Source organism: Morganella psychrotolerans, from assembly GCF_001676055.1.
Classification (GTDB): Bacteria; Pseudomonadota; Gammaproteobacteria; order Enterobacterales; family Enterobacteriaceae; genus Morganella; species Morganella psychrotolerans_B.
On sequence record NZ_LZEX01000014.1, the window covers coordinates 1 to 45,532 of the forward strand.

45 protein-coding genes and 3 pseudogenes are annotated in these 45,532 nt (G+C 44.1%); 38 read left to right on the plus strand and 10 right to left on the minus strand.

Translation table 11 applies throughout. The annotated features are described in order from the left end of the window. Positions 1–133: 133 nt before the first annotated feature. Positions 134–784: a hypothetical protein gene (locus tag AYY17_RS10765; RefSeq protein ID WP_067423671.1), complete on the minus strand. Its 651-nt coding sequence runs from the start codon at positions 782–784 to the stop codon at positions 134–136. Between the two features lie 666 nt (positions 785–1,450). Between AYY17_RS10765 and AYY17_RS10770 the strand changes: the two genes are divergently transcribed. The 11 genes from AYY17_RS10770 to AYY17_RS22320 all read left to right on the plus strand — a co-directional run bounded on the left by AYY17_RS10770 (position 1,451) and on the right by AYY17_RS22320 (position 18,872). Further along, positions 1,451–2,281 carry a heteromeric transposase endonuclease subunit TnsA gene (locus AYY17_RS10770; protein WP_067423674.1) on the plus strand — a complete coding sequence of 277 codons (831 nt, stop codon included), beginning with the start codon at positions 1,451–1,453 and terminating at the stop codon, positions 2,279–2,281. Then, entirely contained in the window at positions 2,268–2,918 is a 651-nt protein-coding gene (locus AYY17_RS21885) for a hypothetical protein (protein WP_202906408.1), read from the plus strand. The genes AYY17_RS10770 and AYY17_RS21885 overlap by 14 nt, the downstream gene beginning before the upstream one ends. A gap of 187 nt (positions 2,919–3,105) precedes the next feature. Continuing rightward, entirely contained in the window at positions 3,106–4,350 is a 1,245-nt protein-coding gene (locus AYY17_RS10775; RefSeq protein WP_235845362.1) for a hypothetical protein, read from the plus strand. Continuing rightward, a complete protein-coding gene (locus AYY17_RS10780) occupies positions 4,350–5,906 on the plus strand; it encodes an ATP-binding protein (protein WP_082981371.1) in 1,557 nt (518 codons plus the stop codon). The genes AYY17_RS10775 and AYY17_RS10780 overlap by 1 nt, the downstream gene beginning before the upstream one ends. Then, positions 5,824–6,399, plus strand: coding sequence for a TniQ family protein (locus tag AYY17_RS22740; RefSeq protein ID WP_202906409.1), 576 nt, complete (start codon positions 5,824–5,826; stop codon positions 6,397–6,399). Before AYY17_RS10780 ends, AYY17_RS22740 begins: the two co-directional genes overlap by 83 nt. A gap of 36 nt (positions 6,400–6,435) precedes the next feature. Next, positions 6,436–7,332: a TnsD family Tn7-like transposition protein gene (locus tag AYY17_RS21895; protein ID WP_202906410.1), complete on the plus strand. Its 897-nt coding sequence runs from the start codon at positions 6,436–6,438 to the stop codon at positions 7,330–7,332. 10 nt (positions 7,333–7,342) lie between these two features. Further along, positions 7,343–8,974 (plus strand): Tn7-like element transposition protein TnsE, encoded by a 1,632-nt coding sequence (locus tag AYY17_RS10790; protein ID WP_067423677.1) that lies wholly within the window; start codon positions 7,343–7,345, stop codon positions 8,972–8,974. A gap of 261 nt (positions 8,975–9,235) precedes the next feature. Further along, entirely contained in the window at positions 9,236–13,012 is a 3,777-nt protein-coding gene (locus AYY17_RS10795; protein ID WP_067423681.1) for a hypothetical protein, read from the plus strand. A gap of 10 nt (positions 13,013–13,022) precedes the next feature. Then, on the plus strand, positions 13,023–17,429 hold the full coding sequence (locus tag AYY17_RS10800) for an NACHT domain-containing protein (protein ID WP_067423683.1): 4,407 nt from the start codon (positions 13,023–13,025) through the stop codon (positions 17,427–17,429). After that, a complete protein-coding gene (locus AYY17_RS22315; protein WP_235845363.1) occupies positions 17,429–18,079 on the plus strand; it encodes a hypothetical protein in 651 nt (216 codons plus the stop codon). The genes AYY17_RS10800 and AYY17_RS22315 overlap by 1 nt, the downstream gene beginning before the upstream one ends. A gap of 13 nt (positions 18,080–18,092) precedes the next feature. After that, positions 18,093–18,872 (plus strand): hypothetical protein, encoded by a 780-nt coding sequence (locus tag AYY17_RS22320; protein WP_235845364.1) that lies wholly within the window; start codon positions 18,093–18,095, stop codon positions 18,870–18,872. A gap of 399 nt (positions 18,873–19,271) precedes the next feature. On the opposite strand, the gene AYY17_RS22540 is transcribed toward AYY17_RS22320, so the two are convergent. After that, positions 19,272–19,406 carry a hypothetical protein gene (locus AYY17_RS22540; RefSeq protein WP_268873023.1) on the minus strand — a complete coding sequence of 45 codons (135 nt, stop codon included), beginning with the start codon at positions 19,404–19,406 and terminating at the stop codon, positions 19,272–19,274. Between the two features lie 190 nt (positions 19,407–19,596). Here AYY17_RS22540 and AYY17_RS10815 point away from each other — a divergent pair, with 190 nt between their 5' ends. Then, the gene (locus tag AYY17_RS10815) at positions 19,597–19,902 is read left to right on the plus strand and encodes a hypothetical protein (RefSeq protein ID WP_067423688.1); all 306 of its coding nucleotides are present in this window, start codon (positions 19,597–19,599) and stop codon (positions 19,900–19,902) included. A gap of 58 nt (positions 19,903–19,960) precedes the next feature. Here the strand turns inward: AYY17_RS10815 and AYY17_RS10820 are convergent, their stop codons facing one another. Both AYY17_RS10820 and AYY17_RS10825 read right to left on the minus strand, forming a co-directional pair. After that, positions 19,961–20,377: a helix-turn-helix domain-containing protein gene (locus AYY17_RS10820; RefSeq protein ID WP_067423690.1), complete on the minus strand. Its 417-nt coding sequence runs from the start codon at positions 20,375–20,377 to the stop codon at positions 19,961–19,963. Then, positions 20,374–20,685, minus strand: a complete 312-nt coding sequence (locus tag AYY17_RS10825; RefSeq protein ID WP_067423691.1) for a type II toxin-antitoxin system HigB family toxin — start codon at positions 20,683–20,685, stop codon at positions 20,374–20,376. The genes AYY17_RS10820 and AYY17_RS10825 overlap by 4 nt, the downstream gene beginning before the upstream one ends. 170 nt (positions 20,686–20,855) lie before the next feature. Here AYY17_RS10825 and AYY17_RS10830 point away from each other — a divergent pair, with 170 nt between their 5' ends. From AYY17_RS10830 to AYY17_RS10865, 8 genes are all read left to right on the plus strand, one after another. Then, positions 20,856–21,422, plus strand: coding sequence for a hypothetical protein (locus tag AYY17_RS10830; protein WP_067423693.1), 567 nt, complete (start codon positions 20,856–20,858; stop codon positions 21,420–21,422). Between the two features lie 122 nt (positions 21,423–21,544). Next, positions 21,545–21,862 carry a hypothetical protein gene (locus AYY17_RS10835; RefSeq protein WP_067423694.1) on the plus strand — a complete coding sequence of 106 codons (318 nt, stop codon included), beginning with the start codon at positions 21,545–21,547 and terminating at the stop codon, positions 21,860–21,862. Beyond that, on the plus strand, positions 21,859–22,164 hold the full coding sequence (locus tag AYY17_RS10840) for a hypothetical protein (RefSeq protein WP_067423696.1): 306 nt from the start codon (positions 21,859–21,861) through the stop codon (positions 22,162–22,164). The genes AYY17_RS10835 and AYY17_RS10840 overlap by 4 nt, the downstream gene beginning before the upstream one ends. 305 nt (positions 22,165–22,469) lie before the next feature. Next, a complete protein-coding gene (locus tag AYY17_RS10845) occupies positions 22,470–23,342 on the plus strand; it encodes a RepB family plasmid replication initiator protein (protein ID WP_235845366.1) in 873 nt (290 codons plus the stop codon). Positions 23,343–23,883: 541 nt separating this feature from the next. Continuing rightward, positions 23,884–24,369, plus strand: coding sequence for a hypothetical protein (locus AYY17_RS10850; protein ID WP_067423698.1), 486 nt, complete (start codon positions 23,884–23,886; stop codon positions 24,367–24,369). Positions 24,370–24,432: 63 nt separating this feature from the next. Further along, the gene (locus AYY17_RS10855) at positions 24,433–24,882 is read left to right on the plus strand and encodes a hypothetical protein (protein ID WP_137022583.1); all 450 of its coding nucleotides are present in this window, start codon (positions 24,433–24,435) and stop codon (positions 24,880–24,882) included. A 170-nt stretch (positions 24,883–25,052) separates the two neighbouring features. Next, positions 25,053–25,535 carry a hypothetical protein gene (locus AYY17_RS10860; protein ID WP_137022584.1) on the plus strand — a complete coding sequence of 161 codons (483 nt, stop codon included), beginning with the start codon at positions 25,053–25,055 and terminating at the stop codon, positions 25,533–25,535. Between the two features lie 57 nt (positions 25,536–25,592). After that, positions 25,593–25,856, plus strand: coding sequence for a hypothetical protein (locus AYY17_RS10865; RefSeq protein ID WP_067423704.1), 264 nt, complete (start codon positions 25,593–25,595; stop codon positions 25,854–25,856). A 169-nt stretch (positions 25,857–26,025) separates the two neighbouring features. Here the strand turns inward: AYY17_RS10865 and AYY17_RS10870 are convergent, their stop codons facing one another. Continuing rightward, positions 26,026–26,985, minus strand: coding sequence for a hypothetical protein (locus AYY17_RS10870; protein ID WP_067423706.1), 960 nt, complete (start codon positions 26,983–26,985; stop codon positions 26,026–26,028). Between the two features lie 569 nt (positions 26,986–27,554). On the opposite strand from AYY17_RS10870, the gene AYY17_RS10875 reads away from it, so the two are divergent. The 5 genes and pseudogenes from AYY17_RS10875 (at position 27,555) to fghA (ending at position 30,899) form a co-directional block, all read left to right on the plus strand. Continuing rightward, positions 27,555–27,878, plus strand: coding sequence for a hypothetical protein (locus tag AYY17_RS10875; RefSeq protein ID WP_067423708.1), 324 nt, complete (start codon positions 27,555–27,557; stop codon positions 27,876–27,878). A 262-nt stretch (positions 27,879–28,140) separates the two neighbouring features. Then, positions 28,141–28,417, plus strand: a pseudogene (frmR, locus tag AYY17_RS21260) (formaldehyde-responsive transcriptional repressor FrmR). 30 nt (positions 28,418–28,447) lie between these two features. Next, positions 28,448–29,557 (plus strand): S-(hydroxymethyl)glutathione dehydrogenase, encoded by a 1,110-nt coding sequence (frmA, locus tag AYY17_RS10885; RefSeq protein WP_067423709.1) that lies wholly within the window; start codon positions 28,448–28,450, stop codon positions 29,555–29,557. A 41-nt stretch (positions 29,558–29,598) separates the two neighbouring features. Beyond that, complete coding sequence (locus tag AYY17_RS10890) at positions 29,599–29,997, plus strand: VOC family protein (RefSeq protein WP_006814898.1); 399 nt, start codon at positions 29,599–29,601, stop codon at positions 29,995–29,997. Between the two features lie 65 nt (positions 29,998–30,062). After that, entirely contained in the window at positions 30,063–30,899 is an 837-nt protein-coding gene (gene fghA, locus AYY17_RS10895) for an S-formylglutathione hydrolase (protein WP_008813493.1), read from the plus strand. A 27-nt stretch (positions 30,900–30,926) separates the two neighbouring features. Here the strand turns inward: fghA and AYY17_RS10900 are convergent, their stop codons facing one another. Further along, positions 30,927–31,562 (minus strand): recombinase family protein, encoded by a 636-nt coding sequence (locus AYY17_RS10900; protein WP_000470623.1) that lies wholly within the window; start codon positions 31,560–31,562, stop codon positions 30,927–30,929. 167 nt (positions 31,563–31,729) lie between these two features. Here AYY17_RS10900 and AYY17_RS10905 point away from each other — a divergent pair, with 167 nt between their 5' ends. From AYY17_RS10905 to AYY17_RS22745, 10 genes and pseudogenes are all read left to right on the plus strand, one after another. Beyond that, positions 31,730–34,717 carry a Tn3 family transposase gene (locus AYY17_RS10905; RefSeq protein WP_067423715.1) on the plus strand — a complete coding sequence of 996 codons (2,988 nt, stop codon included), beginning with the start codon at positions 31,730–31,732 and terminating at the stop codon, positions 34,715–34,717. Positions 34,718–34,913: 196 nt separating this feature from the next. Beyond that, entirely contained in the window at positions 34,914–35,798 is an 885-nt protein-coding gene (locus tag AYY17_RS10910; RefSeq protein WP_011039617.1) for a DNA replication terminus site-binding protein, read from the plus strand. Between the two features lie 12 nt (positions 35,799–35,810). Continuing rightward, complete coding sequence (locus tag AYY17_RS10915; protein ID WP_011039618.1) at positions 35,811–36,134, plus strand: hypothetical protein; 324 nt, start codon at positions 35,811–35,813, stop codon at positions 36,132–36,134. A gap of 19 nt (positions 36,135–36,153) precedes the next feature. Next, positions 36,154–36,723: a type I-E CRISPR-associated protein Cas6/Cse3/CasE gene (locus AYY17_RS10920; RefSeq protein WP_082981373.1), complete on the plus strand. Its 570-nt coding sequence runs from the start codon at positions 36,154–36,156 to the stop codon at positions 36,721–36,723. A gap of 153 nt (positions 36,724–36,876) precedes the next feature. Further along, positions 36,877–37,458 (plus strand): TetR/AcrR family transcriptional regulator, encoded by a 582-nt coding sequence (locus AYY17_RS10925; RefSeq protein WP_047781151.1) that lies wholly within the window; start codon positions 36,877–36,879, stop codon positions 37,456–37,458. A gap of 123 nt (positions 37,459–37,581) precedes the next feature. Then, the gene (locus AYY17_RS10930) at positions 37,582–38,061 is read left to right on the plus strand and encodes a cupin domain-containing protein (RefSeq protein WP_067423717.1); all 480 of its coding nucleotides are present in this window, start codon (positions 37,582–37,584) and stop codon (positions 38,059–38,061) included. Further along, positions 38,058–38,765: an MFS transporter gene (locus tag AYY17_RS21900; protein ID WP_202906411.1), complete on the plus strand. Its 708-nt coding sequence runs from the start codon at positions 38,058–38,060 to the stop codon at positions 38,763–38,765. The genes AYY17_RS10930 and AYY17_RS21900 overlap by 4 nt, the downstream gene beginning before the upstream one ends. Further along, positions 38,698–39,246, plus strand: coding sequence for an MFS transporter (locus AYY17_RS21905; protein ID WP_328585539.1), 549 nt, complete (start codon positions 38,698–38,700; stop codon positions 39,244–39,246). The genes AYY17_RS21900 and AYY17_RS21905 overlap by 68 nt, the downstream gene beginning before the upstream one ends. A gap of 19 nt (positions 39,247–39,265) precedes the next feature. Then, a complete protein-coding gene (locus AYY17_RS10940) occupies positions 39,266–39,814 on the plus strand; it encodes an SDR family NAD(P)-dependent oxidoreductase (RefSeq protein ID WP_011039620.1) in 549 nt (182 codons plus the stop codon). A gap of 10 nt (positions 39,815–39,824) precedes the next feature. Further along, positions 39,825–40,049 (plus strand): annotated as a pseudogene (locus AYY17_RS22745) (SDR family NAD(P)-dependent oxidoreductase); the annotation flags it as partial. Positions 40,050–40,092: 43 nt separating this feature from the next. Here AYY17_RS22745 and AYY17_RS21265 read toward each other — a convergent pair. Then, positions 40,093–40,926 (minus strand): hypothetical protein, encoded by an 834-nt coding sequence (locus AYY17_RS21265; protein ID WP_082981374.1) that lies wholly within the window; start codon positions 40,924–40,926, stop codon positions 40,093–40,095. A 169-nt stretch (positions 40,927–41,095) separates the two neighbouring features. Here AYY17_RS21265 and AYY17_RS10950 point away from each other — a divergent pair, with 169 nt between their 5' ends. The 3 genes from AYY17_RS10950 to AYY17_RS10960 all read left to right on the plus strand — a co-directional run bounded on the left by AYY17_RS10950 (position 41,096) and on the right by AYY17_RS10960 (position 43,114). Continuing rightward, positions 41,096–42,145 carry a hypothetical protein gene (locus AYY17_RS10950; RefSeq protein WP_162271113.1) on the plus strand — a complete coding sequence of 350 codons (1,050 nt, stop codon included), beginning with the start codon at positions 41,096–41,098 and terminating at the stop codon, positions 42,143–42,145. Between the two features lie 185 nt (positions 42,146–42,330). Further along, entirely contained in the window at positions 42,331–42,573 is a 243-nt protein-coding gene (locus AYY17_RS10955; protein WP_067423722.1) for a hypothetical protein, read from the plus strand. Positions 42,574–42,721: 148 nt separating this feature from the next. Next, complete coding sequence (locus tag AYY17_RS10960) at positions 42,722–43,114, plus strand: hypothetical protein (protein ID WP_235845365.1); 393 nt, start codon at positions 42,722–42,724, stop codon at positions 43,112–43,114. A 56-nt stretch (positions 43,115–43,170) separates the two neighbouring features. On the opposite strand, the gene AYY17_RS10965 is transcribed toward AYY17_RS10960, so the two are convergent. From AYY17_RS10965 to AYY17_RS10975, 3 genes and pseudogenes are all read right to left on the minus strand, one after another. Then, positions 43,171–43,554 carry a hypothetical protein gene (locus AYY17_RS10965; RefSeq protein WP_067423723.1) on the minus strand — a complete coding sequence of 128 codons (384 nt, stop codon included), beginning with the start codon at positions 43,552–43,554 and terminating at the stop codon, positions 43,171–43,173. Next, positions 43,555–44,397, minus strand: a complete 843-nt coding sequence (locus tag AYY17_RS10970) for a hypothetical protein (protein WP_067423725.1) — start codon at positions 44,395–44,397, stop codon at positions 43,555–43,557. A 98-nt stretch (positions 44,398–44,495) separates the two neighbouring features. After that, positions 44,496–45,414, minus strand: a pseudogene (locus tag AYY17_RS10975) (IS3 family transposase); the annotation flags it as partial. Between the last annotated feature and the right edge of the window lie 118 nt (positions 45,415–45,532).

Sequence of the window (45,532 nt, forward strand, 5' to 3'; positions counted from 1 at the left end):
TGGATGGATCGCAGTTCATTATCCTAACCAAAAAGTGAGTTAGGAGTTCTAAATGAACCGCCCTGTGCGGAGCCGCATGCAGGGTGGTGTGGGGGCTGGAGGCTAGATACCTCCGGCTACCCGATTAGCAGTTTTATGGAAAATTACGAATCAGTTTGTAGGTAATACTGCTGTTATCTGCTTTTATCACTTCAATTACAGCACCCTTGTAACCTATTGTATTTGAAGATGATAAATCATACTCAACATCATTGTTAAAAGCTGGTCGTGCAGTATTATTACTGAACTCACGATAACCTACGTTGATTTTATCACCAACTCTGCCGCTGTATATTAGTGTTTGCTGAAAGCTATTACCTCTTTCAGAAAGTTGCTTCTTTCGCTCATACTCACCCTGGTAGCATGCACTACCACCAAAAACAGTTATAACGCAAAGTTCAGCTCCTTCCTGTTTCTTCAGTGCCAACGCTTGAACGGGATCAGATATGCCACCTCGAACTACACCCACAGCCGAATAAAAATCTTGTTTTTGGTCAAAACCAATTTGAGGATATTTATTTGGTGGTATGTCATACAAAGCACCATCAATCATATTGTGCACAACCAAAACATTTTCTTCCGCAATCGTTCCTTTCTGAACCATATGGTCACCGACATAGATCGTAATTACTTTTCCGACTTCTGGGTAATCAACTTCTTTAACAAAAGTATCAGCACCGTTATAACTCACTGTTGTGCAGCCAGATACTACAAAAAATGCTAAAAGAACAATTATACTTTTCATTATCTCTCCTTGGTTAAATCCACCTATGGACTGCTAACAATTTAATAGACGGAAAAAATCCGTATATTCTTTCCGTCTATCTTCCCAGTCACTTTTTGTAACAGCAAGCTAAACAACTAAATTTATTCATAAAGTAAGATTTATCTCATACTCACTCAGCATAAAATGCGGAAATAATCCGTATAGTTCACTAAAGCCAACTCATGGTGAAGAACTGTGAATTTCCTCAGTATCTAAAACTAACCGAAACCGGAGCCATATTTCAGATTCATACGTACGTAGCTTTCTAACTCAAAACCTAATTGTTCTAATTTCAAACTATGCAGAATTGGTAAAACAGTTAGCATTAGAAAATATATGGAAAGGGATAATCATTATAGCAGTTTCAAGGTTACTGGCTAACGCAGTTTGGGGCAGAAATGAGTTTGGCAACATCGTCTCTTTTAGATTTCAATCAGCACAGAAAGCACTACCTCTATAAGAACTATGCTTTAGTTCAGTTCATCCTTGCAACCGTAGATATTAACCATTAAGACAGATGTTACACTTTCAGGGATGCATAACAATAAAGATTAGAACTAAACAATAAAGTATGAAACTGTAACATTAAAGTTGAAAACTTTTAAAACCCGGTTAAACTGATTAAAAGTTGACCGGGTTTTTGTTATGGCAAAATCAAAGTACGTTTTAACTGAAAAGCAAATCGTCAAACGGATTAAAGAAGGTCGGGGGGCCGGAAGGCTTTCTCGTTATAAACCGTGGTTGTATGTTAATGAGGTTCCTTCAACAGGTCGTTCTCAGCGAATCTACTCTCACCTAACTGGTCGTATTCATCATGTACTATCAGACCTCGAATTCGCCGTTTTTCTTCTTCTCGACCATAGTGCTGCCATAACTGACATTCGAGAGCAATTTCCTCTCAATAGGGATGACACTCTAAATATTTCCAAGGAAGGTCAGCTTTGGCATCCTTCGCAAGGTGGAGTGAATCTTGTCATGTCCTCAGATTTTTTGGTCAACTCATCTTCCAAAATTCAGCCCAAGTTTGCTATTCAAGCTAAGTATACAAAAGACTTAAAAGACCCAAGAACGGTAGAAAAACTTGAAATTGAACGACGATATTGGTTGCTCAAAAAAATCCCATGGTTTCTTGTAACAGAGAAAGAGATAGATAGCGTCATCGTGTCGAATATTGAGTGGCTATATGGGGTTAAAGGATTCTTTGACGAAGTAATAACGGATGATCTTTTGCTAACTTTCGAGCATATCAGTGCTTATTTTGTTCAACATCCAGAAAGAAAATTAGTTGATCTATGTAAGGCGTTTGACCGGGCATACCAGCAGGAACTTGGTCAGTCACTTTATGATATACGTTTAATGTGTGCCGCAAGACTTGTTACGTTTGATATTCGCTTACCATTCCATAGCTTAAAAGCGATGGATATTGTGTTTAGAAAAGTATCTTTGTTCGGGGATCGTCATAATGTGGCAAGTTAACGAAACTCTAGCGTTTGATGGTAAGCCCTACCGTGTACTTTTTACTGAAACAAGTTACTTCTATTGGATTGGTATTGATGAAAATAAAGGTTTACCTGAAAAAATATATTTCGATGAATGTAACAACTGGGTTGATGAGGGACGTATAGAAAAAATCCCTGATCCCTATTCTTATCTTCAAGGCGAGTCTTGGGCTAAAGAGTCTAGTGTTTATCAGGAAAGCCAACGTAACTATGAATTGATCAAGCCTATTGTTGAAGGCGAAGGTGCGTTTGACAAGAGAATTCGTGCAAGAAGATTGAATCACGCGATTACTAATTCAGACAAAGGTAAATCAACCATATACCGTTTAGTTAGACGCTACTGGCAGCGAGGACAGATAAAAAATGCACTTTTGCCTGACTACAAAAACTCAGGAGCTGCTGGAAAGAGAAGAAATTTCACAACTAGTAAAGCTGGCAGACCGAGGATGTACGGTATTGGTAGTGGGGAGCCAGTAACAGAAAACATCAGAAAGCAATTCCGAATCATCTGCGATAAGTATTTGATGAACGATAAGGGATATTCAATTCGCTACGCGTACAACAAGTTTGGTAAAGCGTACAAATTAAAAAAATCCGAACGCGGAAGAGCATGAGATTCCAACACTTCGTCAGTTTCAATACTTTTACAAAACTGAGTATAACCAGGCTACTCAGTTAACTGTTCAGACACCTCAAGGCAATTACAACAAAGATGTTCGACCACTTCATGGAACGGCAACAGAGCAAGCTTTAGGTCCTGGTAGTCGGTATGAAATCGATGCCACCATCGCAGATATATACTTGGTAGATGATAACGATCCCGACAAGGTTATCGGTAGACCAACAATCTATATGGTTATTGATGTTTTTAGCCGCATGGTTGCTGGGTTCTATATTGGCTTCGATAACCCTTCATTTCCTGTATCTATGAAAGCACTAATATCCAGCTTTAGTAGCAAAGTCGAAGCTTGCAAAGGGTATGGTATCGAGATTACAGATGAGCAATGGCCGTGTATCGGTATACCAGACGTGTTACTCGCAGACCGTGGCGAATTAATGAGCCACCAAGCTAATTACTTAGTGGATGCTATTGGCGTTAGACTTGAAAGTGCCCCTCCTCGAAGAGGAGATGCGAAAGGTATTGTTGAGAGATCATTTGGAACGTTGCAGGCAAAGTTTAAACCTTATATGCCCGGCGTAGTCTCTGGGAACAAGGTTAAAAAGCACGGTGAAAAAGATTATAGAGTTGAAGCTGCTGTAGCAAGGACTGATTTTGTCGAAATTATGCTTTATTCGATACTTGCTCATAACTTGAATAAACCGTTAGAAAAATATGATCGCGCTCCTGATATGCCTTCGAGTCTTCCGTCTATTCCTATTGAGCTTTGGCGATGGGGTCTTCAGCACCGTACTGGACGTTTACGAACTGTAGATACTGAAATTGCAAAAGTATTGTTGTTACCGCGCCAAAAGGTATCTGTATCTGAGTTAGGTGTAAAGCTGTGGGGAGTAACTTACACCGGAAAAGAAATTATTCAGACAGGTTGGATGCACCGTTCTTCGAAAGTTTCTAGACCTAAGAAACTATTTGCAGCCTATGATCTTGGCTCTGTTAATCATATCTATCTTTTTCCAGAAGAAGGAAAAAATACGTTCTGGATTTGTGATATTTCTACGAGAAGTCGAGAGTTCCGAGATCTTACTTGGTATCAAGTGTGGGAAAGGCAAGCAGCTCAAAAGCAAACTTTAGCTGAGGCAAAATACCAGTTTTCACCAGTAGAAAGGAATTTTGATGATCTTCTTGAAAAGAAACTGAAAAAGGCTAAAGAGAATCGTAAAACCAGTACATCGAGTAATGTTCAAAAGATAAATGAGATTAAAGCTAATAAGCGGCAATTACGTGAGCAAGAAAGAAAAGAATTAGCCATAAAACCAAATCGGCCCAAACAAAATGAAGTCGCAGCAGTTATACCGTTAAAAGGCGAAGAAGAAAACTATCAACTTCCCGATTTCATACCTGAACTATTTGATGAGGATGATAATTGATGAAGAACATTCAAAGCCATCGTGTTGTCGCGGCCTATAAAAAAGAAAAGTTACCTGCCTATCAAGGTAATCCACTGATAGAAGCCCTCCCACCTCTTAATAGTTTTATTGAAGATTTAAGTGCTCTCAAAGGCTCACTACGGTGTACGCGTGAAGATATTCATTTAAATGGTGTTGAGAGAGCGCATAGTATATGTCGAGTAATTGATGATTTTTTTCAGCCATTAAGTCAGCACATTCAGCTACATGAACGACTTTCATTGATGATACGAGGTGGTTACGTAGGAAGAAACCCAGAAACCGGTGATTGGGCTAGGCATATTCAAAATGGTTACGAACGAGTGATATCTGGTGATTTAAAGGCGATAAAATTTACAGATGTTAGCTCAACTGCGCAAAGTATGACGTTGATAGGTTGTAGCGGCAATGGAAAAACAACTGCAATTAAACAACTTTTATCGTTATATCCACAAGTTATTTACCACCCTGATAGAAATCTTGAGCAAGTTGTATATCTAAAAATTGACTGCTCTCATGATGGATCCTTGAAAGAAATCTGTTTGAATTTTTTCCGTGCTATGGACCGCGCGCTAGGAACATCAAACTACGAAAAACAATACTCAATGAGTAAAAGACCGAGCATTGAAACTCTTTTAGCAGCAATGGCACAAGTGGCAAATGCTCATGCTGTCGGCGTGCTTATTATTGATGAAATACAACACCTTAGTCGTTCTCGCTCAGGTGGTTCCGAAAAAATGCTTAACTTTTTCGTTACGTTGGTAAATACCATCGGACTTCCCGTAATTTTAGTTGGAACACCAAGAGCGAGAGAGATTTTTGAAGCTGATATGAGATCTGCGAGACGAGGCTCTGGTCTTGGTGCTATTTTTTGGGATCCGATGGAAGAAGGGAGAGAGTGGAAGGCTTTAACTGATAAGTTATGGTCACTGCAATGGCTTCAAAAGCGGGATGAAGTGTTATCAGATGATATTCGCTCTCTATGGTATGAACTGAGCCAAGGCGTTCTCGATATTGTTGTGAAGTTATTCGTATTGTGTCAGTTGCGGGCCATTACGACAAAAGTGGAAAGAATTACTCCAAAGTTAATGCAACAGGTATATGAAGATGAATTAAGGCCAGTCCACCCAATGCTTGCAGCTCTACGCTCTGGTGATGTAGAAGAAATCATTAAGTTCTCAGACCTCAAATTAAGTGATACCGACAAGAGATTACTAGAACTGCAACAACGCGTTGCAGCATCTACTCAACAAACGCCAGAAGAGCTAGCGTATCAACAATTACGAACAGAGGAAGAACGGCGTGTCTATATGGCTTTGAAAGATGACTTTGATTCAGCGCATTTGGCACCTGTAATACGGACACTGTTTGATCAAAACCCTGATTTGACGTGGATAAAGTTATTGCCACTGGTGCACGAGCAATTAACTAATCCAGAGCAAATAATGCCTAAAAATGAGACTAAACCAAATAAAGGAACAAGAGCATCCTCAATTAAACAGGCTCAGTGGCATTCGCTGTGCCATTATCAGCTCTAAACAATTACTCGATGAAGTGTTTGGTGACCGGAAAGTGATTGCAACAATTGATTTGCCTAGTCATTTGGCAGCGATATCTAGTCAGTTGATTGGTACAGGGAGGTTTGATGTTCAACAGCTAATTTATGACCATACAATGTTTCCTGTTTACGCCCCCTTTATTGATGAAAGTATCAGAGTTCGAGCTATGGGTAGAATGGCAAATTGCTCCAAGGGCGCTGTACATCTTATGCTTGGCGCTTCTGCCTCCATTGTTAAAACGTCAGATATATTCCGTATTTGTCCGATATGTATTGCAGAGCAAGAGAAAAAATATGGAGAAAGCTATTGGTCTAGATTGTGGTATCTTCCATCCTTACCCTACTGCCCCGAGCATGGGCCATTAAACCAATCAAGTCTCTCCTACCATGATAATAGGCATACATTTCACGCGTGTAGCCGAACTCAATCTCGTTCTGCTCAATACAACGATAACAGAAAGACAGAACAATGATTCTATTTAGCTAAAAAAGCTCAAGAGCTATTGCTCTTGCCCAACCAGCAATCCCCAACCAAGCATCAGTGGAGCCTTTTCTACAATCATTTAGCGCACGATTTTGGCTGTGGAAAAGGCAGGAAACAAGTAGATCACGAGAAGATTGCGGATTTAGTTACAAACAAGGTCGCCATTTCTCAATTAGCCATCGATCTTGGAAGAGATACTAATTGGTTACGCACAATATTTCGTTGTCACCGTAAAGCTTTTAGTTACTTGCAGCATTTAACCGTGTGGTCAGCTTTCATTCCAGGTATGAGTGTTAGTGAAATCATTAAAGAAGTTAAAACAAAAGAGAAAACTAGTGTAATTGCCCCTAAAAGCTATGTTCAGGTGGGGGCGAAATTGTGCGAAGAAAAGCGGAAGAGATGGAAGATCCTTATAAGCACAATGCCGATAAAGACAGCACGCTCGTTTTCAGGTGGCGGTGCTCTGTATGCTTGGCTATACCGAAATGACAGGAACTGGTTATTGGCGTTCAATCGAGTAAATCACTCGCAACTAGTTGTGAGAAAGAAGAAAGTTGACTGGAGATCACGAGATCGTGTCTTAACCAAGCAGCTCCTGAGTGTTATTGAACGATTAGATTCTGTCATTGAAGGCCCCCGAAGATCCCAAAATTTTTTGCTGAAGCAGCTAGAGGATTACGGAACAGTGAGTAAAAAATTGAATTTATTGCCTTTGTTGTCCTGTACTTTGAATCGATATCAAGAAAGTATTTTTGAGTTCCAAGCTCGTCGGCTTGCCACTACTGTAATCAAAACAAAACAGACAGGTGAAGGAATGAATCGCTGGCAACTGATGAGATCTGCGAGTCTCTCAAAAGAACGAATATTGCCGATTGTAGACAGCCTTCTTGATTGGGCTGTTTCGGGATCAAAATTAAAATAAGGATGTACTGATGGGAGCTAGGTTTTACAAGTGTGATGATGATGTTCGTATAGTTCATATTGGAAATGTGTTGGTAAGAACAAGTGACACATCTTACCGACCTTCAATCGAAGTGTGGTGCTACCCTCCTCAGCAAAAAAATGGCTTTTATGCGACGGCATTTTCAAACGTGCCAGCTTTATACCGAGGTAAAATAATAAACCAAAGAGAACTATCAGAAAGCTACCTTAAACGAGGGCGTCATACATTTAAAGATGGTGAATACCTTAGGAAAAGTACGTTAAGTGAATTTCCAGATTCAGGTTCAGCAGAATCTTTGAGAAAGAAAGAGTCGGAGCAAAATGCATTTGTATTAGATAATAGGGGCAATGCTCCCAAACTGATTATTCCTCAGCTTGAATTGGCGAGGGTTTTGTTCTACGCTAGCTCTTACTTATCACGAGCATCATTGATGTCTTCCCGCTTACTAACCGACTTTAAAGTAGAAGTTAACGCCAAGGCGGACTATGCCAATATTGAAGTTCTACAAACATCCAATTTTCCACCGTCGGCGTTCAATGATTCTGCTACAAGAGCAATGTTGAGCTGGTTACTTATTGATAGAAATGCAAAGCGCTCATTTGAATCTATTTTTAAATACTTTAGTACAGAGAATCATTTGGATGTGTCGTCAGGATATCAGCGTTGGTTATTTCATTTCGATCCCCCACAAATGACAGGATGGTCTCTGGCATATGAAGGGAGCTTGGACACAAGTGGCGAATACTTTTTAGTAGAAAAGATCACCGACATAGAAATTAATGCCGAAATGCCCTCTAGAGTCTACTTCAATCATCCGTCTTTTACACACCCAGATGAAAGCGCTGAGCCAACTGTTGGTGGTCAAGGTCCAAAGCCATATGAACGACCTGAAGATCATACTGTTGATGATGATAGAGAAGCTTCTGATGCGAATCAGGCATTCTTGTTAGGTGAGAATACCTGCTCGATAAGATTTAAGAATCGTTTTTCAACCTCGAAATCAACAGCGCCTAAAAGAGGCCATAGACCCGATAGTAGTCAAGAATCCCCCAATAAAGCCGGAGATACAGTCAGTACTAATGAGCCTGGAAGTAATGGTGAGATACCTTCTGCTGATATGGGGGGCTGTATGCAAGATTCCACTGACCATTCAGAAGAGTACGCCTCACGCTTTACGGCTTTTAACATGATGGTACAAATGCTAGAGGAAAAATACGCCTGTACAATAATCGACTCTTACACTCACGAATTAGATCAGGTGGGACGTAGTAAGTGTCATTTGATTGATTCGGGCACGAAAAGAACCATTCGCTGTGTTGTTGTGGAGCTAAATGGTCATGTTAATTACTTGCTTGAAATTGATGTCACAGGGCTGAGTAAATGGATCTCTACTAAATGTGTGCGGAAGATTGATACTCGTAACTGGAAAGAACAGTTTTCTCGGATCAAAAGAGGTGTAGTGTCGAAGTCCCTGGGATGGCCAACACAAGAGATGGATGCCATGTTTGGATTCAAAAAGCATATTGGTATTTCTCATCCTAAATCAGTAGAAGGACACCCAACAGGGATTCCTACAGAATCAATTTTAGATTGGGCGGGAAGGGTTGCAGAAAAACTTTAGTTGAATTAATTGGGATCAAATTTGTCAGTTCTTAAATCACGTCAGTACCTGAGTTGACAGGTTGCTCCAACACGCTAAAGACTACAGGCGCACTTCATGTGCCATAAATTGATCTACGTTCTCAAATAGTCAATTATGTGCTTTGTTTAGTATGCATTTTGACAGAGAAGCTTTCTGTCGCTGTAAATTTATTTTTAAATAGTATCGTAAAGATCTGATATTTGCTCTGATTAACAGAGGCGTAACTAAGGAACTGATTGTATGGGGAAGAAATCTAGAGAGAAGCGAGAGCGAAGGCTTAAACAAAAAGAAGCGCATTCGTTAATAGGAGAGATACAAAAAAATAATCCTCTCTTCTATAAGTCAAAAAAAAATTTGTCAGGTAGATCTACAGAATTTAATAAGTCTCTAGATGCAACAAGAGCTTTTCTTCTTCAGTACAATTCCATTGATATAGCTCTCGCTTTAAATGTTTCTGAGCTATGGCCGTCAAACTTAGGTAGCCCAGTAAAGCATATTTTTGCATGGCGTGTTCTGTTAGAACTTCCAATTGATAACCTACCCAAAAGATCAATTGCCAACTATCAAGATTTTGAAGCATTTCTTAAGAGGCTCTATCAAATTTGGCCAGAGTTTCCAATGCTTGAAGACTACTGCCCTGAGGCTGATTGGGGCCAAGTCAAAGTCAAACTAGAAAACACGTTTGTTCCAATGTTCTATGGTAGTTGTATTGAACGCACTCCCGACTTTATAGAAGCATTTCGAATCACTTATTTAGATGACCCTATAGCTTCTACGAATATGGATATTTGCTTATCTTTGCAAGCGCGAATAATCGAATCTATAGATTGCGTAAGTTATAGCGCAGAGGCAGCTGCACGCGCTCAGGTGGAAATTCCTACCGAGGAATTTTGGCTTCAATGTGTAGCATCAATAAAACAGATAGCTTCTACTACATGGAGTAGAAATTTAGCAGAAGGACTGGTGACACGAGTAGGTGGTTTTAACTCACCGCTGACCGGTAGCACTTTTGGTGAAGAGGTGATGCAGGGGGAAGCTTTACCTTATGTTGCAATAGAAATTGATGATGTTTTAATACCTTTATCTATCAGAAGTGGACCGAGTGTTGTCATTGATTTCTGGGCAAAAAAGGACAGTGTTACTCCAAATACCCATTCTCATAGACAGCTTGCTAAATATGTATGTGATCGGTTTCCGAGAACACTTTCTGGGCCTATTACTCTTTATGTAGGCAACATTGCAGAAGAAAATCTTCCTATTAGTTGTATTTTTCCAACTTCGTCAACATCGTACTTCGTTTGTATGTGTAACCACACTGAATATCAACAAGTCGAAAAGGCAGCCCAAAATACATACACGAGGGTAAAACAAGGAGCTACACTGAAATTTCGTTTGGCAAATGGCAGCGGTTTTATGTTGTCAAAAGACGGGGAAAACGGCCCAAATGCTGATGAAATCCAAATAATCATAGTGCTGACTCAAGATAATACAGCCTTGGGGTTTATTGATGCGCCTCAAAAGCCAACACGTTTATTGCCTTTGACTGACTTCGTAACTATCTTCGATAGTTTAGATGAGCCAAACGAATTGGATCAGTATTGGCAGTTCGTGGATGCAAATCGTAACAGGCTTAGCCCTCTATCTTCTGGCGCCGCAGATTTATTTGGATCTTTTAAAGACACTCACGGTGTGCTTGTCGATGGAGCCACATCACCTGACATGATATGGCTGGATTCATCATGGGGAACTTCTTGGCGTTTTAAAACTCTCTCTGACTTTTGGTCTCTTGCTCCAAAATATTTCCCAGATGGTTCTTCTTTATGGAAATTGGCAGAAAGCACAACGGGAGTCGTTACTCTTCAATCACGAAACAAAAAACTAGTTGCCTACTCTACGGTTATTAACAATTGTACGGTGCAGACATGCGTCGAGATTACTCAAGAACTGAATTTTGACGATGGTCGTATGCTAGACATGTTTGCTCAAATTTTGGCTGATTGCTTGTACCGTGTTAATCATTTAATCCCTGAACTTGGGTTGTTTAAACAAAACTATATCCTGCTTTTATGCGAGTTAGCTCCAAATTGCTCAGTGAACGAGGTTCAAGCCCCTAAAGTAGGGCAATATTTTGACCATATTGTTGTTTCTACTCAACAAGAAGCCAACTGCGAAAATCTGTTCCATGTAAAGGTTGATACAAGGGCTGTGTTAGCCGGACTTCAAGACGCTAAAGATGGCTCATTTGAAGTCAGGAGCCTTATAGAAACATTAAAGGAATGTCATGCGTCTTGTGGTCTAGATATGCCTGATATTAGTAATAAGTTGGCAGAACTAGCCTCTGAAAGAGCTCGCTATCATCTTAAGGTCGTCACTCGCCATGTTGACGTTCCTGATTATGTCGACCCAATTATCCCGTTACCGAAGAACTACAAAATTGCCCGTAAGAGATTGGCGACGGAAATTAATACACTTGAACTGAAGCCTGGTCGCTATGAGCTAGCGGATGCAAAAGCTAAAATCGATCCTGCAGTGACTCAGTTACGCCTTTTCATTGAGAGTCGGATCGAATCTTTGGATAAACATCAACTTATAAAAGGATTTATTGAGCAACATGATGCTTGCCTAATCGCAGAGAAAACAAGAATTATGCGAGTTCAGCAGAGCCTTGAACATGAGGTTGAATATGATCGTTCAGAAGTTATTGAAGAGGCACGTAAAGAATTCGGTGGAATAGCTCGTCATTATAGATATTTGCTTGAAAAAACCGTTAGTTCAGAGACCTCTGGAGCGGGACAAGTGTCTGGGGATATACTGCGAGAACTTGTAAGCTTAGTTGATTGGTTTATGGTGCTCGCTGGTGCTAGCGATATCTTGCACAATGATATAGATGTTGGTGGAATTGAGATAGACGACTCATATCTTCCTGAAGTGTTTTATTCGGTCGACCGGGAACAACAAGACAAGAAATTTGCTCAGATAGAGGCTGAGTCTCGATTGGGGTTAGGAGCAAAAGACAACGATGTTGTTGAGGGCGCGTCTGAGGCGCTATTGTCTTCAGTAGACCTAAAAGAAGCATTTATGACTGATTTGGGATTTAGTTTATCCAATATGCTCACCACTTTGGTTATCTTATCTCAAGCACAAAGATACGGTTTTGGTGATTCTCTTGCTCTTTCTTATATCTCATCTAAAAGTCGAATAATTCAAGTCTTGAACGAAAATATAGAAGAGCTGGAATACCAAGAAGCTGAGAAAATTGTCTCGTTTCTTACTCTATGTGGCAAGAGTATTCGCCGGTTGGCCGGTCGGCATGTTGAAGAGCCTGATGTTCCTTACTGGGAGCACAATAAGCGAATTCATCGATATGCAATTCGTCCATTGGTAATGAATGGAACAGAACTAATTTGGGGAGCAGAAACAGCTAGTCGTGCTCTTAATATTTGGATGTCGGCAGTAAGGGATGGTTATTTACCTGCAGATTTTAATTGGCCTCACGTCGAAAAAATCATTAGAAATATTAAGCAAGGTATTGAAAAGCAGCTTGAAGTCCGGACTAAAGAAATATTTCTTAGGTATACAACTTATGTTGAAAGCGGCATTGATTTTTTCAGGAAATTTCGCAGTGAACGATTCGAAGATGTTGGTGATTTTGATGCCTTTGCATACTGGCCGGAGAAGAATCTATTAATAACAGTAGAGTGTAAGTACAACCAACCACCATACACCGTCAAAGATTCGAGAAGACTCAGAGATAAAATTTTTGGAAAATCAGAAAATGATAAGAATGGACAGATAAGCCGAATTGTTCGGCGACGAAAGTTTGTCGAGGATAATTTCTTAAGATTATTAGAGCTTCTGAATTGGCCAGAGCCGGCAGGAAATGTGTATCAACATATTGAGCTATATGTAAGTAGGGACGTGTACTATTGGATGGTTATCCCTCCTTATCCAATTCAAACTGAGTTTGTTGCAGTAAATATGCTTGACAGTTGGCTTAATTCTAAATTGACTACGTAATGGTGTATGAATGTCTGAAAACATAAAAAATTCTGCTATAACAGCAGCTGGCTACATTTATCAAACAAGGCAGGGGCTTAAGGTTTTATGTGATTGGCTTGATGCACCTTCACGTTATAATCGAGTGAAGTTTGAATGTGATGTTGAAAAAGAAGCGCCACAAGGACTGGACGATATCGTCATTGAACGAACTGATGGATTTCTAGATCTTCAACAAGTTAAGTTTACACCTGATTCTGACAAACACCTTCTTTGCTGGGACTGGTTGCTAGATAAGTCAGGTAAGACAGCTCGTTCGAGATCGATGATTAAAAAGTGGTTTGATGCGTACAACAAACTCGAACCTGACCGTATCGGCGATATTTCGTTAATAACCAACCGTCGTCCTGACGCTGAAATTGAAGGCTGCCTTGTAAACGGGAAAATATGCTTTTCAAAGATTCATGAACCCAATCGTTCCAGAGTAATTTCTGAGCTTGGTAGTGTTGCATCTTGTGAAGCATTTTTTAACCAGTTATCTATTCGCCATAGTGATAAAGGTTACGAGACACTGGAATATCAAATTGATGCGAGTCTAAAAGCTCATGGAAGTTCTGAAGGAATTGCAACTCTTAAAAACGTAGCAATTAACTGGGCAACAAAAAAAAACTGCCCCAATCCAGATGGGTGGATAACACTTCCAGAAATCCGCACTATCTTGCGAGCATCTCCTGTGGCGCCACTTCCAGAAGACTTTATTGTACCCAACGGATACCAAGTTCCGGACGAGATTTTCCATCAAAGATTTGTGTCAACAGTCATAAACTCTGTTGGTAAAACGATTGTTTTGTCGGGACCTCCTGGCCGAGGTAAGAGTACTTATTTAAGTTATTTGTTTGAAGAATTGACTGACGAAAATGTTCCGATGGTAAGGCATCACTATTATCTATCGACGACTGAACGTGGTCGTGATCGAATAAATAGCTATATTGTTGAGGAGTCCATTAAAGCTCAAATTGAGCAGTTTCATAGCGAAGTCACAATACCTTCTAGAGGGTTGCGCGCTTTACTCGAAGCATGTGCTTCTCACTATAAAAAGAGCAATAAACCTTTTGTTGTCATACTCGATGGACTTGATCATGTCTGGCGTACTAATGCAAAAGATAAACAACCACTTGATGATCTCTTCTCCCAGATTATTCCTTGTCCAGACAATATGATTCTGCTCATCGGAACACAACCGGTGGACGACGCTCAATTGCCAACAGATTTATTAATATCTGCACCTAAGTCTAGTTGGTATACCTTACCAGCGATGTCAGAAAACTCCGTATTTGGGTATCTACATAAAATGCTACAAGAGGGCAAGCTCTCAACGACTTCTGAGAACCAGAAAATAGTCAACGAGCATTTGCAAGAAGCCGCGTCAGCTCTTTGTCAGAGAACTAAGGGGCATCCACTTCATGTGATCTATGCTGCTGCAGAGTTGGCACATAATGCCTCTTGGGATGTTGAACAGTTAAAGGGAGATTTAACGAAAGACGTCAGTTTTTATTATGGTTCGTTATGGGGGAGCTTATCTGAAAGCTTAAAGGATGTTTTGCGACTAGTTTGTGCTTTCCCTTTTTTCTGGCCAAAAACAGCCTTTGTGGAGATAGCTGAAAAACGTCGGGCGGCCGTTCCTGATGTTGGGAATGTAGAACACCTGCTTTATGCTTCAAGTGCCGGTTTCAAAGTTTTCCATGAAAGCTTAGCCGTGTTCGTACGAGCAACAGAAAACTACGAGGATTACATTCAAAAACTAATGCCTTTTGTTGCTAATTGGTTGGACTATGGCGCTCCAAATTCACTGCGTGTAAATTGGCTGTGGACAGTTCAGGCAAGGCTAGGTAACCCAAGTAACCTTATCTCAGGCCTTACTCGAGACTGGATAATGCAACGTCTAAAAGAAGGATATTCAGAGTTATTGTTCGATACTCTATTATCAGACTCTCTAATGGCAGCTTTGAATACGGCTAAATTCGCAGATGCTTATCGACTCGCACACCTCAAAGACCGTATGGTCGGTGGAAGCGAATTCCAAATGCAATCTGATGATAAGGCGCGACTAATGTCGTTTACATGGACATTAACTACTGAAGACAGTGTTATTCGTGAGACATTTGCTACTAGGCATGAAGCTGACATTCTAGAACTTGCAGCTCTAGGGCTGGCTCTTCGTGCTCGTGGAGAGATATTTGACGCCGAAAAATGCGGTGAAGAACTGTTTAGGCGACTACACGGAATAAGTCGATTTACAAACAGATATAGTTCTTCGTCAGGTTCTGATGAGTATCATTTTATATTCAGTGCATTAGCTCAATTGAATGCTTTAGGTGAGACGACCGATAGCCTTACTTATTTAGTTAACGAAAATCCTTCAGCAATATGGCTTCCTCGCGTTCAATTGCTTATCGAAGATGAGAATCTTGATGAATTAATGGCCGTCACTAATGTCACAGTTAATTTTGAGAATAAAAAACTACTGAGTGATGCATGTATTCGTGCTTCAGCATTTGCTGGCGTATGCATTACTGCAAGAGATGATTTTCATTCTCTCCTTCTTACACCATTGGTTGCATGTGTTGAAGATATAACCACCCGTTCTTGTTCGCCACTGAATGTATCAATTCCAATCAAATGGCAGGATGGAGATTACTACGCTCAAAAAGAAGACCTAGCGACACTTATACATCATTGGTTCTTTAGTTCCGTACATTTGGAAATGTCGATGGCCCTTGAGGGACAGACAAAGTTTGAATATGTGCCAGCACCTTTATTTAACGATAGAGAGAATATTACTGACTTACTAAATACTCTTGCCGGTATTGCTTCTAAAGTCGCTCACTATTGGTTACGTGGGGACTCTGTCCAATTTCATCAACTTTACGAGATGTTCGAGCCTATTGAATTACATACTTTTAGGCAAAACCATCAACAGAAATCTGCTACTGAAGATTTTAGACGTTCATTACATCGTGTAGCTTGCGATATTCACCTTGTTAGTATTTTATTGAACGATACAGATAGCGTGCTTTTATCTGAAGAAAGTATTCGAAAAGCAATCGAGTGCAAATGGTTCGATGAGGTATCTTTCAGAGAACAGTATTCAGAAAATTCTCTTGTTAAAATGACGAATGAAGCTGCTTCTGTATTTATTCAGTCACAGTATTCATTGTGGCAGGCAGAGGTTCAAGAAGAAACAAGCGTTCATCTTATGATGCCACTTCAGCTTTGTTCTATCGCCGTAAAGCACAATTTAATTTCACAAGCTCGTGAACTGTGCATACAAACGTGGGAACTGACAACAGGTTATAGTCATCGAAAAGATCCTACATTGAGCAATACCGTAAGTGCTATTGGTTATTTGGTTGAGTCGGCACCAAAAGAGGCGCTGCAGCTTCTCAGCCAGATATCTCCTCAGATTCATAACGTATTGAACTATACAGATGGAAAAGGCACTAGGCATATTTTAGAAGCCACTGATGAACTGCTAGCCAAATTGAACCCTGCTGCTTTGATTGTCAAGTTTAATGAACATACTGATATGGGACAGTGGTCAGAAGCAGAGAATAGTTTAAGAGCATATGTAGCTCAAGGAGTTAAAGATGGGTGGCCTTTAGATTCGTTGATGCGTACAGGTTTACATGCAGAAATACATCAATTATTGGAGGAACAAGCACTGGAGGGATGTGCTTACGCTGCAGAGCTTCTTTCTACTTTAGATAATCATAGTGGTTGGGATATCGGTTTATTATGTCGAGAAGAATACTCCAGCGGGATTTCAGAAAGTGGTACTTACGAGGGAGATCCGACTACTTTTGAGCCAGAACAGTTTGACAGTTTATTAGACAGTTTTTCGGGTAGTTATGAACAACGACAGAAATTTGTACAAGATTGGTATGATTATTGGGATAAAAATGGCCAAGGACGAAGGTTGTTAGATGTTATCGATAAGAAACTTCTACATGAGAAAGAAAGACATTCGGAACTCTCGTATCTCTATGAGTCAGCTTTTCATACTAGGCGTAGATTAAGTGGCAAAAAATCGGCGTGGAAATACCTTGTTCGTGCTCAAATTATGAACGGCGGTTGGTTTTGGTTCGAAGGAGAAAAAAACACGCTTAATAGGCTCAACTTGATTATCAAGTTTTACCCAGAACACGGTGATAAGTTTGTGTCTGAAACAACTTATGCCATGTTCTCGGAGCCTGAAGAGAACCGGATTGCTCCGAATGATGCGATGGTCTATTTCTACGTAAAACAAGGCCGCATAGAGGAAGGTATTAATTTTGCCAAAACTATGGTTGATTCTGTTATCGATGACACTCGTACATTACCACTAAAGCAGCCACGCTGGGGGCTTAATCTGAGTTTAACCACGAGTTTGGAGGAGTAATGGATACTCTGAGTCTACTTGTTGCTCGTTTGGGGTGGCCATGTGCGTCTACTCGTTGGTGGACTATGCAAGAGTTGTCATCATATCTTGGAAATTTAACGACTAAATCGGAAACTGAGCGTTTGCTGATTGAGCGATTGTGCTCGTGTAAGCTTGAAGCGGAAGTGGTAGAGATTCTGTGCATTTTTTGGATGGCTCAACTTGAACATGATTACTCACCTATTGAGAACTTGATTAAAAATGTTCCTAAATCTTCACTTCTTTCAGATATGTTGTTGGAAGTCCTCGTTGGACAATGTCCTCAAGATGACTCAGATCTTAAGTTGTTTCCAAGTGATTTTGATGTGCCTGATGACTTTAACGGAATACAAGGTGTTGATGTTCCGAGAATATTCCGAACAACAATGGAAAGACTGGAAGAGCATTATCGTTTTCCTTTTGTTCGGCAAATGGCGTTTGAATGGAGTATGAATGCTACGATATACCCGGATGCTCCATATCAAGGGGATCTTGGGTATTTTGTACGTCCACTAGGTGATGGTTTCATTGGTTCATTCTCTTCAAGATCATCTCTCCGAGCTATTTCCTCCTACCTTCGAACACTCGCGATCGCAAAAAAAATTCTGGGGAATGCCGCCAAATTTGATTAGAAAAAACCTATTGATGGCACTACCTATCAATCCTACTTTAGCGTTTATGAAGCCTAATCGCCCTAAGTGGTTTCCTGATAAAACAGACTTTGACGGTGATTATGATTCAATATCTTCTTCAATATCAGCTATGCTTGCTCGAGTTGAAGAAACATCTCCTGGCAACGAACTAATTGCATTTGCATCACCAATAATAATGTCTATGGAGCGATGCGTAGAAGTCACTATTGTAAGGTGGTCTCAGGCTGAAGGAAGTCAAGTAGACGATGATAATTTGGCGGAATATATCAGTACTCATTTATCTGACAGTGTCCTAATTTCTACCAAAACTGAAACTCCATTGAGTACAAAAACTATCCTATCGCCACCAACTTTTCAGCAATTGATTGACCCGTACAATAAGGTTTGGCCGCTTGCTGGCATTCTCGATTTTAGTCGTATAGGCTACCTTCAGCATGATTTATACCCATCACGACTTTTTATTCCAACGTTGCCCAATTTATTCGAGGCAGAACTCATACCCAAAGGAAATAAATTGTATATTGAGATAGATTCTAAGGTCGTTGCTGAGCTTATTTATTGGAATGGTGGTTGGGGACCAGCACGACATATGAAGTTTGGCGGGGGGTGTGGTACGGCGCTTATCTCACGCGATCAGGAGTACAGCAAAACTTCCAGCTCTAAAGAAAAATCAATTAGGCAGTTTTACTTTTGGCAGGTTCGAACATTGAAACGGGAAAGAAGTTATGAAGATTTTCACGAATCATTAGAGACTGGTATTTTGTTTGTTTAGTTAACATGCTTTATTTAATAATAAGTTGTCGAAAGCGATGCTACATGGGGGTGATAGTCATATATCAATCCCCTTTAAGGGTGTGAATATAGGCACCAATAGAATGACATGCGTAAAGCAAGCCAAGCACTAAGGAAAAATAATGAGTATAGATATGGATGAATTTTGCAATTTGTGAGGTCCTTATATCATTAGGTAGATGTGAGCTCTTTGAAAGTTTCATACTTTATTGTCATGGTACTAGTATCCAGAAGGTAGTGATTTGAATTTGGTTTCAATCTTTATTGTCACGCTACTCTCTATGACATTACCTAGCAACAAGTTCTGCACGAGATAAAAGTTTCGTACTTTAATGTCCCACCACAGAAGCCACAAAACATCATCATCGCGAAACCGAATTCAACCGTCTTTGGTGATCAGGGTAGTTGGGTTAAGGAACAGCTGCTGGAAGTGTTGATTAATCGTGGCATGTTCAGTTCGGCGCTGGAACGATATCGCCAGGGTGGTAAAGGAGTGGTGTCTGTTCCAGTTCATATCTGTATCCGGTTGTTTGGGGTTAGTGTGTCGGGGGCTCATATGCTCATCACGCCACATGGGCTGGTATGTAAATTCGACAATAAGGCATTGGGTGAAAGCTACTCTTTCGATGTGAGTGGTGATGCGCGCAAATTGTGGAAAAGCGTCTGCCATATTGGCTGACATAACGGGAAGGTAGGGGGTTATCATGTTGGCTATACTGATCGGTGTCGTGACGGTGATGACGTTATCTTTACTACTACTCTGTGGCCTGTATGCAAAGTACCAGTATCATGAAACGAACAAACTGCCAGGGCTTCGCAGTCCGGTGGTGGTGTGTTTGTCACTGGCTGTTAAGTATGTAGGCCTATTTGGTTTGATACTGACGGTATCAGCGGCGTTCCAGGGCTCGTTTCAGATCCCAGTCGCTGGGTTGTTTGTGTTGATAGCCTTCGGGCTGCATGCGGGTCTTGGTGCAGTCTGTACCTTCGAGAGAAACCGGCAATTAAGGTAAATGGCTTAAACGTAAAAACCCGCTACTGAAAGCGGGTTTTTTATGGGTTAAATGACGATCATCGAATAAATATTGAGGCTGGAATACCAAAGCGTTTGGACAGATTTTTGATGTGCTCCAAGGTTAATCCACGTTCCCCATTGAGGATACGGCTGACGTATGAACGAGAACCGAGCTCATTTCCAAAGTCTGTCGTATTGAGGTTGTATTGATCCATCAGCGTTCTTAACGCTGCCACACCATCATTACTTTCTGCTAAACGTTGGTTAAACTCTGCAAATTCAGGTGCGGCATTTTCATACGCATCTATTTTTGCGCAAATCATATCGATGAGCGGATTGTCAGGGTCGTTCTCGACAAGATGCTCCACCAACTGAACGGCCTTTTCATAATCCGGGCGTGAATGGCTGTCTCCCAGTAACGGGACTAGATTTACCAGGTTTTGTGCCGCTTTTACGGCGTCTTGAAACATCATGCTTTTGTTCTCCGGTAGTGATCTGTCAACTTATCGTACTCTGCGTGGGTCGTTATGTGTTTCACGAATATTTTTCCCCGGTCAAAGTCGGCGAAAAACATCATTCTTAACGCATTTCCACTGATATCGATAACCCACCATTTCTCTCTGTACTTCATTCGGTCAAGGCTGGGGAAAACCTTCTTAAGCTCATCGGGTGTCTGATAACTATCGCGCTTAAGTGTTCGATATACGTCAGATAACGCCTGAGCACTGTTAGGAAATCGCTTGGATGCCTGGTTAAAAGGATCTCTTGAAATTACGTGCATGGTATCTCTCATGCTTCCTATTTGGCAACATTGTAGCATCAAGATCTGCTGTTGCCAACTAGGCAACAAATAAAATAATTATATTGCTATATAACCTTCGTCAGCGGTTGAGGTCATGCTTCAATAGAAAGGTAAACAAAACAAACAATACCAATAAAAAGAGGCTCCCTATGTACTGCACAGTCAAAGAATTAATCGCTCACTTATCCACTAAAAATCAACACGCTGTTGTGCTCTCCAAGCTGTGGGACACGCAAGATATTCATGAAGTCTTATCTGACAATGAACTGAAGCCAATTTCTGAATATGAGGCGCACAAAGCGCTTCAGCTGGTGGATCGCACACATGATGCCAATATCGGCATTAACTGGGATACGTTGCTCTGTGCTGTTGAATCATCAGGAAGCCTCACTGCTGAGCAATATGCACAGGCCAACACCTGCTTCACTGTTCCTCGTGAACTGTACTCCGTCTGTAATGAAGTGACGATCCCAGCAGGGTCTATCACTGTTGAATTTGAGGCATTCGAGCTACGCTCTGCACTGGCAAGTTCAACGCTCTCCATCTCAAAATTTCATCAGTTGAGTGGTTTCATCAAGTCAGTGACTGAAGGCTGTGATACACCGATTTACCATTGGAGTGTTTACGCCGAATGCCGTAATGGGAAATGCACGATTTGTTTGCAGGACAATTTCCAAACCAAAGAATATCGCTGGGTTGAAAAGAGCCTGTCATAAATCGTTAGTAAAACGCGTGTAGTAATGCGATGAGATGTAAATCGAATCCTAACCTTAAAATAACGATAAAACCGCTGAGGATCGCTTTGAGAGAGCCTCAGCCTTAAAAAGAGGTGTGACCTATGCTGACGGAATTAAAACTCCAGGAGGATCTTCGACTCCTGAATGTGACGCTTAAGTTCGATAAATCGGCGCTGATTGACGCTTTTGCTGTGTTGGAAAGAAACCCGCAATTCCTCCATATCGTTATCTACAGTGAAGCGACATTTGAGGATTTTGATGACGCGGATGAGAGTGCTGAAAATTGCATGAGCGATCCTGTTCTGGAAGTGTGGCGCTCTGGTGCGTGTTTGACTTGGATAGACCGTGCGGATGATACGCAGTTCCAGTGTGACCTGCCAATTATCAGTGTGCTGAATTCGTCGGAGATGAACCAGTGACCAGTGAACAAGCCATCAAGGTGCTGAGACGCAGTATCTGGGATTTGAAAGGCCTCAAGGAAGCACAGGCAGAGCGCGTACTGGCTTACCTGAAGACGCGAGTAAACCGCGTCAAGGGGGCGGTATTGAAACCCGAAATTCCGAAGGATATGACCTTTCTGGAAGCTATAGAGATGGGATATATCCACCAACAAGGCAACTGGAAAGACGCGCCGTGGTGCTGTAATAACCGCATCATGTCTTCAGCCAGTGACGCGCTGAAAGAGGCCAATGAACAGCTGAAAGCGCATTGGGCAAATTGACATCAAAAAATCAGAACCAGACCCATACATTGGCGCTGGTTTTGGTCTTATCCACTTTTCCACAGCCCTGATCCTAATAATTAACCTAATTAGTTCCTAACAGATCCTAAAAGATCCCCGTCGCTCGCAGACCGCTGGTGGCGTGGCCTACAGAGGATTGCGGTGAGTTTGAAAGGGAAAAAAGTGAGTCTGAATGGGAAAAAAGTGAGTTTGGGTGGGATTTCGGTGTGTTACAGTGGGAATCTCGGTGAGTCTGAAAGGGGAAAGCCGAGATTCTATTCACAACCATGAGGGGTTATGGTTTGATGTTACAAAATTGCAGTAATAACATCCTGTTATTCAAGGATGCGATCCCTGTTGCGGAAAATTCTTCGCACAGGAAACTCACAGTCTCAACCAGTTCAAGTGTTCAGCCCGTTTCACTGTTAAGGCTCGGTGTGTTCACACCGAACATTCGGTCGAAAGGTAAGGCTGGGAAACCGTTGGACGCGAGCGAGTCGCTCAGCCGCCTGGAGTATGCCAGAAGTGAAGGCTACACCAACGTGGTGATCACCGGACCTCAGCTAAACTACTTCATTGATTTTCGTTGCTGGCTTGGCATTATCCATGCGTTTAGCGCATCACCTGATGCCTTGAACGGTAACAAAATTAAGGTGAAATTCAGCGAGTTCTCAAACTTTTGCGGGTATCCGTCAAAGCGGCTTGATTCGAAATTGCGTAAGGAGATAGCCGACTCATTGACGCGTATCAGGGCGAAGACGATCACTTTCACGACACCTGGTACCAAAAAGTTTATGGTAACCGGTCTGTTGATGAAGGCGGAGTTCAATGTTGTTGACGACCAGATCGTACTGGAAGCTGATGAGCGCCTTTGGGAGCTCTACAGCAATGACCATTTGAGTTTGTTAAGACGTAAACCGCTGTTGGCATTGCCACGAAATGAAACAGCTCAGGCGCTGTACACATATTTCGAGGCATTACCGCGACAACCTGCGCCGATCCATATGTCTCGGTTACGTGAGCGGTTGATGATGAACGGTCGGGTCGCAGACCAGAACCGAAAAATCAACGATGCGCTCAATGACCTGGAGAGTATTGGATACCTGAAGTACGAAGTGATGAAAGCCGGACGCGAGTCCGTCGTTCACATTCACAACAGGAATGCGACGCTGGAATAAAAGTGAGTTTGGTCGGGAAACCCGCTGTGATGGCGGGTTTTTTTTTGCCTGTAAACGAAACGAACAGTAAAGTGGGTTTGAGCGGGCGATAAATTGGGTCATTAAATGGACTAAAGTGAGCCGAGGCTGGGGGAAGGATCGTTTAATGGTGCGTTCTGATGGGTAGCGAAGTTTTAAAAGTGAGCCTGAATGGGTGCCTGGTATTTGGTGAAGGCAGAGATGCGAGTGTTTTGGATGATTTATAGCCAAAGAGTGGTATTTCAAACCCCAGTTATGAGGGTGAAAATGGATAGTACCCATTGAAACACACTTTTGTGTGGTCATGTTGATAAGTAAACGTATATTTCCCGTTCAGACTCACTTTTCAATAGTATATATTTCCCATTGAAACCCACCGAAACGCAATCAGATATCCACCGCAAAATTGGATGGAAAATGAGGTCTTCCCGTTCAAACTCACTTTATTGATGGAGCTGTGCGATTTGTTGACTTAATTTCGGTAATGGTTGGGCTTGGGATATCATTTGGGTAGGAGGATTTTATGGGTCAATTTGGCGAGCAACTAAAGCTGTACTCTGATCGGCAACAGGATGAGAAGAAGCGAACGGCATTAGATGTACAATACGCAAAGTCAGAAGGGAAAGAGGGGTTTCTGACCTTGAATATCTCAATAGCTCCAATGTTTCCAGAAGGGCGTGACGTGAATTGGGAACAAAAAATAACTATCCAGTTGTCCCGGTATGAATTGACCGCATTTTGCGGCGCTTTATTCGCGCTGGAAAAAGAAATGCGTGCTAAGTTTCACGGCGAGAACAAAAACAAAGGGTTTGTCGCGAACAATAACGGGGCGCTGGGTTGCGGCCTGACGATATCGGAAGCGGGAACGACGATGACCTTCATGCTCGATCATGCTAGGCGTATCGAGCTGGGTGCATTCGTATTACGTCGGCAGGCCGAGGCCTGGAAGATGTCAGCGAGTGATGTACTGGCAATCATGCGCCAGTCCGTGAGTATTAAAAAGCAGTGAGTTTGCTGAGGGGCGAAGTCACTGTTTGAGCTCCGTGGGGGAGCGATAAAAAGGGGGTAAGTCTTGAAAAAGCCATTTCTTCTTCTGGCCGGATTGCTCATGTGCTCGGCAGAGCTCTACGCCTCGGTCGATACATCGAACCTGCAACAGGAAACTCGCACAAGACAGATCGGTCCGACACCATCTGATGCGCGTCCGTATTCTGAAATCAAACACCATGTACATGATGGTCCGGTTGAGCTTTTCTTGATTGAGGAAGTCACAGGCGCTGACCAGTCATTGCATTCGGTCGTTATATACGATGGCAATCGGTACGAGCTGAAAGGGGAAGTCGATTGGCTCAGGTCAGGGGAAGCGAACATGCCTTCTGGTGGATGGGCGTTCACTGTATTTGCGTCAGCAACGGAAACATACGCTTGCCCACCAAAGGTGGCGCAATCAGGTCAAGGCTCCTGCTTGTTGTTTGTGTTGAAAAGCGATGAAACGCCACTGTTAAATCATGAGCCTGATTAACGCGGATTGTACAGGCGATGATCAGGTGGGCGTTTCCACGGGCTGACAGGGAGGAAACCCAGAAGGCCAAAGAGTGAATGGTACCGGGTAAACTAGGTTATTTATCAACCTTTGGGACAACCTGCGTTGCGACCGCCACCCGTAAGGGTTTTACAAACGAGGTAATCAAAATGAACACTGCAATGAATTTTGCTCTGGCTGTATTAGCGCTGACAGTCTGTTCGCCAGCCATCTCCAACGAGACGGAAAAAGTAAATTTCCATGTTCCACGTTCGGTGTCAGATCAGGACCCTACAGGGGTGAAAAAACTGCGGATGAAATACAAGCAGTTCTACGTGAGTTATCTGGGTAATGGTGATAAGCAGGAATTGAAGCAACCGGTCTATTTCGAAGGGGCATATCGTTATTCGCTGATCAGGTCGTTCGACGGGAACAATACGGTGCTTTATCTCGGTGGCAGCAAACATGTTTTGTCTGGCAAGTCGGGTGCGTTGACCCCGATGGTAGCAGGTAAGAAGTTGGTCGCGTTGCGAGATAGTGACAACACTGTGTTGGTGTGCCAGGAACAGGTGTTGCGGCTGAAGTTTTCTAAATGCTGGGAAGTGGCTCACAGCGACCAACCTTTGGCGGTCATTCCTGACGAAGAAGAGTAAAACGGATGCTACAGCGATGATTTTGATCGCGCTACGTAAATTCTAAGGGGAATAGCGATGTTCTATGCGGAAGATGTGATGTTGGTGAGTCTTGTGGCGATCTGTATTTTCGTTTTCAGTTTGGTGGTGTTCGCCATGTGCTTGCTACGTGATTGGAACCAAAAACTGTACACGGCCAGTATCCTCGGTGGGGTAGTTTCATTTGCTTTTCTCATGGTCCTGATTGCGGTACCGACAGTGAAACAAGAAGGCGTTGCGAAGGGCGGGCATTCTCATTCAGAGTGCAAGGCTGTCGAACTTCGAACGTTAACGGACGTGTAACTAGACCGCAAAAATCAGGAAAGGTATAAACAAAAGATGCAATCGCTGATCGGTATGATATTCTGATTGCAACTGGAGTCGCGAGCGTGTCTGAGGGGACGCGCCGCACGCGGGGTTCCCCCAGAGCGGGGTCAAAATACAAGCCTACCCACCAGCTGAGAATGCCGCACTAATCCTGCGGCATTTTTGTGCATAAAACTAAAGCAGTCATGACTAAATATGATATTTGAAATAGATAAATGCCCCTAAAGCGATCCCTAATAGAGTGAAAAAAAATGTTCTGGTTATACACTCCACCTAAGAAAATAGGCGCACAAAAAACAGCTATAGTTATAATTACATGCTTGTTATTTTCTGATTCTTGTTCTTTTTCATATAACCTGTAATTCAAATCATTCTCTTCTTCTTTCAAGTCCCATGATGTCATTGTTGTAGGGGCGAGATCACATGGTCTGCTGTAATCAACACTATCAAGCTTAATTTCATTGGCTTTATAATTCAGAATGATTTTATCAATAAAGTTTGAAATTATATAAAACGTATTATATTCCAACTGGATATAGTCGAACATATCACTATCTGATAGTTCAGTCAGTTTTATAAGCTGATGATTTTTTTTATTTGGGGATTCTACGGCAGGAAATGATCTGATGTAACAGTTTTTTACCAACATGTCAGTAGGGTTTATATTTGTTTCTGGGAAAAAATCCCTAAATACAACCAAAGAGATGGTGTCTTTATTATTTTCTTTACAACGCTCAATGGGATGTAGCTCTTTAGCAATGTTAAGGAATTGCATTATGGTTGCTAAGAATTCATTTAAACACTCTTTTCCAGCTAAAGTGTTTTTGTTATTTGTAAGGCTAGGGAACTTATCAAAAAAGCGCTCTAAATTTAAGTAATAAAAAATATTATAAATGACATTCCTTATTTCAGGCTTGGCTACCAACTCCCCCTCAGTGTTTACATGAGCTAACCCATGAAGTTCGAAGCAAGATAAAATCTCAAATCTAACCCTATTTTTAACCTCTAAAGGCTGTTCACTTTCCGTGATGATAAGCAGCAGTTTATTTAGATAATTAAAAAGAATGGTTTCAGTTGTAAGATAAAACTGATTCTTATTTTCCAATTTTTAAGTCCTTTCAAAATTCTGTCATTTACCATATTACAATATAAATACCTTTAATACTCAAATAGACAATCGTTACCACAGTTACTCTAGACCAACATACAATGAGGGGTATAACCCTACGCCCCGGCGCTCCGCTTGGGGCAAACCCCAGCCCGAGCTCTATTCCCACCGTTCCGCGATAATATGAAAGCCCGCTTGAGTTCCGCGTTATTATTTGAAATTGGCACATTATTCCTGGGTGGCTGCTCCGAGAAAAGAAGAGATAAAGAGAGAAAAAAAGAGAAAAAATAAGAGAGTGGGGGCGATGAGATTTCAACAATAAAAGAGTCAAAAAGGTCTCTAGTGTGGCAGCGGTGTTTTAAATATGCATTACTGTATGTTGGTCTAGATTTGTGGCGTATGTTGACTTTATTAATTTCAAATCTGCTATCACCTTTAACATTTCATCAAATTCTAATCCTCGGTTAAAGGTAAAAGGGGCCGCTTTGTAGACTTTTATTCGTGCATGCCAAAATGATTAAGGTATTATCGCCATTAATTATTGTGGCATATTTGGAGTCTATTGGATGAAGTTGAATATAGATAAATGCTTATCTTTTATTGGAAGCCACGCTTGGTTCTTCATCTTTGGAGCCGTATCATTTCAGATTATTAGTATGGTTGTACTGGCTCGAAGCTTCTTTGTCGATGCGTTCCTCGATACCGCTATAATCGCTGCGGCCATTCAAATGGTGGCTATTATTTTCATGGCTGTTTCCCGTCATGCAATAAAGATACGTATGTTAGATTCGGCTGGTGGTCCAGAGGCTTACCTTGCACAAAAAATTGAGTGGCCGGGCGACCCGTTCTACACGGGGTCAGTTTGGATATCGAAAATTATTGTACGTTAGGCTCATTTTTTGACCATCAATGATGAGCCAATATCTGGCGAAATTTAACAGAACCGCCTATACCCCAAATCCCGTATCGGTAGATATCATTTTTGTAGTAACTTTCCTTCCGACAGTATCACAGCCAAAAATAATATAAATATATGATTTATATCGCAAATAAAGGTAGTTATGTTTATTCTTAGTTATACTATAGTGGAGTATGCATTGACAATAATTATATACTCCACTATAGTATAACTCAAAAATGGTGAGGTAAATAATGCCCAGTACTCCTGAAGAGAAAAAAAAAGGTCCTTACCCGTGTTCGCCGTATTCGGGGTCAGATTGATGCTCTGGAAAGAGCGCTGGAAAATGGTGCTGAATGCCGTTCCATTCTTCAGCAGATAGCTGCCGTTCGCGGAGCAGCTAACGGTCTTATGGCAGAGGTGCTCGAGAGCCACATACGGGAAACCTTTGACCAGAATGACAGCTACAGCCATGAAATCAGTAAATCCGTTGACGATACGATTGAACTGGTTCGCGCCTATCTTAAATAGCTAAGCCATCACATTGAGGATAATTTACATATGAAATCACGTGCTGCCGTTGCATTTGCACCAGGGAAGCCCCTGGAGATTGTTGAAATTGATGTTGCACCACCTAAAAAAGGCGAGGTGCTGATTAAAAATACCCACACCGGTGTCTGCCACACCGATGCCTTTACCCTCTCCGGGAACGATCCTGAGGGCGTTTTCCCGGTGGTTCTCGGCCACGAAGGGGCCGGTGTCGTCGTGGAGGTCGGTGAAGGCGTGACCAGCGTGAAGCCGGGAGACCATGTGATTCCGCTTTACACCGCCGAATGCGGGGAGTGTGAATTCTGTCAGTCCGGGAAAACGAACCTCTGTGTATCGGTTCGCGAAACTCAGGGAAAAGGACTGATGCCTGACGGAACCACTCGCTTTTCTTACAATGGCCAGCCTCTTTACCACTACATGGGATGCTCCACCTTCAGTGAGTATACGGTAGTGGCCGAGGTTTCTCTGGCAAAAATTAACCCGGAGGCAAACCATGAACACGTCTGCCTGCTGGGCTGTGGCGTGACTACCGGGATTGGCGCTGTTCACAACACAGCGAAAGTACAGCCTGGAGATTCTGTCGCTATTTTTGGTCTTGGCGCAATCGGTCTGGCTGCCGTTCAGGGGGCTCGCCAGGCAAAAGCAGGACGCATTATCGCTATCGACACCAACCCGACCAAATTCGAACTTGCCCGTCAGTTCGGTGCAACCGACTGCATCAACCCGAACGACCATGACAAACCGATTAAAGATGTGCTGCTTGAAATCAACAAATGGGGCATTGACCACACTTTTGAATGTATCGGTAACGTCAACGTTATGCGTGCGGCGCTGGAAAGTGCTCACCGTGGCTGGGGCCAGTCCATTGTCATCGGCGTGGCCGGCGCCGGGCAGGAGATATCCACCCGTCCATTCCAGCTCGTTACCGGGCGCGTATGGAAAGGTTCTGCTTTCGGCGGAGTGAAAGGCCGTACGCAACTTCCGGCCATGGTAGAAGATGCCATGAAGGGTGAAATTGAACTGGAGCCATTTGTTACCCACACGATGACGCTGGATGAAATCAATGAGGCCTTCGATCTTATGCATGAAGGTAAATCAATCCGTACGGTAATCCGTTACTGATAGCGTCTTAACTGAGTCAAACCAACTGAAGGAAATGGATCATGGCAACACCTGTAATTTCTGGTAATGACGTTTTTTCCCACGTCTTCATCGGTGCATCCGATGTTGAAAAATCCGCTGATTTTTACGATGCTGTCCTCGGTACGCTTGGCATCAATAACCTCGGCCCGTTTGGCAATGGCTGGGTACTTTATGGTCGTGAAAAGCCAGCCTTTATTATTGCACGTCCGGGCAACGGTGAAGCGCCATTGGCCAACGGCGTTACTGTCGGCTTTGCAGCTGCAAGTCCGGAAGAAGTTGATGCTTTCCACGCCGCGGGCCTTGCCGCCGGAGGGAAAGATGAAGGTCAGCCTGGCCCGCGCAGCCATCTCCCTGGAGCCTATGCAGCCTACCTGCGAGACCCTGCGGGTAACAAAATCACGGCTTATACGTTCATCTGACGTCCGGCTATAAAGAGACTTCCCCTGACTCCCTGTCAGGGGAAATAACCATGAGACAGAGGCTAATGGAACTCATCGAGCAGCATGCCAGCGCTGGCGGCTGGCAAAACGTATACCGCCATAATTCACAAACACTTAATTGTGAGATGAATTTCGGTGTTTATCTTCCCCCCAAAGCAGCAACAGAAAAACTGCCGGTCCTGTACTGGCTCTCGGGTCTGACCTGTACGGAGCAGAATTTCATCACCAAATCGGGTATGCAGCATTATGCCGCCAGGAACAACATCATCGTCGTTGTTCCTGATACCAGTCCCCGTGGAGAGCATGTCGCAGATGCTGACAGCTACGATCTGGGCCAGGGTGCCGGATTTTATCTGAACGCGACGGAACATCCGTGGAACACGCATTACAGGATGTATGACTATATTCTCCATGAGCTTCCGGATGTTGTCATGGAGCATTTACCTGTAACATCAAGGAAATCAATATCCGGTCACTCCATGGGGGGGCTGGGAGCGCTGGTTCTGTCGCTGCGAAATCCTGATGAATATGTGAGTGTATCGGCATTTTCACCAATAGTGTCACCTTCTCAGGTGCCATGGGGACAACAGGCATTCACCGCGTACCTGGGTGAAAATAAAAAAACGTGGGAGCACTACGATCCCGTCAGTCTCATTTTACAGGGTGCGAAATTACCAGAAATTTTTATTGACCAGGGATTAAGTGACGCCTTTTATGAAGATCAGTTACGCACTAAAAGTCTTGAAAGAGTGTGCAACGAGATGAACATCAACACATCATTCCGATATCATACTGGTTACGACCACAGCTATTATTTCATTTCCAGCTTTATTGGTGAGCACATTGCTTACCATGCCAACAGGCTCAGGCTGTCAGCATGAGTTGATTTCCAGCCTCAGAAAATGTGCTTAATTTTCAGGCCTGAACAGGGCCTGAATCCTGCAGACCTGAGATGTGCTGTAACCGGTGGCTTCAGCAGTTTCTCTTATGCTCAGTTTCTTGACCTGTCGGTAATACAGAACTTTCTTATGTCGTTCCTGATCGGCCTGTTTGCCCCGGTATTTTCCCAGCGTATGTGCCCGTTCAATTCCCTGCTTCTGCCGATGGCGGCGGCTCAGCCAGTCCTTATGCGACATCGCGGCCATCAGGTCGATAAGCATATTATTGATGGCGGTTATCACGGCGCGGGTGATTGGGTCAGCCTGCGAAGGATCTTTATCTGACAGCGCCTGCCATGAGGTGGGTACATCGAGGCTGACAATCCGCAGCTCGTGTTGCTCGATTTGCTTTTTCAGCGTCATCCAGTCGCTGTTGCTCAGACGGGTCAGACGGTCTATCTGCTCGACCAGTAAAATATCATTGCGGTGACTGTCCATCAGTAAGCGCCCCAGTTCCGGGCGGTCAAGTTTTGTACCGCTGATGTTCTCCCGGTAGTAACTGGCTATTTTATGTCCCCGCTCCTGAACAAACTGCTCCAGCATCTCTTTTGCCCGATCGGCGAACTGATCTTCCGTCGATGCCCTTAAATAAGCTCTGATGAACATTTTTCCACCACGTTATCGCATTTAAGTTATTGCATTTAATCTATCGCATATAGGTTATGTCATTCATCGTGTGCCGTCACGTTTTGAATATGGCGTCAGGGTGTACCCTTATGCGATAAGCATTTCTGTTAAAAATACCGCATCGGATAATTTACGAGGGAAACTATATGGCAAGGAGGCAGATTCTTTCTCTGTCGGAAAGAGAATCATTACTGGCATTACCGGACGAAGAGTTAACGCTGACCCGGATGGCGTATTTCAGTGAACATGATCTGGCACTTATCAGTGCTCACCGTAAACCTGCCAGCCGTTTTGGTTTTGCCGTCCTTCTTTGCTATCTGAAAAATGTCGGCTTTACCCCGGATAAAAAAATCCCTCCCTCTGATGCGCTGCTGAAGCATATCGCCAGCAGGCTAAAACTTACCGGGGATCTCTGGCCAGCTTACCTTTCCGGCAGGGAAACCACGCGACGCGAACATTTAACCGAACTGTACCGCTATCTTGGCTTAAAAGCGTTCACCGGCAAAATACAGCAGGACTGTATTACACACCTGCTGCCGATGGCGACGCGCACCGATAAAGGTATTCTCCTGGCCGAAGAACTACTGGTCTGGCTCCGGCAGAACAACGTGATAATCCCCTCGATTGATGTCGTGGAGCGTTCCTGTGCTGAGGCCATGGCAGGCGGCGATAAAATCGTGTTTCAGACCCTGAATGCCCCGTTAACTCCGGCTCACAGGGATGCTCTGGATTGTTTACTTGAGTCATCGGATAATCAGTCTTCCAGGCTGACATGGCTTCTGCAACCTCCGGGTAAAATCAATGGTAAGAACGTGCTGCAACACCTTGATCGGCTCAGTAGCATTGAATCGCTGGCATTACCGGAAGGTATAGATCGTACCATTCACCAGAACCGGTTGCTGAAACTGGCGCGGGAAGGCCGAAAGATGAGCAGCCGGGATTTGACCCGATTTTCAGCAGCCCGGCGTCATGCGATCCTGGTGTGCGTGCTGGAAGAAGCCAGAGCCACACTGACAGACGAAGTGATTGAGTTGCATGAGCGAATGCTGAACAGCCTTTTCAGCAAAGCCAAAAGAACACAGGCTGAGCGCCTTCAGCAGACCGGAAAGCTGATCCAGTCAAAACTGAAGCAGTACATCAATGTCGGTCAGGCGCTGTCTGATGCCCGTGATTCCGGGGGAGATCCATGGCTCGCAATAGAAAACATACTCCCATGGCCTGAATTTGTCGCCAGTCTGGAGGAAACACGCCATCTCGCCAGAAAAAATAATTTTGACCCGCTGCATATTATTACCGAGAAATACAGCACATTACGGAAATATGCCCCGCGCATGTTGTCAGCTTTACAGTTAATCGCAACTCCGGCAGCGCAACCTCTGGCTGATGCGCTGGTTGTGATCAAGGATATGTACCGGAAGCAGTCACGTAAAGTTCCGGCCACCGCGCCGCTTGAGTTTGTCCCAGAAAGTTGGCGCAAGGTGGTAATTACACCTGCGGGTATTGACCGGCAGTACTATGAATTTTGTGCGCTCAGCGAGCTTAAGGGGGCGTTGCGTTCCGGGGACATCTGGGTTAAAGGTTCACGCCGCTACAAAAATTTTGATGATTACCTCATTCCCGAAAAGGACTTTGACAAACTCACACCGGCGCTGCCACTTCCCGTATCTGCTGATTATCATGAGTACATTACCAGCCGTATGACCCTGCTTCAGTCCAGGCTTGAAGAGGTCAATGCCATGGCTGCCCTTGGTGAACTGCCCGATGTGGAAATATCTTACAGGGGCGTAAAAGTCTCTCCGCTGGATAACAGCGTTCCGGTGCAGGTTTCACCGCTGGCAGAGCTGGTTTACAGCATGCTACCGCGCCCTAAAATCACGGAAATTCTCGATGAGGTAAACAGCTGGACGACGTTTACCCGACATTTTTCGCATATAAAAACTGACATTACCCGTCCCGATATCCGCCTGCTTCTCACCACCATTCTTGCGGATGGCATCAATCTTGGCCTGACCAAAATGGCGGAAGCCTGCCCCGGTAGCACCAAATCATCACTCGAAGATATTCAGGCATGGTACATCCGCGACGAAACCTATTCAGCAGCCCTTGCAAAGCTGGTAAACGCGCAGGGGAAAAGGCCGCTGGCGGCATTCTGGGGAGACGGGACAACATCATCATCAGATGGACAGAATTTCAGAACAGGCAGATCAGGCCGCTACGCAGGGCAGGTTAACCCAAAATACGGGCAGGAGCCCGGACGTCAGTTTTATACCCATATTTCGGATCAATACAGCCCGTTTTACACCTGCATAATCAGTCGGGTCAGAGATTCAACCCATGTGCTCGATGGCTTGCTGTACCACGAAAGCGACCTGGAAATCAGGGAGCATTACACCGATACAGCGGGTTTCACCGATCATGTCTTTGCCCTGATGCATCTGCTGGGATTTGCGTTCTGTCCGCGAATCAGGGATCTCCACGACAAGAAGCTATTTATCAAAGGGAAAGCAGGCCAGTACCCGGCGCTTCAGTCACTGATATCAACAACCAGCCTGAATCTGAAAGAGATCGAAATTCACTGGCGTGAAGTGCTGCGTCTGGCAACCTCGATAAAGCAGGGAACCGTGACGGCATCCCTGATGCTGAAAAAGCTTGCCAGCTACCCCAAGCAAAACGGGCTGGCCAAAGCACTGAGAGAAATTGGCCGTATTGAACGAACTCTGTTTATGCTCGACTGGTTCCGCGATCCTGCACTGCGTCGGCGGGTACAGGCGGGGCTGAATAAAGGTGAAGCCCGTAACGCGCTGGCGCGAGCGGTATTTATGCACCGGCTGGGAGAAATCAGGGATCGAAAACCGGAAAATCAGAGCTATCGCGCCAGTGGACTGACGCTCCTGACAGCTGCCATATCCCTGTGGAATACCGTCTATATGGAAAGAGCTGTCGATGCTCTGAAGCGTAAGGGAGTGAAGATCAACGAGCAACTGCTGTCGCATTTGTCCCCGCTAGGCTGGGAACACATCAATCTGACAGGCGATTATATATGGAAAAGCAACCGGATACCGTCAGCCGGTAAGTTTCGTCGGCTGAGGCCAGCTAAATTAGGCAGGTCAAAAAATAACCTTAACGTACAATAATTTTCGATATCCAAACTGACCCCATGAATGGCTTCGCACTAAAGCCCATGCCCCTAACACCTTTCTTGGTTAATTCCCTTACGAATAACCATATCTTGCCTTTGCCCCTGAAAATTGTATAAAGTATGGATAAATATACAGCCCCTGTTTCGGCGGGGGGATTTGCAAGTTACCCTTTTTTCGGGGATTGATTACGATGAACATCGCAGAAACCTTCCATCGCCTGGAAGACTCTCTGGCGTTGCTCAAGCGCGTGCTGGCACAAAAGTCGCCTCTTTATGCTCGTGTTTGTGTAATTCCGCCAGTTGCTGACGGCGATGAGACTTTACCCGTTAACCGCATCGAACCAGAATTACTGTACGGTGCCCAGGCTATTGAACAAACTCAGAAAGCCTTTACCGATCTGCATATCAAAGACGGGTTATCCCAAAAATCGACACGTCGTACCGCTGGCGTGCTTTGGTATGATGATGAAACGCCTGAGTTCGCGGCAGAAGTCATGGCGCTAATAACGAGCATTAACGCAATAAAGCTGTCGATTCAAGAGCACATTATTACTGGATTCAGTTCGCAGAATGCGCGCTTCTCCGCACTGCATAATGCCTGTCCGGGCGTAATGACGCTGCATCTATACCGGCAAATTAGAGCCTGGCATAAGGCCGATATTCAGTCCATTCGTTTCTCGTGGCAGAAGAAGTCTTTATTGCGGATCCCGGATAAGGCCAAACTACTCGCCAGCATGCAGGCCGATGTCATAGATAATAGTGAAGTGACTGTACCGGTCGGTAATTTGGCTCAGCGGATAGCTAATACCCCGCAAGACAAATTACGTCTGCGTCGTCCGGCTAAAATACAGCCGGTGGCAAACATTCAGTTTCGCGCAGATATCGAAGGTGAACCGCCAACGCTGAAAACTGTAACTGCATTAATGCCATACATCATCATCCAGAATCAGCGGTTAGAAGTGAAACCACTTCAGAACTATTCACCGCGCGATATTCAGCGAAGTAAAGACCGACTCGCAACCGAGGTGATCGGGACTTTCCACGGCGAGACTATTGAAATGCTATTAGGGAGATAATTCATACCGCATATGAATTACTATAAAATATACAATAAGGATGTCGATGCCTGGCTAAGACAAGATCAGTCAGGCTTTACCGATGAAGAACATGCAGGCTTCTGGCCGGAGCCTGCTATCATCAATATTGAACAGAGTGACGTTCAAAAACCTGTGTATTTCTCACCTTCAGCAACCACCTTGAAACTCATTGAGTTCGGGGTGTACGACTTTTGTGGTCGCTGGCCGGAGCGTCCAGAGCTGGCCCAAAAGCATCTTTTCTCTTGTCAGAACCTTGAATTTCGTCACCTGAAAGCGACGTATTACTATAAGGAAACCTTAGGTAATACGACCTGAGGCCTCTGGTGAGATAACAATGAAATATTATGAAAGTACGCTGCGCTTGAGGATCCCCTCAACCGATTTGTATGGAATACATCAGCATCTGGATTTTTTCATTCAAGAGCAAAGTAAAGCCAAGTTACCGTATTCATTCCTCGTACAACCGGGCACGGGCAACGATTCTCGTATCCTCTTACGTACAGCACAGCCTATCGGTGTTCCTGGTGAAAAGCACCTGAGCGCGACCTTTACTGAAGGCCAAAAAATCACCCTCTGTGGATCTATGGCCGTCGTGCGTCGTGAAACTGTCAACGGTCGGAAGCGAGAAGTTACCCCTCCACACCACGAACTGAACGAATTCATCCATTACCGCCTTGAGCGGGCAGGGTTTACTCCCCACCATGTCGGGGTATACGAAACGAAAAAGAATATTATTCAGAAGCCAGACCACCGCCATCAGAAAGGTCACCGGATCGTCGTGCCGACGACAGAATTCATTGCCACAGGTAATGTCGCGTCAGTAGAGGAATTCGAGCAAGCCTTTGTATTCGGAGTAGGCAGGAAACGAATTTTTGGCGTTGGTCAGATATCCCTCATCAGTTGAGCCGACGCGTAACCTCCACAAAGCCGGTCAATACCGGCTCTTTCCATTCTCTGCGACGACCCTTATCTATTGTGTACTGATCTGTAAAAATAGTTATTGACTGACCAGTCAACAACTGGTTTACTTGCGTAAAATACAATGAGAGGAATAACCATGAGCGGAAGACCAAAAGAATATGACGACCAGAAAGTCATTGAAGCTGCGATGAATGTTTTCTGGGATCATGGTTACGAAGCCAGTGGTACCCAAGCTCTTTGTGAAGAAACGGGAATGGGTCGGGGCAGTCTTTACCATGCTTTTGGTAACAAACAAGGCCTGTATCAAAAAGCGCTACAGTATTACCAAGAAATGGGGATAAACCGACAGAAAGACATTCTTTCTAGCCAAGAAAGTCCCAAGCAGAAACTACTGAATTTGCTTAACTGGGGGATCGAGATTGACCAAGATCCTGAAAATCCGCGAGGGTGTCTTGCTCTACATTCGGTTCTCGAACGCAGCCATAAAGACCCGCAAATACAGTCCATCAATCAACAATATCTACTGCGCCTGGAATTATTGGTGAAAGCTGTCATTACCGAAGGTGTCAAACAGGCTGAATTCCCTGATAGCACGAATATCTCCACCAGCAGCAAGGCCTTCCTATCTGGGTACTATGGTCTACGGATCATGGGCGTTACCTTGACTGACCGTGATTTTTTGAACGAAGCAGCCTACGGAATTATTTCAAAAATTTAGGATCCCCACCCGGTGATTTGACGCGCTTAATAGTTTACTAAATGGTAAACAATGCTGTCTTTTTGTTTCCAAAATAATGGCGATCTATTTTGTACTAATCGATAAACAATGGAGTAATACCCCATGAGTACAGATGTTAAGGCTTTCCATATCGCGACAGGGAACGGTAATTCTGTCTGGATGAACGGTGACCTCTACTCAGTATTAGTGAGTCCATGCGTAGCGCAAGGGCAAATTTCAATTTTAGAAGCGTCCATTCCACCAGGGGGTGGCCCGCCAAGACACAACCATCTTAATGAAGATGAAATTTTCTATGTGACGCACGGTCAGCTGGATATTTCTGCCGGTGATGATTCATTCATCGCAACGGCAGGGAGCCTCGTTTTTGTCCCTAGAGGCATGATGCATGGTTTTCGGAACAACACTAAAGATTTCGCCAAGCAATTACTCATTTTTACGCCTGGGGGATTCGAAAGGTTCTTTTTAGAAGTTGGCCTTACGGCTACAGCAGGGAGGCCCATTCCGGACGTCTCCAGTACCAATCAGGAACTCGCTCGCTTAATCGGGGCGCAGTACGGATCTTATCAAGAGGTGGAAATTTGAAACGTAATTTATACATTCTGATGGCAACCATTTTAGTGGTAACCATGAGCGAACTCCAGACAGCGGGTATGCTTCCAAATATCGCAGCAGACCTTCAGGCATCAACCGGACAAGTTGGTTTACTTGTCTCGGTGTATGCTCTCGGCATGGCGGTCGGTGGCCCAATCATTGCATATATGCTCCGACGCAAATCACCGCGATTGGTACTGACTTCTATTATTGCAGCTTATGCGGTGATAGAAATTCTAGCGCCAGTAGTTCATGAATATTGGTGGCTTGCGTTGGCGCGCTTACTTACCGGCTGTCTCTCAGGAGCGACTTTTGGCCTTGCACTGACGTTTGCTGCCCGTCTTGCCCCTTCGCCTGACCAAATTGGACGATCTGTTTCCATCGTACTAAGTGGCCTTATGGTCGGCACTGTCATCGGCTTGCCGTTAAGCCATTTCATCGCAACGCAGTGGGACTGGCAATCCTGTTTCTACCTGCTTGGTGTTGCCGCATTACTAGTAAGTTATATCGTCCTAAAATGGCTCCCCAATCTGGCTAAAGCGACGGAAGACGAATCAGTCGCTGACATTCAAAACCTTAAGTCACCTAAATTATGGTCACGATACTTGGTTAGTTTTCTGACGATCGGTGCAGCATACGGCTCTTTTTTCCTTCTTTACACCTTTACTTCAACAGAATGCCGGTTTCAGTTCTGATGCGACAACCTTAATCTTGCTTGGTTATGGACTCTGTACAGTAATCGGCAACCTCATTGTTGGCCGATTCGCAGATGCACACCCCGTTGGTGTCTTACGAATTGGGCATAGCGCTTTATTGATTGCCTTGGTTGTCTTGTCATTATTCAGCGACGTTAAAGAATTGACGCTGGTTATGGTGCTGGTGGTTGGCTTGATCGGTATCTCCATGAATCCTGCCTTAATCACGCGAGTCACTGAGGCAGGCGGAACTGGGTACTTAGTCACTACAGTGCATACCGCGGTTATCACGATGGGCGTCACACTCGGTACCATGTTTAGTGCGTTCTCAATGAATATTTTCGGACAAGATCCCGTGATTGCGACCTGGACAGGTGCGGCATTAGTCGTGGTCGTATTAATCGTTCTAGCCATGCAAACAATGCGATTTAGTAATACCAAACAACCCCTTGCGCGGGTCAACTCATTGAACAAGTCCTAAGTAACGGAGAGAAAACAGAATGGTCAATTTAACCACAACAGCATCAGAAAAAATTGCCTTGGTAACGGGGGGTTCAAGAGGTATTGGCAGAGAAATTGTCTTGTCGCTGGCGAGGGATGGGGTCGGTTATATAGGGATCCACTGTGGTAAAAATCAGGAGGCTGCACGTCATGTCGTAACCGAACTGCGCGCGCTTAATGTTGAGGCCGACATTTTCACCGCAGATTTCGGGAACAACGCGGAACAAGCGGCACTCGGGCTATGGGAAGCATTCTATAACCGGCTGAAGGACAAAGGCTATAACGATGTTGATATTCTGATTAACTGCGCTGGGATAGCACCATCTACGTCACTCATTGAGACAACATTGAATGACTACCAGGCAGTCATGTCTGTTAATGTTGAAGCTCCATTCTTTCTGTTGAAGGCCGCCGCACCTCATATCAATACGGGGGGCCGCGTTATCAACGTTTCAACTGTTTTAACCCGAGTCTCCGATCCGCAGCGAGCAATTTACGCCGCTTCAAAAGGCGCTATCAACGCGTTGACACTTTCGTTGGCAACTTGAGTTCGGAAAAAGAAATATCACCGTCAATGCCATTGCACCTGGTGTAGTCGATACCGACATGAACAGTGGCTGGCTTCATGCTGAAGAGGCTCAAAAAATAGCGTCTGGTTTCTCTGTTTTTTCACGAGTTGGCAAAACCGAAGATATCGCTGACGTGGTTTCGTTTTTAGCGTCCGACCGTAGCCGATGGATAACAGGGCAGATTATTGATACTTCCGGTGGTTCATGCATTTAGGGGTAGAGGGGTAGAAACCAGCTTTAACTGGTTTCTACCTGACTCATAGGCCTGGCAGCGGGCCTGTGTAGCCTTCGTCTTCCGCAGTGACTTCCTTAATAGGCTTCGCCACACCCACTGTAACAGGTGCCTTCACCAACGTAGGATCGGTTATGTCCAGGATCCCAATGGTGGAAACGGTATACGTGTCGATAGTCATCCACGGTTTCTTCATGTCGCACTGACTTTTAATGTCGCGCTCCGCTGAACACCAGGTGAGCTTCCCTTTGTTGAGATCCCGAACGCTCGGTTCACCGTACTTCTCCAGAGCCCCAGCCACCAGCGCTTCCGGGTTATTGAAGGAATAACGAATTGACTTCACCCGGCTAATCTCCGGCGTGTCACCCGTCCCTTCAATCAAGTTGACGATCGTCTCTTCGTTCACGTTCCCCCAGGTCAGTGACGCAACTTTCCCATTGCGTGATTGGGTTCGTACAGCCGCGATATCGCGTCGTTGGGCTTGCTTGTTCGCCGCTTCCAATGCGGCGTCAAGTTCCATGCCCAGTGAAATACCTGCCACATTGAACGCCGTTACATCAACACTGCTGATTGGAGGCAGTTCCACTTTGGGCTCTACGGGGAGGGTCGGTGCAAGGGCATTGTTACCTGTGCCGTACAACCCGCCATCATAGTTAGCGGCTTCTCGTGCATCTCTGTCTGACTCATTAAGCACGGTATAACTGGCTTGAGCAGACGTCGCGTAAGCTAATGCCACCAGCAGGCCTAATGCTATTTTGGTCATGAAAACATCCTCATTATGGGTTTCGTGAACGATAACACCCACCCCGAAAGCGATGAACGAAAAAGGCCAACAAAACGAGGGCGTTAAATTTTCCATCCTCGTCCGCCCCCGAATACTATGAGCCTCTATTCAAATGTCTGAGGAGTATGAGTGAAAGTGGAGACTGAAATTGGCCGGTATCGCAACGTGAGAAACTCCGCTGTTTTAGCCCGACCGCTACAGGGTCGTCAAACCAATGGTCCAATCCATCTCTGGGAGGAATGTCATGGGTAAGCAACAGGTTCCGCTTTGGGTTAGAGGTACCGCCTTTGTTCGTGAGTACCTATCGTTCATCACATTGGCAGTGCTCTTTGTCTGGTCACTCTTTGGATGGCCTTCACCTGACACCGCGACGGGTGCAACAAAAACGATTATTAACCTGTTAGATTTGGCCGTACCTCTGGCTGTAATTTGGTTGGTGGTCACCGCGTTTATGCGAACCGCATCATTCCACTATCTCCGTTACCTGGGTGGGGTCCTCTACGATATCGTGTTGTTGATCGTCACCTTTCAACTGGCCTGCCGATTTCTGGTGCAGATCCAAGGTGTGATTAACGACATTATTGACGGAGCCATTGAATCCCCTGAGTTGGCAATTAGCACCGTGGTCAGCGTTTATCTTGTCATCTTCCTGTGCCGGTTATGTATCGGTAAATCCAAGGTTCAATCGATGAGTGTGGCATACGGGCGTCCAACAGCCCCCATTCACCGAACGGAAGCCTCGTTGATGCTAACGGCAGTCCATGAGTGCGGTCATGCGCTGGTATATGCCCTTCAGAATACGCACCCCGAAATAATGCGGATGGGGCTCGCTCAAGAATCGCGCGGTAATGAACTACGACTGGGCTATATGGAAAGCAACGTGGCACTTGATGGCCGGGCAACGCGAGATCAGCTTTACTGGCGCATGCTGTTGGCGCTCGGTGGTTCGGCTGCTGAGTTGGCTGTTTATGGCAAGCAATATGAAGGAGCCCTGGAGGATATGCGCACCTGGCAGGAACAAGCAGGGCGCTACCTTCAGAACGGTTTCGGTCAGGTTCTGATGTGCGATGACGGCCATGACGTCTCTCTTCGTCACAATATAGCGGCGTTTAATGCCTTGCACGCCGAACAGGTCGCTATCGTGAATCGGTTTATGCGTGACAACGTCACGTTATTAACGGAAATGGCAACGGAATTACGTCACCTGGGAGCACTGGATAAACAGGCTATAACATCGTTTCTAGGCCGTGTCTCGATCAGTGTGGATGTCCCCACCTTTGTGATTACGGGCTGACAGGCCAAGAGGTCGCTTAACTGCGACCTTTTTGCTTTAAAATCACGACGCAGTTTTGAAAACTGATATTTCGCGGGGGCGATTATGGGTCTGAAAAAGTGAATCATTATGAAAAGTAACGTCATTTCGTCCCCAGAATGGGCCGTGCCACACTATGGGGGAATAACCATTAACAGGAATAACTTATGACTCAAACAACTCAACGAAAAAGCCGAGATATGCGTCGCTTACTGATTGAACCTGATCGCTACGAGCTGGTTGAATATGGTAAAGAAACCATCTTTGATCGTGTTAAGGCCGTAGTCGTCATCAATGAAGACGGTGTGATGTGCATTAACGCCAGTGACACGGCGCTCGGTATGTGTGGGTTAACCGACTGTATCGAATCGTTGGTCGCCCGATACAACGACGGTTTCCGTTTTATCTAATCGGGCCTCGAAATGAATAAAAAAGCTATTTTTTCAGTGTCGCTGGTCTTGCTGGTCGGGGCCAGTGTTTTAGGCTCCGACTTTGCGCATTGCAAAGCAAAGGATGTTCCGAACTACATCCAGATGAGTGAGTGCTGGGTCGAGTTGGATGGGTACCATTTTATGGCCGGGTGTTCATCCCGGCATTTCTTTTGAGGTCAGTATGAAAGGTCAGGCAAAGAAGGGCGGTGAAATCGGCATTAATGGAGAGTATTACAAAGGTGGACAGTTTATGCCGGGTAGCTCAAAGACAAAGAAAGGTGACCGGGCGTCGAGTGCTAGCCCCTCCGCCAAACCTAAACGACAACTCATTGAGCCAGGTGTGTTTGTCGAGGTTTCCGATGGAGAGAAGACTATCTATAGCGGAATTATGGCTTTTGTTATCGTGGAAAATGGCGTAATGCGGCAATCCGTCAGCGATAAAGCCATCGCCCATTATGAGCTCACCGACACCTTGCCTGGTCTTATCGAACGATTCAACGCAGGTGAACGATACCGGTGAGGGTAATTCCTCACCGATTTTGATTAATCAATCTTTCATAATTAGCATGGCATTAATTATTTTACATCAATTTTATAGATTTTCTTGAATTCTTTTCCTGCGTAGGAAGTCCCGTAGGTATTACCCGATATATATATCTGAATAGGATTCTTGATTAATGGAACTCCAGAAATAGTTATGGTATGAAAATCTTCGTTTTTTTGAGTCTCCCCTTGAAAAGTCAAATAGGATACCTCTGGACTCCAGGTTAGCCCAGAATCTGGGGGGGTAATTATGATGTCGATACTCTTTCTACTTATGTACCCTCCTGATATATTAATTACTTCGTTATAAGAAGCACCATAGGTTGCTGTTGTTAATTTATCAGGAGTAACTTTAGGTGTTGGGTTGCCACAACCTGCTAATGCCAAAGTTAAAATTACTATAATGAGTGTTTTCATTTACAATACCGGCTTGAATACGAGAGCGCCAAACGTGTGATTTAACACATAACTAAGAGGTTTATTTTCCTTGACCCACGGTTTAACCTCCCCCCAGGAAAAACACTTCAAGTTCACTATTGTATCTAAATTCACTTGATCGGTAAGAGTTGTGCCATCTGTTCCAGTAATAGTACCATTCCAAACAATCCAATGGTTTTTATTTGAAGTATCAGTGTTAGGTAAGCCCGTAAGCATTCCCGCAGAGATAAGCGAAACAACTACATACCCTTTTTGTTGGTATTGATTTAGGGTAAGGATATCCTCTAACTTAGATGAAGATAAGCTAATATTGTCAAATACCTTTTCATACCCAACCTTCTCAAACCATTCTGATAACATTCCCCACATTGTGACACCTGCGGCTTCATCTTCTGCGGAGCCATAGCTGAAGATGATATTCTCAGAATCACGTAAGCTAGCAAGCGTGATCCAGTCTAACCCTGAAACTTTCAATCTTCCGCTATCTCGATAAAATGAACCTGAAGGCCTCTTGCAGCTTTCAGTTGGAACTATTTCTAGTTTGCCTATTTTTGTTTTACCATATAGCCATAATTCTCTTGCGGCTTGCTCATATATATCAGGCCTATCAACAAGAATGCTATAAAATAATGCAGCTGGACCGCAAAGGCTGGTTGTACCTTGGTTTGGATAATCAAAGTGGTTTAATCTTTGCACTAGTTCGAAGTCAAATGAGTCTTTTTTAAAAGGGTCTTTTGCGCTATTAGCTGGGTACTCTTTTGCAATAAACTGCCGTTCAGGAACAGTGATCTTCAGTTCAATAGTATTATCGCCATCGCTCACAGGCTTTGTTTGACCGTTGGATTCAAAGTAACACGCATTTTCTCGTTTGCTCTCAGAGCAAGCCTTGCCGGATATAAGGTCCTCTAATGTTGTAGTGGTCAATAAAATTTGGTCACAGTTTTAGAGCTTTTCCAATATAATCGTTCTGACTCATTGGGCGTTAAGCCACCGTTATATTGATGCGGTCTAATCTGACTATAATACCCAATGATATATCGGGTTTATTTCTTGCTGTGCTTCTATAAAATTACGGTAACCTAAAATAGGTACCCATTCTGTCTTTAAGCTTCGAAAAAATCGCTCCATCGGCGCATTATCCGAGCAATTACCTCGTCGAGATAAACTTTGCTTTATCTGATAACGCCATAGTAATTGGCGATATTGACGGCTTGTATAATGACTTCCTTGATCTGAATGAAACAGCATATTTCTTGGCTTACCTCTTGATTCAAAAGCCATTGATAATGCTTTTCCCGTTAGTTGGCTATCGGGTGAAAATGACACCGCCCAACCAACGGGCTTTCGAGCAAATAAATCCATCACAACCGCAAGATACATCCAGCGATTACCTGACCAAATATACGTTACATCACCCACCCAAACTTGGTTTGGCTCCGTGACTGCAAATTGACGTCCGAGATAATTCGGTATTTCAACGTGCTCTTGAGTCGCTTTTTTATATCGATGCTTTGGTGTTTGGCAACTCACTAAGCCAAGTAATTTCATTAATCTAGTTGCACGATAGCGCGTTAAAGGAACCTGTTTTGTATTCGATACAATGTCAGCAATAGTACGAGCACCAGCAGAACCGTGACTGCTTTCATGGGCTTCTCGAACAAGAGCCCGAAGCCGTATTTGTTCCACTGACGGTGTCTTTGAGCGATGACGCCAATATTGATAGCTACTGCGATGAACACTGAACACGTTACACAGCTGTTTTATACTAAAGCGCCGACTGAGTTTCTCGATCAGCGAGAATTGTTCAGAGAGTCCGACATCACCAGCGCTGTAGCCTTCCTAAGAAACACATTCTTCTTTTGCCTGTAAAGTCATACCCATTCTCTCGGCTTGGCGTTTGAGATTTTTTAGTACCCTTTCTTTGTACCGCTCTTCGTAATATTCAGCGCCAGGATCT

Bases quoted from the DNA above. Each gene is read 5' to 3' on its own strand.
- AYY17_RS10955 (WP_067423722.1), top strand. From the start codon at position 42,331: ATGACTCAAACAACTCAACGAAAAAGCCGAGATATGCGTCGCTTACTG.
- AYY17_RS10800 (WP_067423683.1), top strand. From the start codon at position 13,023: ATGTCTGAAAACATAAAAAATTCTGCTATAACAGCAGCTGGCTACATT.
- AYY17_RS22315 (WP_235845363.1), top strand. From the start codon at position 17,429: ATGGATACTCTGAGTCTACTTGTTGCTCGTTTGGGGTGGCCATGTGCG.
- AYY17_RS10915 (WP_011039618.1), top strand. From the start codon at position 35,811: ATGAATTACTATAAAATATACAATAAGGATGTCGATGCCTGGCTAAGA.
- AYY17_RS10910 (WP_011039617.1), top strand. From the start codon at position 34,914: ATGAACATCGCAGAAACCTTCCATCGCCTGGAAGACTCTCTGGCGTTG.
- AYY17_RS10900 (WP_000470623.1), bottom strand. From the start codon at position 31,562: ATGTTCATCAGAGCTTATTTAAGGGCATCGACGGAAGATCAGTTCGCC.
- AYY17_RS10825 (WP_067423691.1), bottom strand. From the start codon at position 20,685: ATGCACGTAATTTCAAGAGATCCTTTTAACCAGGCATCCAAGCGATTT.
- AYY17_RS10845 (WP_235845366.1), top strand. From the start codon at position 22,470: ATGTTACAAAATTGCAGTAATAACATCCTGTTATTCAAGGATGCGATC.
- AYY17_RS10830 (WP_067423693.1), top strand. From the start codon at position 20,856: ATGTACTGCACAGTCAAAGAATTAATCGCTCACTTATCCACTAAAAAT.
- AYY17_RS21265 (WP_082981374.1), bottom strand. From the start codon at position 40,926: ATGGAAAATTTAACGCCCTCGTTTTGTTGGCCTTTTTCGTTCATCGCT.
- AYY17_RS10920 (WP_082981373.1), top strand. From the start codon at position 36,154: ATGAAATATTATGAAAGTACGCTGCGCTTGAGGATCCCCTCAACCGAT.
- AYY17_RS10770 (WP_067423674.1), top strand. From the start codon at position 1,451: ATGGCAAAATCAAAGTACGTTTTAACTGAAAAGCAAATCGTCAAACGG.
- AYY17_RS10940 (WP_011039620.1), top strand. From the start codon at position 39,266: ATGGTCAATTTAACCACAACAGCATCAGAAAAAATTGCCTTGGTAACG.
- AYY17_RS10960 (WP_235845365.1), top strand. From the start codon at position 42,722: ATGGGTACCATTTTATGGCCGGGTGTTCATCCCGGCATTTCTTTTGAG.
- AYY17_RS10795 (WP_067423681.1), top strand. From the start codon at position 9,236: ATGGGGAAGAAATCTAGAGAGAAGCGAGAGCGAAGGCTTAAACAAAAA.
- AYY17_RS10875 (WP_067423708.1), top strand. From the start codon at position 27,555: ATGAAGTTGAATATAGATAAATGCTTATCTTTTATTGGAAGCCACGCT.
- AYY17_RS22540 (WP_268873023.1), bottom strand. From the start codon at position 19,406: ATGAACTGGAACAGACACCACTCCTTTACCACCCTGGCGATATCGTTC.
- AYY17_RS10820 (WP_067423690.1), bottom strand. From the start codon at position 20,377: ATGATGTTTCAAGACGCCGTAAAAGCGGCACAAAACCTGGTAAATCTA.
- AYY17_RS22740 (WP_202906409.1), top strand. From the start codon at position 5,824: ATGAGACTAAACCAAATAAAGGAACAAGAGCATCCTCAATTAAACAGG.
- fghA (WP_008813493.1), top strand. From the start codon at position 30,063: ATGGAACTCATCGAGCAGCATGCCAGCGCTGGCGGCTGGCAAAACGTA.
- AYY17_RS10860 (WP_137022584.1), top strand. From the start codon at position 25,053: ATGAACACTGCAATGAATTTTGCTCTGGCTGTATTAGCGCTGACAGTC.
- AYY17_RS10815 (WP_067423688.1), top strand. From the start codon at position 19,597: ATGTTGGCTATACTGATCGGTGTCGTGACGGTGATGACGTTATCTTTA.
- frmA (WP_067423709.1), top strand. From the start codon at position 28,448: ATGAAATCACGTGCTGCCGTTGCATTTGCACCAGGGAAGCCCCTGGAG.
- AYY17_RS10925 (WP_047781151.1), top strand. From the start codon at position 36,877: ATGAGCGGAAGACCAAAAGAATATGACGACCAGAAAGTCATTGAAGCT.
- AYY17_RS10780 (WP_082981371.1), top strand. From the start codon at position 4,350: ATGAAGAACATTCAAAGCCATCGTGTTGTCGCGGCCTATAAAAAAGAA.
- AYY17_RS10790 (WP_067423677.1), top strand. From the start codon at position 7,343: ATGGGAGCTAGGTTTTACAAGTGTGATGATGATGTTCGTATAGTTCAT.
- AYY17_RS10905 (WP_067423715.1), top strand. From the start codon at position 31,730: ATGGCAAGGAGGCAGATTCTTTCTCTGTCGGAAAGAGAATCATTACTG.
- AYY17_RS10930 (WP_067423717.1), top strand. From the start codon at position 37,582: ATGAGTACAGATGTTAAGGCTTTCCATATCGCGACAGGGAACGGTAAT.
- AYY17_RS10835 (WP_067423694.1), top strand. From the start codon at position 21,545: ATGCTGACGGAATTAAAACTCCAGGAGGATCTTCGACTCCTGAATGTG.
- AYY17_RS21885 (WP_202906408.1), top strand. From the start codon at position 2,268: ATGTGGCAAGTTAACGAAACTCTAGCGTTTGATGGTAAGCCCTACCGT.
- AYY17_RS10850 (WP_067423698.1), top strand. From the start codon at position 23,884: ATGGGTCAATTTGGCGAGCAACTAAAGCTGTACTCTGATCGGCAACAG.
- AYY17_RS22320 (WP_235845364.1), top strand. From the start codon at position 18,093: ATGGCACTACCTATCAATCCTACTTTAGCGTTTATGAAGCCTAATCGC.
- AYY17_RS10865 (WP_067423704.1), top strand. From the start codon at position 25,593: ATGTTCTATGCGGAAGATGTGATGTTGGTGAGTCTTGTGGCGATCTGT.
- AYY17_RS10965 (WP_067423723.1), bottom strand. From the start codon at position 43,554: ATGAAAACACTCATTATAGTAATTTTAACTTTGGCATTAGCAGGTTGT.
- AYY17_RS10890 (WP_006814898.1), top strand. From the start codon at position 29,599: ATGGCAACACCTGTAATTTCTGGTAATGACGTTTTTTCCCACGTCTTC.
- AYY17_RS10950 (WP_162271113.1), top strand. From the start codon at position 41,096: ATGGGTAAGCAACAGGTTCCGCTTTGGGTTAGAGGTACCGCCTTTGTT.
- AYY17_RS10765 (WP_067423671.1), bottom strand. From the start codon at position 784: ATGAAAAGTATAATTGTTCTTTTAGCATTTTTTGTAGTATCTGGCTGC.